The organism is Acetobacter cibinongensis (genome assembly GCF_000963925.1).
GTDB lineage: Bacteria > Pseudomonadota > Alphaproteobacteria > Acetobacterales > Acetobacteraceae > Acetobacter > Acetobacter cibinongensis.
Genome location: NZ_BAMV01000007.1, coordinates 227,122 through 279,941 on the forward strand (window position 1 = coordinate 227,122; position 52,820 = coordinate 279,941).

At 53.5% G+C, this 52,820-nt stretch carries 45 protein-coding genes and 1 tRNA gene (1 of these 46 running past the window's edge); 25 read left to right on the forward strand and 21 right to left on the reverse strand.

Annotated elements, in window-relative coordinates; translation table 11 throughout:
* The 3 genes in view from eutC to Abci_RS04230 are tightly spaced (at most 43 nt apart) and all read left to right on the forward strand, a layout consistent with a single transcriptional unit that may run on beyond the window.
* A protein-coding gene (eutC, locus tag Abci_RS04220; protein WP_048837868.1) for an ethanolamine ammonia-lyase subunit EutC crosses the window boundary here: on the forward strand, positions 1-680 show its 3' portion. 118 nt of this gene lie to the left of the window's left edge; the window shows 680 of its 798 coding nt (coding positions 119-798); its start codon lies off the left edge, out of view; its stop codon occupies positions 678-680.
* Positions 677-2,056, forward strand: coding sequence for an ethanolamine permease (gene eat / locus Abci_RS04225; protein ID WP_048837869.1), 1,380 nt, complete (start codon positions 677-679; stop codon positions 2,054-2,056). Before eutC ends, eat begins: the two co-directional genes overlap by 4 nt.
* Positions 2,057-2,099: 43 nt before the next feature.
* Positions 2,100-3,548, forward strand: coding sequence for an outer membrane beta-barrel protein (locus Abci_RS04230; RefSeq protein WP_048837870.1), 1,449 nt, complete (start codon positions 2,100-2,102; stop codon positions 3,546-3,548).
* Here the strand turns inward: Abci_RS04230 and Abci_RS04235 are convergent.
* Positions 3,545-4,708 (reverse strand): MFS transporter, encoded by a 1,164-nt coding sequence (locus tag Abci_RS04235; protein WP_244877576.1) that lies wholly within the window; start codon positions 4,706-4,708, stop codon positions 3,545-3,547. The genes Abci_RS04230 and Abci_RS04235 overlap by 4 nt on opposite strands.
* Before the next feature lie 227 nt (positions 4,709-4,935).
* Here Abci_RS04235 and Abci_RS04240 point away from each other — a divergent pair, with 227 nt between their 5' ends.
* Entirely contained in the window at positions 4,936-6,660 is a 1,725-nt protein-coding gene (locus tag Abci_RS04240) for a DUF885 domain-containing protein (RefSeq protein WP_084597512.1), read from the forward strand.
* A gap of 345 nt (positions 6,661-7,005) precedes the next feature.
* Here the strand turns inward: Abci_RS04240 and Abci_RS04245 are convergent, their stop codons facing one another.
* The 3 genes from Abci_RS04245 to Abci_RS04255 form a co-directional block, all read right to left on the reverse strand.
* Positions 7,006-8,103, reverse strand: coding sequence for a restriction endonuclease (locus tag Abci_RS04245; protein WP_048837871.1), 1,098 nt, complete (start codon positions 8,101-8,103; stop codon positions 7,006-7,008).
* 406 nt (positions 8,104-8,509) lie between these two features.
* Positions 8,510-10,372 (reverse strand): molecular chaperone HtpG, encoded by a 1,863-nt coding sequence (gene htpG, locus Abci_RS04250; protein WP_048837951.1) that lies wholly within the window; start codon positions 10,370-10,372, stop codon positions 8,510-8,512.
* Positions 10,373-10,506: 134 nt separating this feature from the next.
* Positions 10,507-10,857, reverse strand: a complete 351-nt coding sequence (locus Abci_RS04255; protein WP_244877577.1) for a putative hemolysin — start codon at positions 10,855-10,857, stop codon at positions 10,507-10,509.
* Positions 10,858-11,051: 194 nt separating this feature from the next.
* On the opposite strand from Abci_RS04255, the gene Abci_RS04260 reads away from it, so the two are divergent.
* Positions 11,052-11,933 (forward strand): glycosyltransferase family 2 protein, encoded by an 882-nt coding sequence (locus Abci_RS04260; RefSeq protein WP_048837872.1) that lies wholly within the window; start codon positions 11,052-11,054, stop codon positions 11,931-11,933.
* 43 nt (positions 11,934-11,976) lie between these two features.
* On the opposite strand, the gene Abci_RS04265 is transcribed toward Abci_RS04260, so the two are convergent.
* The 4 genes from Abci_RS04265 to Abci_RS04280 form a co-directional block, all read right to left on the reverse strand.
* Positions 11,977-13,206, reverse strand: coding sequence for an MFS transporter (locus tag Abci_RS04265; protein ID WP_048837873.1), 1,230 nt, complete (start codon positions 13,204-13,206; stop codon positions 11,977-11,979).
* 28 nt (positions 13,207-13,234) lie between these two features.
* Complete coding sequence (locus Abci_RS04270) at positions 13,235-13,633, reverse strand: GlcG/HbpS family heme-binding protein (RefSeq protein WP_048837874.1); 399 nt, start codon at positions 13,631-13,633, stop codon at positions 13,235-13,237.
* Between the two features lie 95 nt (positions 13,634-13,728).
* Entirely contained in the window at positions 13,729-14,460 is a 732-nt protein-coding gene (locus Abci_RS04275) for an IclR family transcriptional regulator (RefSeq protein WP_048837875.1), read from the reverse strand.
* Between the two features lie 247 nt (positions 14,461-14,707).
* A tRNA-Val gene (locus Abci_RS04280) sits at positions 14,708-14,782 on the reverse strand.
* Between the two features lie 139 nt (positions 14,783-14,921).
* On the opposite strand from Abci_RS04280, the gene Abci_RS04285 reads away from it, so the two are divergent.
* Positions 14,922-15,770 (forward strand): N-formylglutamate amidohydrolase, encoded by an 849-nt coding sequence (locus Abci_RS04285; RefSeq protein WP_244877578.1) that lies wholly within the window; start codon positions 14,922-14,924, stop codon positions 15,768-15,770.
* 28 nt (positions 15,771-15,798) lie between these two features.
* On the opposite strand, the gene argC is transcribed toward Abci_RS04285, so the two are convergent.
* Positions 15,799-16,716 carry an N-acetyl-gamma-glutamyl-phosphate reductase gene (gene argC, locus Abci_RS04290; protein WP_048837877.1) on the reverse strand — a complete coding sequence of 306 codons (918 nt, stop codon included), beginning with the start codon at positions 16,714-16,716 and terminating at the stop codon, positions 15,799-15,801.
* Positions 16,717-16,905: 189 nt separating this feature from the next.
* On the opposite strand from argC, the gene mazG reads away from it, so the two are divergent.
* Positions 16,906-17,775 carry a nucleoside triphosphate pyrophosphohydrolase gene (mazG, locus tag Abci_RS04295; RefSeq protein ID WP_084597514.1) on the forward strand — a complete coding sequence of 290 codons (870 nt, stop codon included), beginning with the start codon at positions 16,906-16,908 and terminating at the stop codon, positions 17,773-17,775.
* Positions 17,776-17,829: 54 nt separating this feature from the next.
* On the opposite strand, the gene Abci_RS04300 is transcribed toward mazG, so the two are convergent.
* Positions 17,830-18,588 carry a meso-2,3-butanediol dehydrogenase gene (locus tag Abci_RS04300; RefSeq protein WP_048837879.1) on the reverse strand — a complete coding sequence of 253 codons (759 nt, stop codon included), beginning with the start codon at positions 18,586-18,588 and terminating at the stop codon, positions 17,830-17,832.
* Positions 18,589-18,844: 256 nt separating this feature from the next.
* Between Abci_RS04300 and Abci_RS04305 the strand changes: the two genes are divergently transcribed.
* Positions 18,845-19,630 carry an SDR family NAD(P)-dependent oxidoreductase gene (locus Abci_RS04305; protein WP_048837881.1) on the forward strand — a complete coding sequence of 262 codons (786 nt, stop codon included), beginning with the start codon at positions 18,845-18,847 and terminating at the stop codon, positions 19,628-19,630.
* A 150-nt stretch (positions 19,631-19,780) separates the two neighbouring features.
* On the opposite strand, the gene Abci_RS04310 is transcribed toward Abci_RS04305, so the two are convergent.
* Positions 19,781-20,449, reverse strand: coding sequence for a YfdX family protein (locus Abci_RS04310; RefSeq protein WP_052944764.1), 669 nt, complete (start codon positions 20,447-20,449; stop codon positions 19,781-19,783).
* A gap of 117 nt (positions 20,450-20,566) precedes the next feature.
* Positions 20,567-21,697 carry a type III PLP-dependent enzyme gene (locus tag Abci_RS04315; protein ID WP_048837883.1) on the reverse strand — a complete coding sequence of 377 codons (1,131 nt, stop codon included), beginning with the start codon at positions 21,695-21,697 and terminating at the stop codon, positions 20,567-20,569.
* Positions 21,698-22,119: 422 nt separating this feature from the next.
* On the opposite strand from Abci_RS04315, the gene Abci_RS04320 reads away from it, so the two are divergent.
* Positions 22,120-23,112 (forward strand): YihY/virulence factor BrkB family protein, encoded by a 993-nt coding sequence (locus tag Abci_RS04320; protein WP_052944765.1) that lies wholly within the window; start codon positions 22,120-22,122, stop codon positions 23,110-23,112.
* A gap of 119 nt (positions 23,113-23,231) precedes the next feature.
* Here Abci_RS04320 and Abci_RS04325 read toward each other — a convergent pair whose 3' ends face one another.
* Positions 23,232-23,798, reverse strand: coding sequence for a septal ring lytic transglycosylase RlpA family protein (locus tag Abci_RS04325; RefSeq protein ID WP_240554513.1), 567 nt, complete (start codon positions 23,796-23,798; stop codon positions 23,232-23,234).
* 300 nt (positions 23,799-24,098) lie between these two features.
* Here Abci_RS04325 and aroQ point away from each other — a divergent pair, with 300 nt between their 5' ends.
* From aroQ to Abci_RS04345, 4 genes are all read left to right on the forward strand, one after another.
* Positions 24,099-24,557: a type II 3-dehydroquinate dehydratase gene (aroQ, locus tag Abci_RS04330; RefSeq protein WP_048837954.1), complete on the forward strand. Its 459-nt coding sequence runs from the start codon at positions 24,099-24,101 to the stop codon at positions 24,555-24,557.
* Positions 24,554-25,012 carry an acetyl-CoA carboxylase biotin carboxyl carrier protein gene (gene accB, locus Abci_RS04335; protein WP_048837885.1) on the forward strand — a complete coding sequence of 153 codons (459 nt, stop codon included), beginning with the start codon at positions 24,554-24,556 and terminating at the stop codon, positions 25,010-25,012. Before aroQ ends, accB begins: the two co-directional genes overlap by 4 nt.
* Positions 25,012-26,355, forward strand: a complete 1,344-nt coding sequence (gene accC / locus Abci_RS04340) for an acetyl-CoA carboxylase biotin carboxylase subunit (protein WP_048837886.1) — start codon at positions 25,012-25,014, stop codon at positions 26,353-26,355. The genes accB and accC overlap by 1 nt, the downstream gene beginning before the upstream one ends.
* A 156-nt stretch (positions 26,356-26,511) precedes the next feature.
* On the forward strand, positions 26,512-27,291 hold the full coding sequence (locus tag Abci_RS04345) for an acetoin reductase (RefSeq protein WP_048837887.1): 780 nt from the start codon (positions 26,512-26,514) through the stop codon (positions 27,289-27,291).
* A gap of 69 nt (positions 27,292-27,360) precedes the next feature.
* Here Abci_RS04345 and Abci_RS04350 read toward each other — a convergent pair whose 3' ends face one another.
* Positions 27,361-28,851 carry a sugar porter family MFS transporter gene (locus tag Abci_RS04350; RefSeq protein WP_048837888.1) on the reverse strand — a complete coding sequence of 497 codons (1,491 nt, stop codon included), beginning with the start codon at positions 28,849-28,851 and terminating at the stop codon, positions 27,361-27,363.
* Between the two features lie 419 nt (positions 28,852-29,270).
* Here Abci_RS04350 and thiC point away from each other — a divergent pair, with 419 nt between their 5' ends.
* Positions 29,271-31,145, forward strand: coding sequence for a phosphomethylpyrimidine synthase ThiC (thiC, locus tag Abci_RS04355; protein ID WP_048837889.1), 1,875 nt, complete (start codon positions 29,271-29,273; stop codon positions 31,143-31,145).
* Positions 31,146-31,197: 52 nt separating this feature from the next.
* Here the strand turns inward: thiC and Abci_RS04360 are convergent, their stop codons facing one another.
* Complete coding sequence (locus Abci_RS04360) at positions 31,198-32,739, reverse strand: dienelactone hydrolase family protein (RefSeq protein WP_146806908.1); 1,542 nt, start codon at positions 32,737-32,739, stop codon at positions 31,198-31,200.
* Positions 32,740-32,852: 113 nt separating this feature from the next.
* Between Abci_RS04360 and Abci_RS04365 the strand changes: the two genes are divergently transcribed.
* The gene (locus Abci_RS04365; RefSeq protein ID WP_048837891.1) at positions 32,853-34,499 is read left to right on the forward strand and encodes a dihydroxyacetone kinase subunit DhaK; all 1,647 of its coding nucleotides are present in this window, start codon (positions 32,853-32,855) and stop codon (positions 34,497-34,499) included.
* A 448-nt stretch (positions 34,500-34,947) separates the two neighbouring features.
* On the forward strand, positions 34,948-36,957 hold the full coding sequence (locus tag Abci_RS04370; protein WP_048837893.1) for an FUSC family protein: 2,010 nt from the start codon (positions 34,948-34,950) through the stop codon (positions 36,955-36,957).
* A gap of 103 nt (positions 36,958-37,060) precedes the next feature.
* Here the strand turns inward: Abci_RS04370 and Abci_RS04375 are convergent, their stop codons facing one another.
* Positions 37,061-37,267 (reverse strand): hypothetical protein, encoded by a 207-nt coding sequence (locus Abci_RS04375; protein ID WP_048837894.1) that lies wholly within the window; start codon positions 37,265-37,267, stop codon positions 37,061-37,063.
* A gap of 499 nt (positions 37,268-37,766) precedes the next feature.
* Between Abci_RS04375 and Abci_RS04380 the strand changes: the two genes are divergently transcribed.
* The 3 genes from Abci_RS04380 (at position 37,767) to bfr (ending at position 40,052) form a co-directional block, all read left to right on the forward strand.
* Positions 37,767-38,468 carry an RBBP9/YdeN family alpha/beta hydrolase gene (locus Abci_RS04380; protein WP_048837895.1) on the forward strand — a complete coding sequence of 234 codons (702 nt, stop codon included), beginning with the start codon at positions 37,767-37,769 and terminating at the stop codon, positions 38,466-38,468.
* 71 nt (positions 38,469-38,539) lie between these two features.
* Positions 38,540-39,325 (forward strand): tetratricopeptide repeat protein, encoded by a 786-nt coding sequence (locus Abci_RS04385; protein WP_048837896.1) that lies wholly within the window; start codon positions 38,540-38,542, stop codon positions 39,323-39,325.
* Between the two features lie 241 nt (positions 39,326-39,566).
* Positions 39,567-40,052 carry a bacterioferritin gene (gene bfr, locus Abci_RS04390; protein WP_048837897.1) on the forward strand — a complete coding sequence of 162 codons (486 nt, stop codon included), beginning with the start codon at positions 39,567-39,569 and terminating at the stop codon, positions 40,050-40,052.
* A gap of 35 nt (positions 40,053-40,087) precedes the next feature.
* Here bfr and Abci_RS04395 read toward each other — a convergent pair whose 3' ends face one another.
* Positions 40,088-40,447 carry an ArsC family reductase gene (locus tag Abci_RS04395; protein ID WP_181015811.1) on the reverse strand — a complete coding sequence of 120 codons (360 nt, stop codon included), beginning with the start codon at positions 40,445-40,447 and terminating at the stop codon, positions 40,088-40,090.
* Positions 40,448-40,545: 98 nt separating this feature from the next.
* Between Abci_RS04395 and Abci_RS04400 the strand changes: the two genes are divergently transcribed.
* From Abci_RS04400 to Abci_RS04415, 4 genes are read left to right on the forward strand one after another with little or no spacing between them, the layout of a single operon-like run.
* Complete coding sequence (locus Abci_RS04400; protein ID WP_244877579.1) at positions 40,546-40,854, forward strand: YtcA family lipoprotein; 309 nt, start codon at positions 40,546-40,548, stop codon at positions 40,852-40,854.
* 3 nt (positions 40,855-40,857) lie between these two features.
* On the forward strand, positions 40,858-41,907 hold the full coding sequence (mdtN, locus tag Abci_RS04405; protein ID WP_048837898.1) for a multidrug transporter subunit MdtN: 1,050 nt from the start codon (positions 40,858-40,860) through the stop codon (positions 41,905-41,907).
* Positions 41,888-43,684, forward strand: coding sequence for an FUSC family protein (locus Abci_RS04410; RefSeq protein WP_048837899.1), 1,797 nt, complete (start codon positions 41,888-41,890; stop codon positions 43,682-43,684). Before mdtN ends, Abci_RS04410 begins: the two co-directional genes overlap by 20 nt.
* Positions 43,681-45,282 (forward strand): TolC family protein, encoded by a 1,602-nt coding sequence (locus Abci_RS04415; protein WP_244877580.1) that lies wholly within the window; start codon positions 43,681-43,683, stop codon positions 45,280-45,282. Before Abci_RS04410 ends, Abci_RS04415 begins: the two co-directional genes overlap by 4 nt.
* Here the strand turns inward: Abci_RS04415 and Abci_RS04420 are convergent.
* Together Abci_RS04420 and Abci_RS04425 are read right to left on the reverse strand one after the other, a co-directional pair.
* Positions 45,271-45,858, reverse strand: coding sequence for a DNA-3-methyladenine glycosylase I (locus Abci_RS04420; RefSeq protein ID WP_048837900.1), 588 nt, complete (start codon positions 45,856-45,858; stop codon positions 45,271-45,273). The two genes, Abci_RS04415 and Abci_RS04420, sit on opposite strands and share 12 nt — an antisense overlap.
* Positions 45,859-45,900: 42 nt before the next feature.
* Positions 45,901-46,089 (reverse strand): hypothetical protein, encoded by a 189-nt coding sequence (locus tag Abci_RS04425; RefSeq protein ID WP_048837901.1) that lies wholly within the window; start codon positions 46,087-46,089, stop codon positions 45,901-45,903.
* A 271-nt stretch (positions 46,090-46,360) separates the two neighbouring features.
* On the opposite strand from Abci_RS04425, the gene Abci_RS04430 reads away from it, so the two are divergent.
* Positions 46,361-48,664, forward strand: coding sequence for a TonB-dependent siderophore receptor (locus tag Abci_RS04430; RefSeq protein WP_244877581.1), 2,304 nt, complete (start codon positions 46,361-46,363; stop codon positions 48,662-48,664).
* 355 nt (positions 48,665-49,019) lie between these two features.
* On the opposite strand, the gene cydB is transcribed toward Abci_RS04430, so the two are convergent.
* A complete protein-coding gene (gene cydB, locus Abci_RS04435) occupies positions 49,020-50,039 on the reverse strand; it encodes a cytochrome d ubiquinol oxidase subunit II (RefSeq protein ID WP_048837902.1) in 1,020 nt (339 codons plus the stop codon).
* A 4-nt stretch (positions 50,040-50,043) separates the two neighbouring features.
* Positions 50,044-51,480, reverse strand: coding sequence for a cytochrome ubiquinol oxidase subunit I (locus Abci_RS04440; protein ID WP_048837903.1), 1,437 nt, complete (start codon positions 51,478-51,480; stop codon positions 50,044-50,046).
* A gap of 282 nt (positions 51,481-51,762) precedes the next feature.
* Here Abci_RS04440 and Abci_RS04445 point away from each other — a divergent pair, with 282 nt between their 5' ends.
* On the forward strand, positions 51,763-52,698 hold the full coding sequence (locus Abci_RS04445) for a Dyp-type peroxidase (protein ID WP_146806910.1): 936 nt from the start codon (positions 51,763-51,765) through the stop codon (positions 52,696-52,698).
* The last annotated feature ends 122 nt before the right edge of the window (positions 52,699-52,820 follow it).

Sequence of the window (52,820 nt, forward strand, 5' to 3'; positions counted from 1 at the left end):
CATCCGATGTACTGGATTTTCAGGCCGCCCATGCCAAAGCGCGGGATGCCGTCCATACCCCCCTGGACGTCAACGCCATGCAGGCCGCCCTAGGGCCGGTGCCTTCTCTGGTGGTTCATAGTCAGGCCGCTGATCGCGCCACCTACCTCAGACGGCCAGATCTGGGGCGAAGGTTGGCGCCAGAGTGTGCGCAAACGCTGCAACAAGGCCCTTGGGACGTTGTGTTTGTCGCGGCGGATGGTTTGTCATCTTTTGCGACACAGCAAAGCGCCATTCCTCTTTTCATGGCCACAAAACAGCTTTTACCCGACTGGCACATTGCGCCACTGGTTATTGCAACACAGGGCCGTGTTGCTTTGGGCGATGATATCGCAACGTGCCTGAAGGCCAACATGGTGGTCGTGATGATCGGCGAGCGCCCCGGCCTGAGCGTTGCAGACAGTCTGGGCGTTTACCTGACCTACGCTCCCTACGTTGGGTGCCCGGATTCAGCGCGCAACTGTATCTCCAACATTCATCCTCACGGGTTGGTGGTACTCGCCGCTGCCGCCAAGCTGGCATGGCTGATGCAGCAGGCGCGCACCTTGAAACTGACAGGCATTGGCCTGAAAGATGCGGCCCCGGATATGGCCCTCTCCCCCTCCACACAGATTTCTCTGCCAAAGGACCATGACGCATGAGTAACGCGCCGACGCATCTTCACAAATCCTTAAGCACGTTCCATTTGTGGGGCATTGCGGTGGGATTAGTGATCTCTGGCGAGTATTTTGGCTGGAGCTATGGCTGGGGCACTGCGGGCACACTGGGGTTTCTGGTCGCCACGGCTTTTGTTGCCATTGTGTATACCAGCTTCATTTTCAGTTTTACTGAACTGACGTGCGCCATTCCGCAGGCTGGCGGGCCTTTTGCCTATAGTCAGCGTGCTCTGGGCCGTTGGGGCGGATTGATTGCAGGACTTGCAACGCTGGTGGAGTTCATTTTTGCCCCACCCGCCATTGCACTGGCCATCGGGGCTTACCTGAATGTGCAGTTTCCGGCCATTCCGCCAAAAATGGCGGCGCTGGGTGCCTATATTATTTTCATGACGCTCAATATTGTCGGTGTACACATTGCTGCAACATTTGAACTTTTTATAACACTTGCAGCTATTATCGAACTCTTTGTGTTTATGGGTGTCGTAGCACCTGCGTTTTCATGGGACAATTTTCTGCATAATGCTTGGGGCAGTACACCGCATTTCGGATGGAATGCCATAGGGGGTATTTTTGCCGCCATCCCGTTCGCTATATGGTTTTTTCTGGCCATCGAAGGCGTTGCCATGGCCGCAGAAGAGGCCCGAAACCCACGCCGTGCTATTCCTGTAGCTTATATTGCAGGTGTCCTCACGCTGGTGTCTCTTGCTTTTGGTGTCATGCTCTTTGCAGGTGGGGCGGGTGACTGGCAAAGCCTTGCCAACCTGAACGACCCGCTACCACAAGCCATGAAGCGCGTTGTGGGCGACCATAGCGGTTGGTTACACATGCTGGTGTGGCTAGGCATGTTCGGGCTGATTGCGTCCCTGCACGGTATTATTATGGGCTATGCACGCCAGATTTTTGCGATGGCTCGGGCTGGGTTTCTTCCTGCCTTTCTGGGCAAGATCCACCCGCGTTTCCAAACGCCTTACACAGCTACCATTGCGGGCGGTGTTATTGGTATTGCCGCCATTTTTTCAGACGACATCATTTCCATCCAGGGCCAGTCCTTAACCGCAACTCTGGTGACCATGTCCGTCTTCGGGTCACTGACCATGTATATCCTCAGCATGGTGAGCCTATTCCGGCTTCGTCGCACGGAGCCAGACATGCATCGCAGTTACAAAGCGCCACTCTACCCTGTTCTGCCCGGCATGGCGCTGTGTGGTGCGGTCGTTCTTCTGGCAGCGGTCATATATTACAACGCACAGGTCTGCCTGATTTATGGTGCTGTAATGACGATATTGAGTGTGGTTTTAATGCGTTCCTACCGCAATGCAGACCGCCGGGAGATCACATCCGAACCACGCCCTGAACACTAAGCTCACCTCCCCGTCCTGAAACATCATGAGCCTGGATAAGAGAATGTTTTGTAAAAACAGTTTTGCCTTATTATGTCTTCTTGGCGGGGTTGCTCTTCCGGCTGTAGCACATGCACAGGCTGCGGCGTCCTCCAACCACGGCTTTACCCCAGTCGGGTCCCCCAACCCCAACCACCCGACACCCTCCCCCACCGTGCAGCTTAAGGAGGAGGCGCAACTGGACCCGGACCTGTCTGCAATGCAGCCGGGCAATCTGTTTACACCCAAAAAAGGGAAAGCCCTGACCTACTGGGACGGTCTTGTCGGCCACCTGACTGTTGAGACCGGCATAGCGGGAAACCCATGGACAAAAACTGGCCGTAACTTCGGACAATTTTACCTGGACCGCGCAAACACCGTCACACTTAACCAGATCATGGGGTCCATCTCCCACCCCATTTCACCCGTAGGGCATGGTTATGGCATCGGGTTTGTGTTTGAGGCCATGTATGGCTCGGATGCACGTTTTGACCCTACTATTGGTATGGGCTCAGGCAACCTGACAGGCCAGTACCAGTGGGCCCCCACACAGGCGCATATTGACGTGCACCTGCCATGGGTTTTCAAGCACGGAATTGATGTGCAGGCAGGCCAGATGTACGGGCTCATGGGCGCAGAAGGCACGCCCGCGCTGGCACGCCCCTTTTATTCCTTCAATTATGGCTCTGACTACATTGTGCCGTTTGAGACGGTAGGGGTTGTAGCAACCATGCATCTCAGCCATCATATGGACTGGCTTGTTGGTATTGATGCCGGAAATTCCACAACATTTGGCCGCAACGGCAATAATAGCCGCCCTAAAGGCTATTTTGGCTTTACATGGCATAACCTGATGAATGGCAAACTTAATATCAACGCCATTGGTCACTTCGGGCCGCAAAGCAATAATGGCCCCACCCGTGTGTCCTCAGAAGGGTGGAATAGCGCTGGCATTGGCCCAAAGGCCAATGGGCTGATGCAATATAATGCGGACCTGCTTGTTACATACCATATCACCAAAGATCTGTCCGTGCAGGCAGAAGGGCTATTCTTACATGATGATGCATCACGCGATGATGCGTATGGTGTTACGGGCTATCTCTCATGGGATGTCAGCAAGGCATTTACGCTCAACGCACGTGCTGAAATTTTCCGGGATAATACGGGGGCTATCATCAGCCAGTACACAGGCACAATGTCTTATGTAAACTCTTTGCGTAACAGACCATTTTCCTACTTCAATGCGCCACCCACCACATATGGCGAACTCACCGTGGGCGGCGCATATCGGCCAGACCTGATAAACCGGCATCTTGGCAAAGGCACGTTTACACTCCGGCCGGAAATCCGGATTGATAAGTCCCTGAATGGCACAAGACCCTTCAACCGGGCCGGAACTGTGGATAACCCTGTTGTCACCCACGGCACCGAAAATATGCTGACCTTCAACTGTGATGCCGTGCTGGGCTTTTAAGCCCCAGCCTGCTGTGTCTTTTTTTCAAAATATTTGGCAAGAAAAACCAGCGCACACCCCAAGCCTGCCATAGCAGCGGAAAGATAAGGCAGGCCGCCATAGCTTTCCGGCCCGGCAACCAGCAGACTACCGGCCCATGCCCCAACAGCATTCCCGAAGTTGAATGAACTCTGGTTCATGGCAGACGCGATATTAGGCGCAGACCCGGAACAGGTGACAACATAAGACTGTAGCGGCGCCATGGGCGCGTAGATAAAAACACCCCACAGAAAAAGAAGGATCAGACAGGTCCAGACATGCAGGCTGCCGGGTACGAGTAACAGTTGCACAACCGCAACCGCCAGCATAAGGCCAGCACAGGATGGCAACATCTTCCAGTCTGCCAACCGGCCGCCCAGCAGATTACCAAGGCACAACCCACCGCCGATAAGGAGCAATACAAGGTCAACCGCATGTTCAGAGAAGCCGGTTCTGACCTGAAGAAACGGCGTGATATAGGTAAAAAGCGAAAACATGCTGGCAGATGTACACATGGACACCAACATCATGGTGACCACCAAAGGCCGGGTCATGGCATGCAACTGTGCATAGAGTTTAACCGGCGGCCCAGACACTTTATCCTGCGGCACCCAAACCCGAATACTCAGCCACGCAACAACGCCGATGGCGGCAATCAGGCCGAACGCGACCCGCCATGAGCTGACCTGTGCAACAACCGTGCCAAGTGGCACCCCCAGAATCATGGCGAGTGTAAGGCCTATATAGACCAGGGAAAGCGCTTTGGCCCGCTGGTGCGGAGGCACAACCTGACAGGCCATAACCGAGGCAGCACCATAAAAGGTGCCATGCGAGAGCGAGGTAACAACACGCGCCACCATGAGCGACCAGTAACCCGGTGCAATAGCGCTAAGTGCGTTACCCACTGTGAAAATGGCCATTGTGAGCAGCAATGTGTAACGGCGCGAATAGGCATTGGTGAGAACGGCTACGACAGGAGACGCAATGGTAACACCCAATGCGTAGCCGGAAACCAGAAGGCCTGCCTGCGCAATGGAGACACCCAGCCCTGCTGAGAGTTGTGGCAACAGACCCATAACGATGGTTTCTGTTGTCCCTAGACCAAAAGCCCCTATTGCTAGGGCGATCAGGGCAATAGGCACGGAGGCATCCTTTCACTCACTAAAACGCACGTGCGTGTGCATCCCTGCTGCACTGTGTGGCGCAGAACCATGGTACAGGAAAGCCGAAAAACACCCAGCCCAGAACCCTGTAGCGCCCCATGCAGGGCTTTCTTTTTAACCCAACAGGTGATTTTATAACGATTACGAAAATAAACTAGCTCCACCAAAGCCTGTTTAGAGTATCACTTCTGTCTCAAGGTGTCTTGATGCGTCATACAACCGCACTGTGGGGGGCCGCAGCGGCTTTCTCATTCCTCTTAGCCAGTTCCACCACCCTGGCAGCCCCTCATGCCCCCACCCCATTGGGAACGCTGATAGAGTCCGACACCGCATGGCAGAAAGCCCAGCAGAAACAACAGACTGACTCGCTCCCGCATGTTGACCCGACCAGTTTTGCAAAAATTAGTGCGCACTATCAGGGTATTCTGTCTGCTTTGACGCATATTGACCGCAAAAACCTGACAGTAGGCGAGAGGGAGAATTATGATGTGTTGCAGTATCAGGCAACTGTCATGGCAAACCAGATTGCCTATAAAAGCTACGAAATGCCTGTCAATTCTGACACTACATTCTGGAGTGAGCTTTCCAGCAATGAAGGCGCGCAGTTTACGACAGAGACAGATTACCAGAACGCACTCAAGCGCCTAGGCGATATCCCTCGCTATTTTCAGGAACAAACTGCCAATATGCGTGCAGGCCTGCAACGCGGGTTCACGGCACCTCATGTCACACTTGTTGGAAGAGAAGGCGGCATACGCCAGGTTGCAGAGGCCAAGACACCAGAGGCGACACCTTTTTTCGCCCCGTTTCGGCACTATCCGGCCACCATACCGCGCGACGTGCAGGAAAAACTAACTCAGGCCGCACGCGATATTATTTCCCAAAAAGTTATTCCGACTTATCGTGATTTTCTGACGTTCTTTACAACAGACTACGTGCCGCATGCACGCCAGCCTCTGGCAGCGGAAAGCCTGCCTGACGGTAAACGCTACTACCAGAGCCAGATTTACGAATTTACCACAACCTCCATGACCGCTGAGGCTATTCATGCTTTCGGCCTTGCTGAGATGCAAAAGGTCCATCAGGAAATGATGGAAACCATGGCACAGACAGGGTTTAAGGGCAGCTTTTCAGATTTTCTGAAGTATCTGAGAACAGATGATCAGTTTTACGCCAAAACACCTATGGAATTGTTAAAAGATGCGGCCTGGATTGCAAAAGAGTTCGATGGCAAGGCATCCCGCTATTTTGGCCTTCTGCCACGCAACAGATTTGGCATTGAGCCTGTGCCTGAAGATGAAGCACCTTTTTACACATCAGCACGCGGCGGGGAAGATACGTATTACGTCAACACATATAACCTGAAAGCCCGCGCGCTTTACTCTCTGCCAGCGCTAACACTGCATGAATCAGCCCCCGGACATTCCATGCAACTCTCGCTGGTTGCTGAAAACACGGCTCTGCCTGAATTCCGCAAAAACTATATTTCCGCTTATGGTGAAGGGTGGGCGCTGTATTGCGAGAGGCTTGGCGATGAGATGGGATTTTACCATACAGCATATGAAAAATTTGGTATGCTCTCCTATCAGGCATGGCGCATAGCCCGCCTGGTTGTGGATACCGGTATTCATGCCAAAGGCTGGACGCGGGAACAGGCTCAGGCTTATTTACATGACAACACAGCCTTGGCTGACCATGAGATTGAAACAGAAATAGACCGCTATATTTCCTGGCCAGGACAGGCTCTTTCCTATTACTTGGGAGAAGCCAAAATATGGGACTTACGCCACAGAGCAGAACACACTCTTGGCAAGAAGTTTGATATCCGGCGATTCCATGATGCCATTCTGGAAACAGGATCAGTTCCACTTTCCACTCTTGATGCTCATATCTCAGACTTTATTACCAAAGAGAGCGCAACACCCAAATAGAAAGCTCAGATTTCCGGCCTCTATAAAACTTGAGAGCGGAGTACAACAGAGGTTTTTATAAAGAAGATGGGGAAGGACGACTGCCTTCCCCACCGCAGAGCTCTAGGCACTTCTATAGCAAGAGACAGTGCATGGTCCCGCCAGACAGATATGCCGGTTACGTGCGTTTACCGAACATACGTAATGAAGCGCTGTAAACTAAGCCTACACTTACCGTAGGCATCCTTACCCAATAGCACCTGCCATGACAGCGACAGAGTTTATGGTCTATTGCGCCTTGCTCAGCGAACTTGTTTTTCAGGTAAAAATTCCAAGAAACATGAGCTTATTGGCAAGCCATAGCTCTCAACGGAGCCGGAAAGTAGAAGACTTTTCAACACGCTTTACAAACCGTTGTAATTCATCGTGATGAAGAAGAAAAATTTTGTTGGTCTTTGCCAACTGCTGAGCGGGGATGGTGTAAGGTGCGTTAGACACAACCGCTCCATACCGTGCCCCGTAATGCTGACGCGCAGCGGCAACCTGCTGCACGGCATCGTTCCCCACGGCTTTTGTATAGAGCTTGCATTGCAGAATAATGCGTGTGTTACCACGGCTGGCCACAACATCCGCCCCCTGATCCCCACATTCCGAGGTGGCTATAGCTTCCCACCCCAACTGGCGCAGAAGGCGGGCGCAATAGCGTTCGTAATCAAAAGGGTTCATATCCGGGCTGTAAACATCCGGATTACTAACTTTTTGCTCAGGCTCAGCAGGTGTATCAAAAGCGACCTTATCAAGATAGGCCAGCAGTTCGGGTGTGGCGCGGTCAATGTAATTCTGGTACCCGTGCTCGTTCAGGCAGTTCAGCATTTCACGCTGCATAAAAGCTGCTTTCTCACGCTCCCATTTATCGTAAATTGTCGTGCCATAAGCGTTTTGGTACACAAGCTGTTTGCGGCGTATTTGCAAGCGGTCAGCCAGAGAATTAATCAGGCGTTTGCCGGTCTGCACAGCACCCTTAAAAGCACGCCTGCGCCTATAAGCAAGCCAAAGCCGGAAAAACACGTACAGTGCAACCAGCCCTTCAAGCCATGAAAGCACTTTATTCTGTTCTGAAAGGTGAAACGGGATCGGCGGCAGGCTTGCACTCAACGTGCGAACAACATCCATAGTCTGGTTCAAAATGCCTGACAGGATATTGAACACCACGGAATGCTGGCTGGAAGGGGGCATCTGCACAGCATCGGGTTCAATGGCTTTATAGGCAGCCTTATGAACTGCCACGCATGCTTCACCTGCCTGGCAAAATCCGTAACCAGCAGACAGACTCTGAGTGTCCTGTAAAACCGTAAAAGGTGCTGTGTAAGAGGTTGTCTCTGCCTGTGCTACACCTGCCATAAGCAACAAAGCACACACACCATAAGCGACCTTCACGTAAGCTGGCTCCTTCTTCACACTCATTCAAACCGTCTATGTTCTCTTTTTATTCTGGCTTATATCCCACCAAAACAAAACCCCCACAACAGACATAACGCGCTGAGTTCAAAAGAATTTTGCTGTCCGAATACCGTAATGTTCCTGAGCCGTTAAAAATCAGGCGCAGTGCGCATTATCACCAGCACCTTTGAAGTGGGTTTATTTTAACAAATGCAGCTTTGATTCTGTTTACACTGAAAGCTTTAAAACACGTTAGTGTAACTTACAGAATTGCTGCATTGCTCCATCCCCCGCGATATTCCTGGTTTTTATGCGGAAGGCGAAAATAGAGCGTGAACGCACGCCCTGTTGCCTCTTACAAAAATGCCTGGGCCATAGGGCCCAGGCATTTTTGTTTTATGAAGAGGGGCCTTTGACACCCTCTGAGATATTAGGCAGACGCAGCTTTGCCCACCAGAACATCCATGAGACGCCGTGAGAAGGCGTTAGCGTCTTTAGGCGCTTCACCATTCTGAATGCTGGCAACATCAAGCAGAATATGCGCCAGTTCATCAACAGGCTCTCCAGCTTTCACCTTTTCAGCCAAGTGATGCACAAGCGGATGCGCCGGGTTGAGTTCAAGCACTGGCGTCACATTCGGCATAGCCTGACCACTGCGCTGCATCAATTTTTGCAATTGCAGGTCTGGCCCACCTTCTGGCGCAGTAAGCACCATAGCGCTGCTCACAAGGCGATCTGTTGCCTTTACGTCTGACACAGCCTCACCCAATGCCGCTTTAAGCGCAGGCAGGAGGGTATCCATATCGGCTTTTTCAGCATCGGTTTCAGCCGGGGCACCAAATTTCTCCAGATCGGACTGGCCCTGAGCCACGTTGCGCAGGGTTTTGCCTTCATAGGAGGAGAGGCGATCCGGCCAGAAGGAGTCTACGGCGTCAGACAAAAGCAGCACTTCAATACCGCGTGCCTTGAAGCCTTCAATCTGTGGAGAGGCTGCCAGTGTTTCCGCGTTATCCCCGGTCAGGTAGTAAATGGCATCCTGCTCAGGCTTCATACGGCTGACGTAGTCGTCAAAGGATGTCAGGCCGTCCACTGCGGTGGAGCGGAACCGGCTCAGGCCAGCAACTTCTGTGCGGTGTGCTGCATCGTCCCACATGCCTTCTTTCAGCACAGGGCCAAAGTTTTCCCAGAACGTTGCGTAGCTTTCTGCGTTTTTCGCACGGGTTTTCAGTTCACCCATGACCTTGCTAGTAACCGCCTTGCGGATACGGGCCAACACAGGTGTAGCCTGCAACATCTCACGCGAGACATTGAGTGGCAGGTCTTCCGTGTCCACCACGCCCTGAACAAAGCGTAGCCATGACGGCAGGATGTCGGCCTCGTCTGTAATGAACATGCGACGGACATGCAGCCGGATACGGCTTTCACGCGTCTGTTCAGCAAATTCAAAAGGACGGCTGCCGGGAACAAACAGCAGCGCCGAAAATTCCATGGTTCCTTCTGCGCGCCAGTGTAGCGTGTCCCACGGCGTATCAAAGTTATGCGTCAGGTGCCGGTAGAACTCGTTAAGCTGTTCTTCGGTGACATCATTTTTGGATTTACGCCACAGGGCTGTGCCTTCGTTGGCAGCTTCTTCATTCCCGTCCCGCAGGATGGTGACAGGCCACGCAATGTGGTCAGACCATTTGCGGATAATGGCCTGCAAACGCCAGCTATCAAGGAACTCGTCAGCATCTTCCTTAATGTGCAGGATGATGTCTGTGCCCGCTTTCTCACGGGTGGCAGGCTCCAGCGTGTAAGAGCCTTTACCGTCAGATGTCCAGCGCCATGCTTCATCCGACCCGGCACGGCGGGAGATAACGTCTACCTTATCCGCCACCATAAAGGCCGCGTAGAAACCCACACCGAACTGGCCAATCAGGTTAGGCCGCTCTTCTGGTTTGGCGTCCTGAAGCTGTTTGCCAAAAGCACGGGTGCCGGAACGAGCAATGGTGCCCAGATTGGCCACCAGCTCATCACGCGTCATGCCGGACCCATCGTCACTGATGGTAAGCAGGCGGGCATCTTTCTCCGGGTTAATACGAATTTTTGCATCATCGGGAAGGGCGCGGGCACCGTCCGTCAGGGCTTCAAACCGGCGGCGGTCCGTGGCATCCGCTGCGTTGGCGACCAGCTCGCGCAGGAAGATCTCACGTTCGGAATAAAGGGAATGCACAACAAGGTCGAGCAACCGGCCGACTTCTGCGCTAAATTCCCGTGTTTCCGTTCCTGTGGCGCTTTTGGCTGCGTCTGTCATCTTGGTAAAGTCTCCGTCTTTCACTGCATCACAAGCACAACAGTTTCTGCCCTCAGGCCAGAAACCATCGCCTTTTGCACGTTTAACAGATGTGGCAGCAGGAGATATTTTTCAATATCCCCCGGCACTCTCTTTTAGTGGGCTTTCAAACTTTCCGCGGAACATTCGCCGGTGCGGAAGTAAGACCATTCCTCACAGGAACGACCATCTGGCAGGTGACAGATGCCATATTGGCCAGCTTTACCAGTCCGAATTTCCAAACGCCCTCCGGCATCCACACAATGAACCGAGGCGGGGTTAGCCATACCAATAACGCGTTTTGGTTGACCTAAAGGCTGCGTAGCCACCTGAGAGGATTTAGCCGCCAGAGGTGCTTTCTCACCGCTCCCTTCGGCCTGACCGGGAGACGCTACGGCAAGCAGACCTGTCATTACAGCGGCAGCACACCCGAACTGCCACTTACGGCTTACTGATAAACAGAACATGTCATGGTCCTTTTCAATAACAAAAGTTCAGGCACCTTGCCTGTTTTGGTATACACACACATCAGGACAGGCGCTCTCTTCCCGCCCAGCTTACACCGCATACACCCGACCCTACCAGAGTGACACAGATGGCAAGGCCGCCCCTGAGGCCCGTGAGAGCCATCAGAGACCCGCACGCAGCTTGGAGAACCCTTATGGCAGGACCAAAGCGACCCGTAGAAGCACGCACCCCATGGCTGCATCGCTGGTTCGGCAAACCTGCACATGCCTCCCGCAAGCCGCTTGCCGTTTTCACAATGGTTTATAACGAACACACCATGCTGCCTGTATGGGCGCGTTACTATGTGGGGCAGGCAGGAGCCGGAAATGTGTATGTTCTGGACCATGGCAGTGACTTTCTGCCAGACCTGCCGGGCTGTACTGTAATCCGCCTCCCCCGCCATGAACTGGATGAAATTGAGCGCGCCAGGCAGGTACAGCGCTTTCAGCAGAAACTATTGGAAACTTACCGCTTCGTGCTGTTTACAGACTGTGACGAGATGCTGATCGCCAGACCATCCCGCTATGGTTCTCTGGTCGACTATGTTCAGAAAGGCAGCCACGCGACCATACGGTGTGTCGGGGTGGATGTTCTCCAGCATGCTCCGGACCTTCCCCCTGTTGACTGGTCCAAACCCATACTCATGCAGCGCCCTTATGGTGCCATTCGGCCATGGTCCTGCAAAACACTTCTTTCTGCCGTCCCTCTGACATGGGAGCCGGGGTTTCACACTGCACAGCAAACTGCGTATCTGGACGAAGATGTGTGGATGCTGCATTTGAAATATGCGGATGAAACACGCCTTTTCACGCGCCTTGCCATGACCCGTACATTAGCCTGGAGTCAGCAGGCCCGCAGTTTGGGTCACGGCAGTTCACACCGTGTGGCTGACCAGACAATGCGGGACTTCATGACCTCTTTTCAGACCGCACGCACTGAAGAGGATCTGGACAGCCTGCCATTAAGAGAAGTCGTGCGGTCTGGTCAGGAGAGCAGGCTATTGCGTATTCCTCACACGTTTTTGCAGGCGCTATGAGAAAAAGGGCTACACGAAACTGCAGCCCTTTCCATAACAGATGTTATTCAGCGTTCTGGAACTGACCGCCCCGTTTCAGCAAAACCACAGCCAGCAGATACACCAGCAACCCGGCCACGGACAGCAATGCGCCGCCCATACCCAATGAACCATAGCCATACTGGTGCGCCAGCAGCAGGCTACCCAGTGACGCACCCAGAGCATTGGCAATATTAAAGGCTGAGTGATTGAGGGAGGCTGCCAGAGTCTGGGCATCTCCTGCAAAATCCATCAGTCGTGTTTGCAAGGCTGGCCCTAACGCATTCACAAAGGCTGGCACCAGAAAAACATCCAGCGCCAGACCGGGCACACTATGCAGCACAGCAGGGAACGCCACCATGGCGACGGCACTGCCCGCCAGAGCCAGCAGGGCTGCAAGGTCAATATTGCGGTCAACCAGCCACGCGCCAAGGTTGGCCCCGACCAACATACCTGCCCCCCATATGACCATGAAGATCATGACCTCCCATTCCGGCACCTGGGTCACATGAACCAGCACACTGGTGAGGTAGGTATAAATGGCAAACATACCGCCAAAACCTATGGCGGCTGTCAGAAGTGTCAGCAGCACCTGCGCATTACCCAGTGCTGTGACCTCCCGCAGCGGAGAGTTGGTGCGGTTCGGCTTATCTGCCGGAATATAGCGCAGCACACCCAGAAACGTGATGAACCCGAACACGGCAATAATCAGATACGCAATACGCCAGCCAAAATGATCCGCCGCGAAGGTGGAAAACGGAGCGCCAATCAAGGTGGAAATGGCAATACCAGAGAGCACACGCCCCACCGCCCAGCCACGCCGCTTGCGCTCCACCATGGAGGCCGCCACCAGCGCAGAAATACCAAACAGCGCCCCATGTGGCAGCCCCGTAATAAAGCGGGCAACCTCTACCAGACCGGGCGTGGGCATAGCGATGCTCAGCACGTTCCCAAAACAGAAAAGCAGCAGCAGGACCAGCAGCAACTCCCTCCGGGACAGGCGCGCACCCAGAATGGTAATAAGGGGCGCACCAACAACAACGCCCAGCGCATAAGCCGTAATGGCGTAGCCTGCATCCGCCGTTGACAGACCAAGGGATGTTGCAAACTCAGGCAACATACCCATGATGGCAAATTCCCCTGTACCGACAACAAACGTGCCAAAGGTCAGCAATGTAAGGGCCGCTGTTCTGCCGTGGGGGGCCTCAACCAGCGGAATGGCGCTGCCGGGTGTGGGTATTGGGTCGGTCGTCATACAAACACTCTCAAATAAAAGGCAGCATTCAGGCCGCTAGGGTTCGGGCCGCACTCTGGGCTATGCTGATATCGTCTTCCGTGCTGGCGCCGGATACCCCAATACCACCAACAATGGTACCCTTGGCGTCTTTCAAGACAATACCGCCCCCAAAGCTGGTCAAACCGCCATTTGTGGCTTCCAGCGTGTAAGCCCCTCCATTGGGGTGGGCAACCTGAGCAAACTCCGCGCTGTCCATATGAAACAGGGCTGCAGTGCGCGCCTTCTTGTTGCTTACATCAATCACTCCCAGAGGCGCGCCATCCATACGAGCAAACGCGACAGGCCATGCTGCGGCATCCACCACCGTAACACAGACAGCAACCCCCATACGCTCGGCTTGGGCCAGAGCCGTATTTAGAACAAGTGTGGCGTCAACATGCTTCATTATTGTCTCGCACTTTTTGGTTTTTCGTAAAGAGGCTGACCATGTGCAAGATGTTTAAAATCTGTGAAGTTACAAAAAAGAGAAAACGCGTTTATTCAACGTGGCTGAACTGCTACCCGCTCAACCTTTTGCATCATCATCCATGCCAGCCGGATCAGCCGGGCCTGAGGATATTCTTTTGCTGGGCCCGTCAGACAAATGCTGGCTTTAACTTCCCCATTGTCACGCCACGGAATGGCAACTCCATGAATACCGGGATGATAGGCCTGAAGGTCCAGTGCATACCCTTTGGCACGCACGGCCTCTATCTGTTTCAGATGCTCTGCATCCAGCGCATTGGCACGATGTGAGAGCACACGCCGGCCCAACCCGGGCACAAACGCCAGAAACACAAGCCCTACAGCCGACCCTTCCAGAGGCTCACGCCGAGAGAGGGCAGGTTCAACCCGGTCCGGCTCATGCATATTAATGACATCAAGATACGTTGCCTCATCCCCACTGGGCACACCCAGCCAGACTGTAGCCTGACTGGCACGAGCTATGTCTTCCAAAGCCGGACGCAAATAGGTGCGGATCGTCTGATCGTCCCCCACCATACGGGCCAGATTAAGGATGCGCCCGCCAAGGTGATACCGCATATCCCCCGTACGCCGCTGTACATACCCAAGATGCAGGAGGGTCTGGAGAATATTATGGACCGTGGTTTTCCCCAACCCGGACGCAGCAGCAATGGCCTGCAAACGCGCCCCACCCCCCGCTTGCGCAATAATTTCCAGAATCATGGCAGACCGCTCTACCGACTGGATAAGTTTGGGGGCCGTTTGCATGAAGCTGCCTCTACGTCTCTGACCACACAGCAATAAGCGGGCTCTCAGGCAGGTGTAAATGCTGCGGCACGCAGCCATGTGCCAATACAAAAGCACTATCACCATACAGGGGATGTGAAACAGGATGGCTTGTCAGAAACAAGCCAGCATTCCTGCAAGAGACATGACCTGACGCACACACAGAATGCACGACGCATTCATGTGAAAAACCAGCAAATTTTGAAGGAGATATTTCTAGAGATAAGGATGGTGGGCGCAACAGGGATTGAACCTGTGACCCCTACCATGTCAAGGTAGTGCTCTACCGCTGAGCTATGCGCCCACCATCCTTATCTGCGCCGCGTTTTATCCTTCTTGCGTTCAGAGCGCAAGCCCACAATTATAGCCGAATGAAAAATTTTGCTCATTCACTCATCCGTCGGGGCTTAAGCCGGATCATACCTACGGAGATAGACCGAATAGTGAATGAAAACCAACAGTTATGGGTTACACCGCCTTTCCATGTCTCTGGAACGGCTACCACGCCCGTGGTTCTTGCCTCACCGCATTCGGGCCGCATGTATCCGGATGTGTTTGTAAACACCAGCCGCCAACCTCTTGCCACACTGCGCGGCGGGGAGGACAGCTATATTGAAGAACTGGCAGCCCCTGCCCATGCGTTGGGACCGGCCCTTTTATACGCCCAGTTCCCCCGCGCTTACTGTGATGTTAACCGTGCCGCATGGGACATGGACCCCCGCATGTTTGACGGGCCGGTACCAGCCTTTGTCAAACCAACCCACAGAGCGTTGTCCGGCCTTGGCTCCGTACCGCGCATTGTTGCGGATAACCGGGCCATTTATCGTACCCGCCTCCCCTTTACGGAAGCTGCGCTTCGTATCCGGGACTGCTGGATGCCTTACCACAAAGCTTTGGCACAGCTTTTGCAGGACTGCCGTGCCCAGCACGGCCTAGCGCTGCTGCTGGACCTGCACTCCATGCCAGATGCGCTGGAGGCCGACTGTCCTGATTTTGTGCTCGGTGACCGGCATGGCACATCCTGCTCCGGCAACTTGATACGCTGTGCTGAAACAGCCTTACGGGCACAGGGGTTCAGTACAGCACGCAACGTGCCATATGCGGGCGGTTACATCACCCAGCATTATGGGCGGCCACAGGAAGGACTGCATGCGCTTCAAATTGAAATGCGCCGTAGTTTATATATGGACGAAGAAACACGCACCAAAACAGCGGGCTTTGCACGCTTAAGCCATGCTCTGGCGCAGATGACACAGGCTATTCTGACGGAGATCCAGCTCCTCCGTTCCTGAAACGGGGAGCCGGACCATCAAGGCTGTGTCAGGCAGACAGGCCCAGCATCAAGGCAATATTCTGCAAAGCGGCACCGGATGCTCCTTTGCCGAGGTTATCGAGCCGCGCCGTCAAGACAGCCTGCCTGTGACGGGGGCTACCATGCACACGCAACTCCATACGGTCACTTTTTGCCAGCCCTTCAGCAGACAGACCGGCATCCTTCGGCACAACATGCACCTTGTCCTGCCCTGCATAGCGGGCCGCCAAGACTGTGTTCAGGTCATCAACCGTAACACCGCCGGTCAGGTCATCCAGATGCAGAGGAATGGACACGATCATGCCACGCGGGAAATGCCCGACGGAGGGCACAAAAACGGGCCGCCGCCCCAGACCCGCATGAAGGTGAATTTCTGGCACATGCTTGTGCTCAAGCCCCAGACCATACAGTTCAAATGCGGGGCCACCGTCACGCTCATGCCCTTCAATCATGCTGCGGCCGCCGCCTGTATAGCCGCTAATGGCGTTGATACAGACCGGATACTGCGCATCCATAATACCGGCATCAATCAAGGGCCGCAACAGAGCAATAGCCCCCGTTGGGTAACACCCCGGATTGGAAACACGTGGCGCTGACGCAATGGCTGCGGCCTGTGCTTCGGACAGTTCAGGAAAACCATAGACCCAACCCGGAGCGGTGCGGAATGCCGTGCTGGCATCCAGCAGGCGGGGCGCAACCTCTCCAAGCTCTGCCGCCATATCCACCGCCTCGCGGGAGGCTGCGTCAGGCAGGCACAACACAACCAGATCCGCCGCCGCCATGGCGTCCTGACGTGCAGCAGGGTCTTTGCGATGCGTTGTTGCTATGGAATGCAGACGCACGGGCAGAGTGGCCAGACGCTCGCGAATTTCCAGTCCGGTGGTGCCGGCTTCACCATCAATAAAAATAACGGGGTGCTGTGTCATACCATCTCACCCTGCGTGTGCAGGCTCCCTATGCCGGTTCAAGGCAGGTTATCTCTTTTTCAGGCTGTTCGCCCTTCTGTCCTTTTCGCATATAGGAGGGAACGCCCTTCGGGTGGAAGGGGGAAGGACCAAAAACCACACCTAACCCTCTCTGCCTAACTGATAGTTGCACACGATAAGGCTTGTCCCATGGTTTCTCAGCAGCCCACACCGTACTCCCGCCCCGAGCACGCCGCGCAGGAAATAATACGACTGGCCGCCCTTATGGCGCAATTGCGGAACCCGGAGGGGGGGTGCCCGTGGGACCTTGAACAAACCCCGGAAACCATAGCCCCTTATGCCATTGAGGAAGCCTACGAAGTGCTGGACGCCATTCAGCGGCAGGACTGGCAGGCTTTTCCGGATGAGTTGGGAGACTTGCTGTTACAGGTCGTCTATCAGTCCCAGCTTGCGCGGGAGGCCGGGCAGTTTGACCTTGCGACCGTGGCACGAATGGTCACTGAAAAAATGATACGGCGGCACCCGCATGTTACGTTTGGCCCGGAGGTTTTAGGGAGAGAACCCACGCACGTAAACACAGCCACGCCAGCGCAGGCTCTGCCCGCACAGTGGGAAGCCTTGAAAGAGCAGGAACGCCGCAAACTGGTAGAAGACGGGCAGTCTGGTGGTGCTCTGGCGGGCGTGCCCCCCATGCTGCCCGCCCTGCTCCGTGCCGCCAAAATTGCAGGACGTGCTGCACGCGTGGGGTTTGACTGGCCGGATGTGTCTGGCGTTGTGGCAAAAGTGCATGAAGAAATAGACGAATTTACTGTGGAACTTGAAAAGGGCGACAAGGACCGCATGCAGGATGAATTGGGCGATGTCCTGTTTTCGCTAGCCAGTTTGGCACGCCGCCTTGATCTGGACCCGGAGGCTTGCCTGCGCCAGGCCTGTGATAAATTTACGCGACGATTTGAAGCGGTAGAAAGCAAGCTTGCCCGACAAGGTCTCTCTATGCAGGACCGTCCGGTGGAGGAGTTGGACAAGCTCTGGCAGGACGTAAAACATGAACAGGGATAAATAAAAACCCGCACAACCCCCGCTCAAAAGCATGAGCGGGGGAGTGGTGTGCGCTCAGGCCATAGGGGGTTGACCGTTGGACGCTGACGTTCCGCCGTCCACCGCTACCGTAGCGCCTGTGACATAACTTGCTGCGTCACTTGCCAGAAAAACAATAACCTGCGCTATTTCCTCCGGTTCACCCAGCCGCCCTAACGCTGTTCGTTCCATGAATTTACGGGATTTTTCCGAATCTTGCGCAAGACCTTGCCCCATGGGGGTTTTGGAAAGGCCGGGGTTAACGGAATTGACCCTGATGCCGTATTGTCCCAAATCAAGCGCCAGAGAACGGGTTAGATTCACAACACCACCCTTCGCCGCATTGTAGGCAGGGAAGTTCCAATCCCCACCCATGCCGGAAATTGACCCGACATTCACAATACTGCCTCTTGTTTTTTTCAAATAGGGAATAGCTGCCCGCGCGCAGTAAAATGTCCCGCTCAGGTCAATGGAGATCACCTTTTGCCATACATCATCGGTCGTGTCTTCAGGTTGGCCAGGGTGTGCAATACCAGCGTTATTAACCAGGACATCAATACCACCAAAGCGCTGCACTGCCTGCTGCATGGCACTGTTAACCGCTTGTGAATTTGAAATATCACATTCAAGAAAAAGAACGCGATCGGGTGCAAAACCGGTATTTTCCTGATTTTGTTTTGCACTATCCAAAAGCACCAGATTAGCGCCTTCCTTATAAAAACATTCCGCAGTAGCGGCCCCAAAACCCCGAGCCGCGCCTGTGATAACAACAGTTTTTTGCTGAAAACGTGTCATGAGGATCTCCCTGTTAAAGCATGTCCTCGCCTCAACGCAGGAAGAGAAGAAACTGTTGAGTTTTCAGAGTAAAAGAGATGCCGCAAAAGCCTTAAATTCTAAAAAGTTCAACAATCCTGAATTTTTACAGTTAAAGTTGTTCAACAGGGTCCGTCAAAAAGCCTTTCTGCTACTCTTTTTTCTTACAAAGCTAAAGCCGAGCATAGCGCTCGTTTAAAGCGCTGCATCTTTATACAGTGTAAGGAATTATACGTTTATGGACCTTCAACTTACAAGGAAAACCGCGCTTGTTACTGGCTCAACATCGGGGATTGGTCTTGCCATTGCAAAACGTTTTATTATGGAAGGGGCTTCCGTTATTCTGTGCGGGCGCAACCAACACAAACTTGATCAGGCCGCAAAAGAAATCGGGCACCCAGACCGTGTTCAGACCGTCAAGGCTGATGCTGGCACAGCAGACGGTGTAAAATTACTGACAGAAAAAATTCCGTCTGTTGATATCCTTATCAATAATTTGGGGATTTTTGAACCAAAACCATTTTCCGATATTACGGACCAGGAATGGCAAACGCTTTTTGATATTAATGTTATGAGTGGTGTTCGCTTATCACGCCATTATTTCCCCACCATGCTGGAGCGCAACTGGGGGCGAATTATTTTTGTGTCCAGTGAGTGTGGTGTCGTGACACCTGCGGAAACCGTACACTACGCCATGACCAAAACAGCGCAGTTGGCTATAGCCCGCGGCTTGGCAGAACAGACAAAAGGCACGGGCGTTACTGTTAATTCCATAGTGCCGGGGCCGACAAAATCTGACGGGAGTGACGCTTTTATTAAAACGGCTGTCGCCAATAAAGACGCCACACCACAGGAAAGAGAAGCTGAATTTTTCAGGACCATGCGTCCACTTTCTCTTCTGCAACGCATGATTGACCCGGCAGAAATTGCGGCTCAGGTTGCGCTTCTTTCCAGCCCGTTTGGAGCAATTACCAATGGTGCGGCCATACGGTGTGAAGGCGGCATTATCCCAACCATTTTGTGATATATTTCCGCCACCTGAAAAAGTGCGCCAGATGGATACGTTACTGCTGGACTAACAAGTTTTTTTATCTATCTGCGCCGACCCACCCCTGTGTTGGCAAGCCAAGTTTTGCAGGCAGGTTTATGCTTCCTGCCTGCGGCCCATGACGCCTTACGGTGCAGGCTGCTGTTGCGTAACACCCTGAATGTCCACCGATGCATATCTGACAGACTCTTCAACGCTCCGCAGGGTCTCGCTGGCTTTGTATGGGTTCTTTGGGAGAGCGTGAGCAGCCTTGTCCGCTGCAATACGTGTCTGCTCCAGTGGAACTGCGGCGATAATGTAATCCGCATCCACCCCGGCACTCCGTAACAGAGTAGCTGCCCGCGTGGTGTCTCCGCTCTTCAGGTGAGTGTTCGCCATAGCGAGTGCTGCGGTACGCTCCGTGGTGGGGGACAAGGTTTCATCCAGCACCAGTTCACCATCTATGGGTAACCATGCCACCTGTTTACCCACGTCTGGCAAAGGCCGGGGCGGCTGATTGCGCACTTTTGTTGGCATCAAATCAGCTTCGGCTTTTTCAAAAGCGGTATTGTCAGCTCGTGCGCGGGCAAGATCTTGCTGGGCGGCGGCAATTAATGTTTTGGCGCTTGCCAGGTCACCATCAAAAATGGCTTTGCGGGCAAGGCTCAGTTCTTCAAAAGCGGCATTGCCATCCGCGGACAAGCGGCCAAAATTCTGTACGGCAGATGCAGCAGGCACAGGCTCCTCAGCATGAGCTAAAGACAGCCCGGATGCCGATACTACCAACCCTGCCAGCAGCAATGCTGTTTTTTTCACGCGTGTGCCTCCCTGAAGCGTATTCAGGTAATCTTACTGCAAGCAACACGGCATGCAAAAGCGGCTATACGTAAAAATTTATGGGCGGCACAGATCATGCGCCGCCCGTTTAGGCTCTTAAATGTAGTGTTCGGCCAGCGGCTGGAAGCCGTTAAACCGCGTAGAACAATATGTTGAGACATAAGCCCCAGTTGAGCACAGATCTATCTGCTCTCCTGACTGAAGGGAGAGGGGCAGTTCGTATGCTGTTTTCTCATACATGATATCCGCGCCATCACAGGTTGGTCCGGCAATGGCAACTGGCCCAGTTGCGGTACCATCACGGTCTGTACGAATGGCGTAACGAATAGACTCGCCTTCTGTTTCTGCCAGTCCACCAAAGCGGCCAATGTCCAGATACACCCAGCGCGGGCCATCTTCCCGCCCGCGGCGGCTGACCAGCACAACTTCTGAACGCACCACCCCAGCGGCTCCCACAATAAAGCGGCCCGGCTCAACAAGCATTTCAGGCAGTGCATTCCCAAAATGCTCTGTCATGGCGTGGCTGATGGCCGTAGCGAAATGATCAATTTCGGGCACGTCATCCCGGTATTTGACCGGGAAACCACCACCAAGGTTGATCATGCGCAGGTCAAGCCCCGCTGCGGCAAGGTCTGTAAACAGAGCCGCCACACGACCAATTGCCACTTCATACGCATCAGCAGACAACTGCTGGCTGCCAACATGAAAAGACAGGCCGTATGGGTCCAGCCCGAATTCACGCGCTTTGAGCATAAGGTCACGCGCGGATTCGAGCGTTGTGCCAAACTTGCGGGAAAGCGGCCATTCAGCGCCGTCATTGTCCACCAGCAGGCGGCAATAAACGCGTGAACCCGGAGCATGGGCTGCAAGCTTTTCCAGCTCTTCCAGGCTGTCAAAAACATACATCCGTACACCGGCGCGATACGCAGCCTGAATGGCGGATACTTTTTTGACAGTGTTGCCAAAAGAAATATCTTCCGGCTCCGCGCCTGCCTGAAGGCACATGGACACTTCTTCCCAGGAGGCCGCATCAAAGCTGGACCCCAGCCCTACAAGGCGAGTGAGAATTGGCATAGCCGGATTGGCTTTGACCGCATAATAAATGCGCGCCTGCGGGAGTGCGGAATTGAGCGCCAGGTACCGGGCCTCCACTTGGTCGACATCAACGACCAGGCATGGTGTAGCGGGCTTTTGCTCAGCGAAAAAACGGGCAATTTTGGGCGTCATTCCACCCATTCCCCCAATATAAGGCTCTCCCGCTTTTTGTTTGTGCTGGGAGAGGAGTTGCGAAACGGTCTAACGGACCAGCGACCAAATAAAAGACCACCAAAAGAAAGGTGACCCAGATTGCCAGAACGCTTGACGTCGTTGCGTAACCTCAGAGGGCCAGTGGCACGTGCGTTGCTGCGTAGGGGCGTGCATATGAGGCCAAACCACCACAAGCGCAAGACAAAAATAACGTGAGGGAAGAAAAATATAGCACACCAGAGAGAGCATAGCTAAAAATGCGCCCTGTTACGGTGTCTTTCTGACACCTCTACGCCCTGTAAAGGGAACCGGCATTGGCCCAAACCTGTTTTCTTAAACAGGTTTATGCGGTTCAGCCTTAAAGCCGGAGCCACGCGACAAAGAAGGATTCTTCAAACACTATGCAGGCCCTCTGTGACCCGGCTAACCCGACTCCCGCCAGCACTGCGCTGCCACCACCGCATCATGATGAGACCATTCTCACCACAGCAGCAGCAAAGTTTGCCCGTCCCTCAGAACTGAGTGGGCAAGACTGGAAGACAATTTTCCTTCAAACAGGCAAAAGCCTGATTTCCGGCCCCACCACTTTGGTAGCCGCAGGATGCGCGTTCTATACCACCCTGTCCCTTTTTCCGGCTATCAGCTCCCTGATTTCCATTTACGGGCTGGCGTTTGACGTCCAGACCGTCACTCCGCAGCTTGAAGTGTTGCGCGGCCTGTTGCCGCCGGGTGCTTACGCCCTGATTTATGACCGGATTCAAACTCTTGTGGCGGAACCTCCGGGTTCTTTGACCATCAATCTTGTCATTTCTCTGGGTGTGGCCCTGTGGTCAGCCTCGGCGGCCACCCGCTCCATTCTCTCTGCCCTGAATATGGCCTACAATACCAAGGAAAGCCGTAGTTTTCTGGTGTTTCAGGTGACGGCGCTCGCCATGACCCTGTCCGCAGTGCTGGGGGCGGCACTTACGCTGGCCATTATGGTTGCTCTGCCCATTTTCCTGAATTTGCCAACATGGCTGCATATTCCCACGCCGCCCGGTTCCGTTGAGTTTGCGGCACGCTGGAGTGGTCCTGCCGTCATGTTCACATTTCAGATTCTGGCTACGTCCGCGCTCTATCGCTTTGGGCCAGACCGGCACTACCCAACCAACTGGCGCTGGGTTCTGCCGGGTGCACTGTTTGCAACTATTACCTGGATCATCACGGCGCTCGGGTTTTCGTATTATGTCGCGCACATTGCCAGCTACAATGCGACTTACGGACCTCTGGGCGCGGTTATTGCCATCATGATGTGGTTTTTCGTCAGCGCGTGGGTGGTGCTCATGGGCGCTGAACTGAGTGCCGAGATGGAAAGCTATGCACGAGGCGTACGCCGCAAACCGATTGTTATGTAAAACTATTGCAAGAGAAGCGGTCCCTCCGCTTCTCTCTCCGGCACTCAATACTGAAAAAGCGACCCAAAGCCGTCAGGCCTCAGGTCGCTTTTTTAGTATCCACTATAGGATTTTAGAGCTTAGCGATGCGCCCGCTTGCGTGCCCGTTGCAGAGGACGCAGCGCATGTGTCTTGGGGGTACCAACCTGCATGACGGAGGATGTGTCCAGAGAGTCAGAGCCATCCTGCGGGGCCATAGCCACTTCGATAGGGGCTTCCTCAATCTTGACGTGTGCCACGCCGCTGCTGAGCATTCCAAGGCGGGCGGCAGCAGCCTGTGACAGGTCAATCACACGGTTATGGCTGTATGGCCCACGGTCATTGACCGTTACCACCACTGAGCGCCCTGTATCTTCTGACGTCACCAGCAACTTGCTGCCGAGAGGGGCGGTTGGATGGGCTGCGGTCAGCCGGGTTTTGTCAAAAGCGCTGCCGGAAGACGTCCGATGGTGGTTGAAACGCCCCCCATACCAGCTTGCTACGCCCTTCTGTGAAGCGTGCCTGACATGCCCTTTACCAGAGACGACCGGAGCCTCATCCGTCTGCTCCCGCGCTGCCAGAGCGCGGTTTACGGAATCGGCCCATGCCGTACCTGACTGCTCGGTTTCTGCTGCATTGGCAGAGGAAACAGTGGTCATGGTAGCCATGAAAAATACACTTCCAAGAAGTACCCGGCGCAGGGCTGACATCCGCTTGCTGACTCCATCCGTTATTAAATACTGAGCAAATAAAGCCGGTCTCTTCACCAAAAGGCAACTCTTTTCTACTCGGCCCTCTGGTTTGTTATGCCTTTCGTAGCCGTGACATCGGGCAAAACAAAGGCAGAATAACGCCTACCGCACGGCAATTTCACCCTTTATGCTCTAATTGGATGCATGGCATTTTACGGCGGCCCTTCATCTCTGCTCTTGGATGCAACGTGCCATCGTGCTACGGCCCATGCCACTATGAAAAGACCTCTCATTGCTGTGCTAAACGGCCCCAACCTGAACATGCTAGGCCAGCGCCAGCCCGAAATTTACGGGCGGGCCACCTTGGATGATGTGGAGCAAATCTGCATTCAGGCTGCTGACAAGCTGGATCTGGCCATCGACTTCCGCCAGACCAACATAGAAGGCGAACTTATTTCGTGGGTGCAGGAATGCCGCAAACGTGCGCGCGGCATCATCATCAATCCTGCGGGCTATAGCCATACATCTGTTGCGCTGCTTGACGCGTTACTTGCAACAGACCTGCCAGTGATAGAGGTTCATATCTCCAACATTCATCGCCGCGAGCCATTCCGCCACATGTCCTACGTCTCACGCGCCGCAGTTGGTGTTATATGTGGGCTAGGCGTGGCAGGGTATTCTCTGGCATTGCAGGCAATGACCGATCTTATTCTTAATGAGGATGACCACCAATGAGCGGATTGCTCGTGGATGCGGATGCCATTCGGGCATTGGCTGAAATTTTGACTGACACCGGCCTGACCGAAATCGAAATTGCGGAGAAAGACAGCCGCATTCGTGTTGCCCGTACGCTGAGCGTGCAGGCTGCGGCAGCCCCTGCGGTGGCAGCGGCTCCGGTTGCGGCCCCTGTTGCTGCGGCCCCTGTGCCCGCCGCACCGGCTGACCTGTCCCGTCATCCGGGCGCAGTCAACAGCCCCATGGTGGGCGTGGCTTATCTGGCGCCGGACCCATCCTCCGCTCCGTTTGTGAGCGAAGGGCAGATTGTGAGCGCAGGCCAGACCCTGCTGCTGATTGAAGCCATGAAAACCTTCAACCAGATCAAGGCTCCCAAGGCTGGCACGATCAAGACGATGCTGGTTGCCTCCGGCGATCCGGTGGAATTTGGTCAACCGCTTGTCATTATCGAGTGATGTTCTCCAAAATCCTCATCGCCAACCGCGGCGAGATTGCCCTTCGTATCCTGCGCGCCTGCCGGGAACTGGGTATCAAGACCGTAGCGGTTCATTCCACCGCAGATGAAGACGCAATGCATGTGCGTCTGGCAGATGAAGCCGTGTGCATTGGCCCGGCTTCATCCCGCGATTCGTACCTGAATGTGGCGGCAATTCTGTCTGCGGCTACCATTACGGGCGCTGAAGCCATTCACCCCGGTTACGGCTTCCTGTCTGAAAACGCGGATTTTGCCGAGACGGTGGAAGCCCACGGCCTGACCTTTATTGGCCCTACGGCGGAGCATATCCGCATGATGGGGGATAAGATCACTGCCAAAACCACCATGATGGCCCTTGGCGTGCCACTGGTGCCGGGGTCTGACGGTGAGCTTGCCAGTATTGAAGAAGCCCGCATTGTGGCCGAAAAAGTTGGCTACCCGGTTCTGATCAAGGCTGCTGCCGGTGGCGGTGGTCGTGGCATGAAGGTGGCGCCAACCGCCGCAGACCTGGAAGAAGCCTGGAGTGTGGCCCGTACAGAAGCACGGGCAGCCTTTGGGAATGACGCGGTTTATCTTGAAAAATACATGGATAAGCCCCGCCATATCGAACTCCAGATTCTGGGCGATAACTACGGCAACGTGGTGCATTTTGGTGAACGTGACTGCTCCTTGCAGCGCCGCCACCAGAAATTGCTGGAAGAAGCTGGCTCCCCCGCCATTGATGACGAACAGCGCGATGAAATTGGGCGTACCGTCACCGAAGCCCTGTCACGCATGGGCTACCGGAACGCCGGGACGCTTGAGTTCCTGTATCAGGACGGCCAGTTCTGTTTTATCGAGATGAATACCCGCCTTCAGGTGGAACATCCGGTCACGGAGATGGTCTGCAATGTTGATCTGGTCCGTGAGCAGATCCGCATCGCGGCAGGGGAAAAGCTGGGCTACACGCAGCAAGACGTGACGTTTGATGGCCACGCCATTGAATGCCGCATCAATGCGGAAGACCCTGAAACCTTCGCGCCCTGCCCCGGCACGGTTGCCGTTTATCACCCTCCGGGTGGTCTGGGTGTGCGCGTTGATAGCGCCCTGTACACCGGCTACCGGGTGCCGCCATACTATGACAGCATGATTGCCAAGGTCATTGTCCATGCCCCCACACGGGCACAGGCCATTGCCCGTATGCAGCGTGCCCTTGATGAGTTTGTTGTTGAAGGCATCAAGACCGTCATACCGTTGCACCGGCGTATTCTGGCTGACGCGCAGTTCCAGAAAGGTGACTACACCATTCACTGGCTGGAAAACTTTACAGGCCTCTCGCACTAAAGCGAGAGCATCATCACTTCAGAAGACCCGGCCTCCTGATAGAGGGCCGGGTTTTTTGTTGGGCACATTTCAGTGTGCAGCACACCAGACAGGGACACATTTTACCCCTAACGGGTGTATTCTGGCAGAGTCTTCAATAAATGCAGGACTCACACCATGTCGCTTTCAGGCAAAACCGCAATTGTCACAGGTGCAGCACAAGGCATAGGCCGGAGCATTGCCCTACGTTTGGCTCAGGATGGGGCCAATATTGTTCTGACAGACGTAAAAACCGACAAACTGGCTGTTGTTGTAAAAGAGGTGGAAGCACTGGGGCGTAAAGCCCTAGCCGTTACAGCGGACGTGGGAGACCGTGAGCAGGTCTATGCAATGGTCCAGCAGGCCGCGGACACCATGGGTCAGGTCGATATCATGGTCAACAATGCTGGCATTGTGCAGGTCAGCTCCATTCTGGATGCCACACCAGAAGAGGTTGAGACCATTTACCGCATCAACGTACAGGGCACGTTATGGGGTATTCAGGCAGCTGCCAAAGCCTTCAAGGCACAAGGGACACCGGGCAAAATTATCAATGCCTGCTCCATGGCCGGACATGAGAGCTTCCCTCTGCTGGGCGTTTACTGCTCTACCAAATTTGCCATCCGTGCTCTGACACAAACAGCCGCCAAAGAACTGGGCAGCCTTGGCATTACAGTTAATGCTTACTGTCCGGGCATTGTGGGCACAGATATGTGGGACTTTATTGACCGCCGCATGGTGGAAGAAACTGGTGCCAAACCGCGCGAGACCTATAACAAGTTTGTAGGTGGCATTGCGCTAGGCCGTGCAGAAACACCAGAAGATGTTGCTGCGCTGGTAGCATTTCTGGCAAGGCCGGATTCCAATTACATAACTGGCCAGTCCATTATTACAGATGGCGGTATTGTTTACCGCTAGGACCAGACAGAAAAAAGGCTCTCACGCAGGAGAGCCTTTTTTACCAGATACCTAAGGTCTTTAGAAACCTCAGGCGGTTGTCGTGGTGAACCCGACTTCCTCAGCATCCTCTGCATCGTAAGAGCGAATGCGTGGGTCCTGCCCTACCTTTGGTTTGAATTCACCCCGGCGCAATGCGATCTCGATATCTTCCAAAGACGCACCGGCTGTTTCTGGCACGAAGAAATAGACAAAGATGACCGATAGCAGGTTCACCCCTGCATAGACCCACATTGTGCCACCCAATGTAACCAGTTGCACAAGGGTCAGGGCTGTAGCTGTCACCAGCAGGTCGGCCCCCCATAGCATGGCGGCGTGCACACTTGTTGCCGCAGCACGCATGGGCAGCGGGAACAATTCAGCGCCCAGCAACCAGCCGACAACCTGAATACCGCCTGCATTGAACATCATGAACAGCAGCAGAAAGGCGATAATCATCCAGCTCCCGACACTCCCTTTATCAGGGTGGATCGCGAACATGATGCCAAGCCCGATCAGGCTGAGAACAGACCCCGGCCCCATAATGAGCACCAGACGACGGCGGCCAATTTTATCAACAAACAGGCAGCCCAGCAGGGTCATGACCAGATAAACGATCGCAATACCAAGGCTGGCCAGCAGCGCGGCGGAATTGCCAAACCCGGCGTCAGACAGAAAGGTTGGCGCGTAATAAATCATCATTTCAAGACCGCCAGCCTGCGTGAAGAACGCAATACCGAGGGCCGCAACAAGAGCTGGGCGGGCAAAGGGTAACATCAGCCCTTTCCAGCCACGCTCACTCTCGTCAATGTCGGACGCGTTTTCATGAATTTCACGAATTTCACGCCGGATGACCTTACGTGATGTCCGCACACGGCTGAGCTGCTCAACAGCAGAGGCCAAACCTTCGTTTTCTGCCGTCCAGCGCGGGCTTTTGGGCAGGAAAAACATGCAGATGAACACAAATGCAGCAGGAATGGCCGCAACGGAAATCATGGGCCGCCAGCCCCACGCATCCCGCATAGTAAAGCCTACAAGGTTGGCCAGAAAAATACCCACGCCAATGGCCACATTGAACAATGTTACCAGATTACCGCGCTTGCTGGCCGGTGCCAGCTCGGAAATATAGGTTGGTACAACCTGCGTGGCACCCCCCACAGCAAGACCGAGGAATACGCGTGCAATAATCAGGCTTGTGACATCCGGTGCCCGGGAGCATGCAACAGCCCCTGCAACAAACACCGCTGTCACAACCATGACGGACACACGACGGCCAAACCGCTCGGACAGATAAGAGATGCCCATAGCCCCCATGACCGCCCCGACCAGAATGGCGGAGGTCACCATTTCTTCCTGTCCGGAAGTCAAGTGAAAGTCTTTGGTAATGAGGAGCAATGCACCTGAAATAATACCGGTGTCATATCCGTATAGACCGCCGCATATTGCCGCAACAATAGCTGCCGCCCACAAGACACGGTTTGCGTTTGGCGAGATTTCGACATTCGCAATTGCTTCTTGAGCCTGTTTTCTTTCTTCTGTCATGCCCGCATAATGCCACAATTCCCATGTGGTTGCATAGGAATTACATTTTTTTATTCAAATTTCCATAATACCGCCTTCGTAACCATTCTTGTGACGATGGTTTTGAGCCTCTGCGCCCCCTTCTGTTCAACTCTTGTCATGACGCCTGCATCTGCTTGACATCACGGACCGAAAGGTTATCTGATCACGGCTACCAAGGGGGGTTCCGGCAAGGAACTGAGAGGCCACTGGGCTCTGGCAGCAGAGCGCGTGGCGACCCTGCCGCCAGAGAGCATAATGCTGCTGGCGGGGAACCTGATCCGGTTCATACCGGCGGAGGGACTGGTGCAAGAGAAAGAGTGTTGGCTCCCGCTGACTCTTGGTCCGTTATAACACGATACCTCTCTTCCGCTCCTGTCCTCCTCTGCAGTGAGGAGAGTATGATGACGACCCCTACCCCATCATCCAGCACCAGCCAAACCACAGGCAACCCACGCCCAGCCAATACGGCAGCGCCTGCTCCCGGCCATGTCACAACTGGCCCTATCCGTGGTTCGCACAAGGCCTATTCCAGCCCGGAAGGCCACCCGGACATCAAGGTGCCGTTCCGGGATATTACGCTGGACCCTTCCGCCAAAGAACCACCGCTGCGGGTGTATGATACCTCCGGCCCCTACACTGATTCCTCAGTAGAAATTGACGTCCGCAAAGGTCTGAGCAAGCCCCGCTCCCCCTGGCTGGAACGCCGCGGCTTCAAACAGACAACACCGCGGGATGTACGCCCGGAAGATAATGGTAACGCAAGCGGCGACCATCTGGTCGCCCCCTGTCCGGCCCCGCATAGTGTGCTGAAAGGCGCAGAGGGCCAGATGGTCACGCAATATGAATTTGCGCGTGCCGGCATTATTACCGAAGAAATGATCTATGTGGCCCACCGTGAAAATCTGGGCCGCCTGAAGGCTGCCGACGGTGCCGCCGAACGCCTGAAGGATGGGGACTCCTTTGGAGCCGCCATTCCGGAATTTGTCACACCGGAATTTGTTCGGGATGAAATTGCACGTGGCCGTGCCATTATTCCGGCCAACATCAACCACCCCGAACTTGAGCCCGTTATCATTGGCCGCAACTTTCTGGTGAAGGTGAACGCCAATATTGGCAATTCTGCCGTAACGTCCTCCGCTGCGGAAGAAGTGGAAAAGCTGGTCTGGTCCATCCGCTGGGGTGCGGACACGGTTATGGATCTGTCCACAGGCCGCAACATCCACAATATTCGTGACTGGATTTTGCGCAACTCTCCTACCCCCATCGGCACAGTGCCACTGTATCAGGCGCTGGAAAAAGTGGGCGGGGATGTCAGCAAACTGAGCTGGGACGTGTTCCGTGACACCCTGATTGAACAGGCCGAGCAGGGCGTGGACTATTTCACCATTCATGCTGGCGTGCGCTTGCAGCATGTGCCGCTCACAGCCAACCGCGTGACGGGTATTGTGTCCCGTGGCGGCTCAATCATGGCAAGCTGGTGCCTGAACGGGCACCGTGAAAGCTTCCTGTATGAGCATTTTGACGAAATTTGCGACATTATGCGCGCATATGACGTTTCCTTCTCCCTTGGGGATGGTCTGCGCCCCGGCAGCATTGCGGATGCGAACGATGCCGCCCAGTTTGCTGAGCTGGAAACCTTGGGTGAACTGACCAAGATTGCCTGGGCCAAGGGCTGTCAGGTCATGATTGAAGGGCCAGGCCATGTGCCCATGCACAAGATCAAGGAAAACATGGACAAGCAGTTGAAAGACTGTGGTGAGGCCCCGTTCTACACGCTTGGCCCATTAACAACCGACATTGCACCCGGTTATGACCATATTACCTCCGCTATTGGCGCTGCCATGATCGGGTGGTTTGGTACAGCTATGCTCTGCTATGTCACCCCCAAGGAACATCTTGGCCTGCCTGACCGGGATGATGTGAAAACCGGCGTTATCACCTACCGGCTTGCAGCCCATGCGGCAGATTTGGCCAAAGGTCACCCGGCTGCCAAGCTGCGTGATGATGCCCTGAGCCGCGCCCGCTTTACGTTCCGGTGGGAAGACCAGTTCAACCTGTCACTGGACCCTGACACAGCCTGCGCTTACCACGACCAGACCATGCCGCGTGAGGCGCATAAAACAGCCCATTTCTGCTCAATGTGCGGGCCGAAATTCTGTTCCATGCGCATCAGCCACGACCTGAAAGCAGATGCCGAGCGTCTGGCTGGCATGGAAGAAAAAAGCGAAGAATTCCGTAAAGCTGGCGGGAAAGTTTACGTTCCGGCGGAATAACCTGTAGTGGCCCCACCTTATTTTTCTAGGTGGGGCCTTTTTTAATGTCTTCTTATTTTATAGTTATATTGAAAATAACCGTTTCAGGGTGCTGGGCATCGGCATTGATTTGCCGTTCTATCATCACGCTGTCAGTCCCAGTAAAACCCGGGGTTGCCTGATAGAAAAAAGCTGTTCCCTTCACTGGGGTTTCACAGGCTTTTCCAGATTTTTTCTCTACAGACGATGCAGGTTGCGTTTGCTCAGACACCTTGACGATGCCATGCAATGCGTCCCTCACCACCTTTATTTTTGGAACAAAGTTGATGGAGCAATCAGGTTTTATGTCTGCAGAAAACATTTGAAAGGTATGCCCCTGCCCAATGTTCACGGAAAGAACCTTGGTCTCTCCCCGCAAGGCGCCCCGCCAGACAACGGTTGTGTTATAGGCATAAAGTTTGCAATTTCTTTTGCCTTCCTCGCACTTTTTCTGACCCGTCCGCACAATATCTTCCTGGCCGCTCGCGCTAAACGTTCCATTATCTGAAAGAAAAAATGCACGTGGCTTTGGTTTTTTCAAAAAACCTTCATACGCCGCGCGCGCTCCATTTCGTTGATCCGGCAAAGCGTTTACATCGTCCAACGGTGCAAATGGCGTAGCATGTGGATTATCAAGGGCTGGCGGGAGATAAGCCTTTTTTACGGTAACGGGCAGAGCTGATTTTTTCAAAAAACCATCTGCTTTTTCTGACCAATAAGAAAAGCCATCTGCATAAGACAAGAATGGATAAAGCCCCTGTGGAGTTCTGCTCATATCCACAAAAAACACATTTTTATTGTGGACAGCATAAGCCGTAACCATACTGTGCCACTCTTTCTCGTCCATCAGATTACCAGCCAGCCCTTCCGCGTAAAATGCTGGAATAGCAACCTGCTTGCCTAATTCTACCGCTGCGGCGATAAAGTTTTTGGGTAAGTCTTCCTTGCATATGCTTTTTTGAGAGGTGGGCGAAAATGCCATGACAGCTTTAACGCCCGGCACAGGCACGCTAGAGGCAGCCAGCGCCGTTAAGCCTGCTTGCCCCGCACCAGCAACAACCAAAGCATTAACGTTCAGTTTGGGATTAGCGGTGAGAGTATGCTGAACGAACTCAACTTCTGCTTGAATGTCAGTGCGGGCGCGCGCCGCGAGTGCACAGGGCGATAGGTTTTTTTCTTTCCCGAACAACCCTTTTACATGCACAACAGCGTATCCGCGGGAAAGAAAATAGGCACTGAGCAAGGAGTAGGGTTGCCACATCATATGCGCCAGGCCCGAGGCACTGGCCCCGTGTTCTTCCACGAACGCTACAGGAAAAGGCCCCTCTCCCTCCGGCATAACACCAAGTACGCTGCCTTCAGGCTTTTCTATATCAAAACGCTGCACCACAGCGCTTTGCGCGACAGAAGCGGGGGCCGCCCATACAGTTGCTGACATAAGGCCGGAACACACCAAACCCAGACAGTAAGAAATTTTAAATCTCTTCAGCTTAATTTTCATTATTATAATCCAGAAAGAAAATTGTTTTTTATTTACACTGAAATTTATTTTTTTAATCAAGACGTTTTTTATCACTACACTGACTACGGATCGTCTTAACTCTGAACTGATATGCCTCTCCCTTTCCAATAGTGCGTCCAGCGCCTAAACTTTCGGCCTTCTTCAGTTTTGCAGGCAAGGCCTTTTTCATGAAACGCTTCTTCAACAGCCGGGACACTCTTGTTGCGGAATCGCTGGATGGCCTGCTCCGCTCCTCCGCTGGCAGCCACCTATGTCGTCTGGATGGCTTCCCTGATATTCGGGTTATTGTGCGCAAAGAGCGCAATGCGGAGCATGTCGCCATTATCTCAGGCGGTGGCTCCGGGCATGAGCCCGCCCACGCAGGCTTTGTTGGCGCGGGTATGCTTGATGCTGCCGTTTGTGGCTCTCTCTTCGCGTCACCCAGTGTTGACGCCATTCTTGCTGCCATTCTGGCTGTAACCGGCCCGGCAGGCTGCCTGCTGGTTATTAAGAGCTATACCGGAGACCGCCTGAATTTCGCTCTGGCCGCGGAACAGGCACGGAGCATGGGGCATCAGGTTGAAACGGTTATTGTGGGGGATGACATTGCCCTCCCCCATGCCCGCTTTCCACGCGGTTTGGCTGGCACCGTTCTGGTACAAAAAGTGGCCGGTTATGCCGCAGCACAGGGCGACACACTTGCAACTGTAGCCGCCAAGGCACGCGCCGCAGCAGAGTCGGTCAGCTCAATCGGCCTATCCCTGACAGACTGCAACGCTTACGATACCGCACACACCACACGCCTTTCACCCGGCCAAGCAGAATTGGGGCTTGGCATCCATGGTGAACCGGGTGCGCAGCAAATTAGTGTCGCCCACGCTGACACGCTGATGCAGCAGGCGGCACACTGCCTTGGCGCAGCGTTGGCACAGAAAACAGGCCAGAAAACCACACCACGTTACGCACTTTTACTGAACATGCTTGGCACGGTTCCCCCGATTGAGAGCACCCTCTTGCTGGAGGCCTTCGCCAAGACAGAGCTTGCAGCGCAGATAGACCTGATTATTGGCCCGGCTCCCGTTATGACCGCGCTGGATATGAATGGCTTTTCCCTCACCACCATTGCGTTGACAGACGATATTCATAAAGCCCTGGCAGCACCGGTAGAGCCAACCGCATGGCCGGGCGCTGTGCTTTTTGGCTCTCCAGCAGTGCGACCCATGCCTGCTCTGCCCGAGACATTTCGCTTTGCGCCCTCCTCTGATGCACGACTGGAAACCTTGATGCGCCGTGCTGGCGCCGCCCTGCTGGAAAACGCAGATGCGCTCAATGCTCTGGATGCCCAGATTGGGGACGGAGACGCCGGTTCGACCTTTGCAGAAGGTGCTACCGAAATTCTCAAAACACTCGACCGGCTGCCACTTGCAAACCCGCATCAGCTTTACACGACTCTAGGTGCCGTGCTGGCGCGCCATGCGGGCGGGTCCAGCGGTGTGCTGCTCTCCATCATGTTTTCGGCCGCGGGCCAGAGCACTGGCAACTGGGCGGAAGCCTTGCGGGATGGGTTAGCCAGTATGCAGCAACATGGCGGGGCCAAACCGGGCGACCGCACCATGATAGATGCCCTTCACCCCGCTTTTGAAGCTCTGGTGAAAAACGGCTCTCTCACGGAGGCGGCTCAAGCTGCCCGAGCAGGAGCGGACTCCACAAAAACCATGACCCACGCCAACGCTGGCCGTGCCTCTTATGTGCCAGACGCCACGCTTGCCAATGTGCCAGACCCCGGTGCTGAAGCTATTGCCCGGCTGTTTGAAGTTCTGGCGCACCAAGCCTGAAGCATTATTAGTACAACAGAACGCTCTGAGCAGGATGAATACCCGTTCAGAGCGTTCTGTATGTTTACTTTGGGAAGTTGTGTCAGAGGTGTGCGGCGCCGGGTTGTGTGACTGTACGCCCCCCATACCCCACTGTAACCCAGCGCCTGCATTCTTATTATCGCAAATGATAATCATACGCAATTATAAAATACCATTCCGGACCATTTTTATCGCTTTTTCCTGCTCTGTCGTGCCAGAGACAAGGGAAAGCCTCATGTTTGCGCCAGAATCCGCGCGTGCGGCCTCTTGTTACAACAAGAATTTGTTGCTTTACGCCAACAGCCATGACAGAAACCGAACCGTATTTTCCGCCCTTCCCCATCAGGCCGTGCCGCGCACTGAATGCTGCCCCGCTATATGCTTTGCACGCCTGCACACCGACCCTTCCTGAGTTGATTTGCCGCGCATGAACAAGCTTTCTCTCCCCCCACGCCCGCGCAAGCATCGGGTCCTGCGCATGATCTCCGGTAGCCTCCTGCCCTCTGCTCTGGCGCATTGGCTGGGCGTGCGGGCTATTGCCATTGCCCCGGAACAGATTGCCATGCGGGAAGGTATGCGGGCTGGCGTGGCGGTAGGGGCCGTGATGATTGTCGCACTTAAGCTTGCCATGCCGCTTATGGCTTGGTCTGCTTTTGCGGCATTCTGGACCTGCCTAGTTGATCCGGGCGGTCTGCTGCGTACACGCCTGATGACTATGCTCAAATTTGCATCCGCTGGCACCTGTGTCACGGGCATTATGGCTGCTGCATCCGGCCTGGGGACGGTACCAGCCTTTATTGGGCTTGGCGTTTTTGCGTTTGTTTGTGGGCTTGCACGGATGCGGGGCGCCATTGCGACGCAAATTAGCGTACTGGTTGCCATTGTTGCTGTGGTTGCCGTTTGTTACCCGCAATCCCCCGTGGGAGCGCTACAACTTTCTGGCTTGTTTGCGGCGGGTGCGGTCTGGGCCACTCTGGTGTGTGTTCTGGCATGGCCGGTTGACCCTTACGCGCCACAGCGGCAGGCCTGTTCTGCCATTTTCCGGGAACAGGGATACATGACCCGCCGCCTGCTGGACTTCATGCCCCCAGGCAGCGCCCCACAGGCCGTGCATCACCAGACCATCAGTGCGTTCCGCCGCGATATTCGCAGCCGTATTGAACTGGCACGCAGTAAAATTGAAGTTTTATCCGCAGGTGCTTTTACCAGCCGCACCCGGGCTGTGCTGCTCCCCGCCATTGAGGCCGCAGACCGTATTTTTATTGCGGTTATGGCGTTTGAACATGCCGTTCTTTCTGGTGCAAACCCTCCGACTGCACGGCGCACGGTGCGGCTGGTTGCGGCCACACTTCATCGCGTGGCACGCGAGAGTTTGCGCCCTGAACCACGGCCAGAGGCACTGGACGCCCAAATCCGCTTCCTGCGCATATTAGGACAGCGGGAGACTGATGTATTTACAAAGGGCGCGCATCAATGTGCTCAGGCTCTTACGGATTTACAGACCGCATGGCGCAATACCGGAACACAAAACAGCGCAACCAGCCCCCTACAGTCTTCCACCAAAATGGCGGCGGCACCGGCTGACCGCACCATTTTTGTGCGCCATGCCGCACGCCTGTCTGTTGCCGTACTGGTTGCTTATGCCATTTCGCTCAAACTCAACCTGTCTTACGCGTACTGGGCCATGATGGCTGTTGTGGTTGTAACCCAGCCCAGTGTCAGCACCACCCTACCGCGTACCATTGAGCGTGTGGCGGGCAGTATTGCGGGCGGACTTCTGGCTGCTGTTATGGGTGTTCTGTTCCCCCTATGGGCTATTTTGCTCATGGTGTTCCCGCTGGCTGCGGCGACCATTGCACTCCGAAGCGTGAATTATACGCTGTGCGTCATGTTCATGACGCAACTGTTTGTGCTGGTCACGGATCTGGTCAGCCCAGCCTTGGGCTGGGATGTTGCCCTCTCCCGCTCCATCAACAATATTATTGGAAGCTTGGTAGGATTGGCGGCCTGTTTGCTGCTGTGGCCCGAAAAACGGCAAGCCCCCTTGTCCGAACAAGTAGCGGCGGCGTTCAAAGCCAATATTCGTTATGCAGCGTTGGCAAGCAGCACGGAACCTGTAGCCTGGGAACAGATTGATAAAGCCCGCCGGGAAGCAGGCACCACCAGCACCCGTGCGGAGATTCTGTGCCAGCAAGCTAAAGTGGAAGGGTTGAGGCGCACGGACTATCTGGACACAAACGCCGCCATTCTTTTCCAGCTCCGCAAACTGGCGGGGGCGGCAAGCGTCTGGTGGATGGAAAATTCCTCCGCCACATCTACCCACGCCCGGAATCGGGCCAGCTTTTATGCAAACCTTGCGACCAAGCAGGATCAGGAACCGCTGACACTGCAAACCATGCAGACACTACTGGCTGATATGGATTCAGACGCGTTTTAAAAGATTGCCCGAGCATAGAACAAAAAAACGCTACACTCCGCTTGCCGGACTGTAGCGTTTACCGTCTGATAATGCCCAATAGCTTTATAAGGTCGCCCAGACCTTATACGTGGCGCTGTGCATGCGTGCCGTTACGGCGATAGTGCTGTGCCACCTGCCGGGACAGCCCGGCCAGATCAGGTTCTACCGCGTTATGCAGGCTCCGCACGCTCTCATGTGCTGCGTAAAAGCGCAGGCCTGCCGTGCTTCCGGTCAGAATTGCCGTGCCCAGAAAAACGCCATCAATCTCGATAATTTTTGAATCTAACATACTGACATACCCTTGAAGGTCTGGCCCCGTAAGGAGCCTTTCTCGCCGGCAGTCTGTTCTACCGGCAGTTTAAAGCGCGTGTTCCGTCGTAAACCGGCAACATCGCATTGCTGTGGTGTTTTGGTGCATCATGCGATCCATCCCTCCATGCCTGTGGTGCTGCATTTATCAGACCAGTCCCTCCTAGAGCGGGCAGGTAGGCCCTGTCAACACCATAAAACGATTTTGAAAAGTGTTTCTTTTTTATGACAATCCCGTTCGATACATTCCAAGATCATAAAATTTTTAATTGTTTTTCAATAGATTATTAAGACAATCCGGAACAACAAGTCAGCGCTTTGTAGCTTGGCCTACTCGCTATTTTTAACAAACATGTGTTGGGCACCCAAAATTAACACGATTTATTTTTGTGTTTTTATATTGAATTTTCTTATTTTGTAGTGGAATATAATTCCTGACAGTCATTTTGGTATGACTACAGGGAAGGGAGACAGGTCCAATGCCCACGATTCTGCGCCACTCTACCGCCTCACCGTATGCGCTCTCACCCCTACCGCACCTTACAACCAAACTGTCCGCCGCCCTTGTGCGTGCGTTGCTGCCTTTTGATCTGGTTATTGTGCCCGGTCTGTTCGGGTCAGGGGAAGATCACTGGCAATCCATCTGGGCTTCTCTCTTTCAGGCCCATGGCGTGTCCGTTCGCCGGGTGGAGCAGGATGACTGGGAAAACCCAACGCCAGCAGCATGGCATGAGCGTTTACACCAAACGCTAGCGGCAAGCCGCAAACCGGTTCTTCTGATAGCCCATAGCCTGGGCGCGATTCTCAGCGCACGCCATGCCAGCAATGCGACAAGCAGCAATATGTACGGCACGTTCCCTGTTGTCGGGGCTTTATTAGTAGCCCCGGCAGATGCGGCCAACCATACAGGGCCTGATGCCGCCCGTATTGAAGGCTTCATGCCGCCCCCTAGCCAGAAACTTCCGTTCCCCGCCACTCTTGTCTTCAGTCAGAACGACCCGTGGCTGGAAGCAAACCGAGCCCATCAGCTCGCCAAAAACTGGGGAGCCTCCCTGCTTGATGCAGGGTATGCAGGCCATATCGGTCAGGACGCCAACGTAGAACACTGGCCACTTGGGTTGAATGCGCTCCATGCTCTTGCCCTGACATGCCACGCAACACAGGCTTTCTCCCGCACCTGATTGCCTTCCCTCCGCGCTTTCGATAATGACACTCTTTCTCATATAGGATGGTGAGAAGGAGCGCGGACCCTATGGCAGCATATTTGTGGAAGCACCTCTTTCAACCCCGCAGGGGAGCCGTCCCTCCCTCCCCCAGCCTTCCCGATGACGTTGAGGCCATTCGGCAGAAAGCCATGAAGGGCCACCATCTGGAGCAGGTTCTCTGGGGGAAAGTGCTCCTTAACAGCACCCATGTGCCACCAGACGCCACCAAAGCCCGCATCTGGTTTACCATGGCGGCACAGGCAGGATACGGGCCAGCCCATAACATGCTTGGCCGCTGCGCCCATTTTGGGTGGGGGACACCCAAAGACCTGCTGCAAGCTGCCGATCATTATGAAAAAGCAGCACAATTGGGCGATGAATGGGGCCGCTATAACCTTGGCATTCTTTATATGCGCGGGATAGGCGTGCAGCAGGACCTTAAAAAAGCACTGGGGCTGTTTCAAACTGCTGCCGGAAACGGGCACGCGAAGTCCATGAATATTCTTGCCCGCTTCCTTGAAGAAGGCTGGGAAATTGAGCAGGATCGGGCGGCGGCCTTACACTGGTATCAACGATCTGCTGAGGGCGGAGATTATCGTGGCCAGCACAACCATGCCACAGCCCTGGCCGATTCTGGGCAGCTAGAGGAGGCTATAACATGGTGGCGCAAGGCCCTTCCCAATGCCACGTCGGACATTCTTTTGGCCATGAACCATACCTTGGGCAGGTTGGAAAACCACGGTGACCCGGCCCTGTATGCCGCGTTGCAGGAAAGACTGAAAACCTTGCCCCTCTCAAGTGCAGAACCCGCGACCCCCACAGCAAGGTCTTGAGGCGTCACAAAAAATACCATGCCTGAGAGTTGTTCTTATTTTTAAGACCACACACTCTTCGCAAATATAGATGCATCTTATTCTTAAGTAGAGACATCCATAACACTATTACTTTGTTGATAGTGAGACTTAATTCAGTTACAATATTGATATTTCACGCATTTTTGGATTGCATCCCGCAAAAAGCTGCACTAAATACACGTCTGTATTCCCATAAACCCACAGATAAGCGAGTTTACACATGGCAAAAGACCCAAAGGTTATTGAGCACCTGAACATTCAGCTTACGAACGAGCTGACCGCCATTAACCAGTATTTCCTGCACGCTCGTACGCTGCGCCACTGGGGCGTGACCCTGCTGGGCAAGAAAGAGTACGAAGAATCCATCGAAGAAATGCGTCATGCTGACTGGCTGATCGAACGCATCCTGTATCTGGGTGGCCTGCCCAACGTACAGCGCCTGAACACCATCCTGATCGGGCAGGACGTAAAAGAAATTCTCGAATGCGACCTGAAGCTTGAAGAAAAAGCCATGGCCGACCTGCGTGAAGGCATTGCCTATTGCGAAAGCGTGCGTGACTTCGTCTCCCGTGACCTGCTGCTGAAAATCCTTGAAAACGAAGAAGAACACGAAGACTTCCTCGACCGTCAGTTTGACCTCATCAAACAGATCGGTATTGAGCGTTACATTCAGCTCAACTCTGCTGCTGCTCCTCACCAGGACTAAGCCGTTACTATGCAGCCCCATAACGGGGCTGCATGTTATTTACGGTTAAAAAACACCGCATATGCATCAGGCTTAAAGCCTACTTCCAGACGCTCTCCGGCTTCCATAACCGGGCGTTTTATCATGGCAGGCTGCGCCAACATCAGTTCTATGGCTCGCGCCTCCGTCAGGTTGACTTTTTCAGCATCCGGCAGTTTCCGGAATGTGGTACCTGCTTTATTCAGCAGCTTTTCCCAGCCAACCTGTTTTACCCATTTCTGCAGACGCGCAGCGTCAATGCCCTGGGTTTTGTAATCATGAAATGTATAGGCAACAGACTGGCTATCCAGCCAAGCCCGCGCCTTACGCATGGTATCACAGGCTTTGATTCCATAGAGAGTTACCGGCACGTCCATAGAGTTCCCCTTTGGTTATGACTCATTTACCAACTGTTCTTGCAAGATAGCGCCGTTATTGCAGAAAAACACCATTCCCCTCCCATCATGGCAGCCGGTTGACAAGCTCTGACAAGTCAGACCACTTTGCTGTCATGCTACGCTCTTCCGCTCGCATGTTTGCCTTATACCCCCTTCTGTTTCTGGGAGGGTGTGCAACTCATCATGCTCCATCCTTCTCGCTTTTTGGCGCGTATTTTCCCGGCTGGATGCTGTGCGGCATTATTGGCGTCTTTGTTGCTGTTACATTGCGGCTGCTTTTTGTTGTCAGTGGCATAGATGCTTTCTTGAGTTTACGGCTTTTTACCTATGTTTCTCTTGGCGTTATTGCAGCCCTTCTGGTCTGGCTCGTCTGGTTTGGCCCGTAACGAATGAAAAAAGTTTCCCTCTCCACCACCAAACCTGTTGGCATTGTTATAGCGCTTCTCTGCCTTACAGGCGCCACGCTGCTTGGTGTGCATGTTGCGCATAAAAACAGCGCTTACCCTTCCTCAGATAGCGGTGAATTAGACGCCGAGGTCGTACACATGGCCTCCACTGTAGGGGGCCGGTTGGTGGAACTGCGTGTCCATGTGAATCAGGCCGTCAAGAAAGGCGACCTGCTTTACCGTATAGACCCGGAACCCTATCAGCTTGCCGTGCATCAGGCCGAGGCCAATCTGGCTCTTGCCGCAGCAGAGGTAGAAAATCAGGAACGTCTGGTAGCTGTCAAAACAGCCAACGCTGAAATTGCGCAAAACCAGACTCAACGCGCCCAGACCAACCGGGATCTGGCAGCCCGTACCGTAGACCGCCTGAAACCCCTTGCAGGCAAAGCCTATATCCCGTGGCAGGAATATGATCAGGCGCGTGTAGTGCTCAACAACGCCTCCGTTTCCCTCACGGAAAGCCAGAAGCAGGCCAGTGCGGCACAACTGGCAATTGGAGATTTAAAAAGTTCACTTGCGGCACAGCAGGCAGCACAGGCCGCTCTTGAACAAGCCCGCTATGCCCTTAAACAGACAACAATTACCGCGCCTACGGATGGGTATGTTACCAGCCTGCGTGTCAAGGAAGGCGAAATTCTTGCCCCGTCACAAGTGCTTTTTACGCTGATTGCCAACGATAGCTGGTTTGTCAGTGCAAACATGCGCGAAACAGAACTGGCTGCCGTAAAACCCTCTGCCTGTGTCACCGTTTATTCCTTGATTGATAAGCACAAAGCGCTGCGTGGCCATGTGGAAAGCATTGGCTGGGGCGTTCTGTCTGCCGACTCAGCGGGGCTGGGCCGCACCCTTCCCCTCGTGCCGCGTCAGATGGACTGGGTGCATGTGGCCCAGCGTTTTCCTGTTCGTATCAAGTTGGATCCGGCCGCACCGGATTTGCTCCGTATGGGCGCAACCGCCACTGTTGAGATCAATCATGGCGCAGCCTGTCCCTGACAGCATCCACCTGACAGCGGCCCGCTTCTGGCGGCTGCTGTGGGACCCTGCACCCGGCCGTAGCGGCTATGCTTTGCGTATGGCGGGAGCCTGCGCGGTTGTTATTCTTGTTTGTGAAATATGGCAGGTGCCAGAAAGCGCTGTGCCCGCTCTAGTCACGGTGGCTGTATGGCAAAAAGACCGTGTTACAAATGTTCTTGCTGGGGTTGCCCTTAATATTCTGATCGCTCTGGTCATCCTGCTGCTTTTTGGCCTGGTGCATCTTACACTGGACCACCCCATGGCCATTGTAGTGGCCACAGCCCTCCTTTCCTTTCTCTTCTTCTTTCTTGGGTCGGCCAGTAAACTGAAGCCGGTTGCGTATCTTCTGGCTCTTGTCATCGTCTATGCCATGATTGCAATAGATCAGGCGCCTATTGGTGAAGTGGCAACACGAGCCCTGCTTTACGCTGACCTGTTTATTCTTGTGCCGGGTGCGACAATGGTTGTGCTGGGGCTCTTAATTTGCCCCTCTCCCAAAACGCTGCTGACACAAGAAATTGCGGCACGCCTGCGCTTGAGCCTTGCACTTCTACAGCACCCGACACCTGCTTTGCAGGAACAGGCAACCGATATGCTGCGGACAGGCGCTGACAGCATGCTGAAATATCTGAGACTGGCAGGGCTGGAAAAAATATGGCGCAAGGACGATCTGGCCTGCTTACATCAAGCCATTTACAGCAGTGTTGCGACCTTAACGCTCACGCAGGCTCTTACACGCGGCAACCGGAATATAGCCCCACCCCAAGAGTTTCTTCTTACACTTTCTGAAATGGCAGACTGTTTTTCCAAAGGCAGTTATCCCATAGATATTACTTTACCCGAAACACCAGCAGAGTTTGCAGAGCTACGAACAATCCTGACCCAATTTTGCTGTTTTGATACGGGGCAGGACATTGAACGCATAGAAAAAAGTTTCAAAAAGAAATCGGGTTTTTTATTTCCGGATGCGTTTACAAACCCGGAGCATGTGCGCTTTGCCGTGAAAGGCACGGCGGCCGTCATGTGCAGTTATTTCCTGTTTAAAGTGTTGAACTGGCCGGGCATTCACACCTGCGTTATTACCTGTTTTATTGTTGCCCTCCCCACCATGGGAGAAATGGTGTCAAAACTCACCCTGCGCATAAGCGGTGCGCTGGTTGGGGGCGCTATGGGCATTGGGTCTATTATTGTCTTTATGCCGCATTTACACACCATAGCGGCCTTTCTATGCATGATGAGCGCAGGCGCACTTTTGGCAAGCTGGGTCAAAACAGGTGATGAGCGCATATCTTATGCAGGCTTACAAATTGCTCTGGCTTTCTTTTTGTCCGACCTTAAAAGCTACGGCCCCACAACAGACATGACCACGGCGCGCGACCGGATTATTGGTATTCTCATAGGTAACTTCATTACCTATGCGGTGTTTACCACTTTCTGGTCCAGTAGTGCCTACACCAAACTGGCCAAGCCTTTTGCCGATATTTTTGCAGGGCTTAAACAGATGTGCACCACCCACAACCTGACTGAACGTCTGGTGCTTCTTGCCAGAACACAAACAGCCCTTGCCAAAGCAGAACGAACAATGGAATTTGCCAGCCTTGAACCTGCGCATATGCGTGCAGGCATGACGCATTTTAACGCTTATCGCGCAGCCGCCAGGCAGGTTGAACAATCCCTTGAGACACTGCTTGTCACCCCGGAAGACCCCGCGCACCTTATCCGGGTAACATCCCTTGAACAGTCTGTTTTATCATGATGCAAAAACGGCAACTTGCAGCACTTGGTTTCATGGCCTGTATGCTTATTACAGGCTGTGCCACACAGGCTTTACAAACAGCACCACGCTCCGCCGATAGCCCGTGGCAACCAGCGGTTTCTGACAAGGGGGAATTGTTACCCGGCAAACCCACAACTCAGCACGGACTTGTTCTGCCGCAGGGGTTCACTCTCCCGGCCAACCAGACAGTGATGACCAGACCTGCGGACCCGCGCATACAGGCGGAGCATGTCTATTCTCTGCCAGAACTGATTGACATTGCGCAATCAAGCAACCCAACAACCCGCGTGGCATGGAATAGCGCACGGGATGCCGCTTTGGCTGTCGGTATGCTGCAAACTGCGTATTTGCCGCACCTCAGCGCGTCGGTTGTGGGTGGGTATACTCACCAGAGCAACAATGGTGCCAACCCCCGCATAGGCAATGGGGGAGAGATTGGCTCAGATATCAACGATATTCTGTCTCAAACCGGTGGCCAGCGTAACCGTAATTCCGGGTCCGGAGAAGTGCAGACACTGGGCATGGAGTGGCTGCTTTTTGACTTTGGCAAACGGGAAGCAACAATTAGAGCCGCCCAGCAAACCCAAATTGCCAGCAATGTGTTGTTTACGGCAGCTCACCAAAAGGTAATTTATAGTGTTGCCCTAGCATTTTATACACATGCTGCGGCGTCTGCTCGGGTTTCCCTTATTGAGCAGTCTGTCAAAAACGCTAAACTGGTTCAGGATGCTGCCGAAATGCGCCTGAGGCAGGGCCAAGGCACCATTGTAGATGTGACACAAACCCGACAACTGACCGCGCAGGCCGAATTGCGCCTTGTGCAAGCCCAGAACGCCGCAGAAAACAGTTATCTGGACCTTGTAACAGCCATGGGTATTTCACCCAACACCCGGCTGGAAACGCAAAATGTCGGCCACCGCCAGCTGACCTTAACCGATGCCCGCCTGACAGACGATATGGTACAGAAAGCCATTGCACAAAGGCCAGATGTTCTGGCAGCTTATGCCACGGCCAAAGCATCCCAAAGCCGAATAGCTGCTGCAAAAGCCGAGTTTTTGCCGAAAGTTTTTCTGTCTGGAAATATTGCCTATTCAACAGGGCATCTGGCGCTTTCTTCCGTGCCCGGTGTTGGGTCAGATTCCTCACCCACTCTTAACCTTTCTTCCAATAACTTTAGCAGCCTGATTTTGGGGGGTGTCAGTATTCCCGTTTTTGATGGCGGACTACGCGCAGCCGTGCTGAAGCAAACTCAAAATCAGGCTGACAGTGCACAAGCTTTATTAAGGCGTACGCTGGATGACGCCGTAAAACAGATTGTGATTGCAGAAAACGGCGTGCATGCAAGTTTAAGTGCCTACAGTGCTGCCACCAAACTGCAAGAAGCGTCGCAAACAGCTTTTGACGCTGCCTTTTCCGCTTATAAACAGGGTGTTGGTTCCCTTACCCAAGCAACGCTTGCGCAAACAGGGCTGCTTGATGCTCAACTGGGACAGTCCGACACCTATTATGCTGCCCTTATTGCAGCCGTCAGCCTTGCTTTTGCAACGGGTTCTGTTGGTACGCCTTCAGCTTTTTAATCTGCGTGTATGGTAGCAAAAGCATTGTGGGTCATGGTCATCCACCATACCCACAGCTTGCATCCAGGCATAAACAATGACCGGACCTACAAACTTGAAACCACGCTTTTTCAAAGCCTTTGAGAGAGCTTGAGACTCTGGAGACTGGGCCAGCACTTGCCCCGTGACATTACATAGTGGCGCGTCCGGCACCAGGCCCCACGCAAATGTTGCAAAATCTTCACCGTTAGCCTGCATGGCCAAATAGGCGCGCGCATTGCCGATGGTGGCCTCTATCTTGGCACGCGCCCGGATAATACCGGGATCAGCCATTAACCGCTCAACATCCTGCTGATCAAACTGCGCGACTGCTGCGGGGTCAAAACCCGCAAACGCCCGCAGGAACCCATCCCGGCGTTTCAGCACTGTTAGCCATGATAGTCCCGCCTGAAAGCCTTCCAGCATGAGCATGGCCCATAGTTGCTGGCTCTCTTTTACGGGAACACCCCATTCTTCATCATGATAGGCGCGCAATAGCGGGTTGGTTTGCGCCCATGTGCAGCGGGGGAGGTCTGGAGAAAACGGCTCGTGGTTCATGTGGCTTTTTACTCTTCTCATGCCAGATAAACCAGAGGCTGCTTACCCTTCTTTTAACTCCGGCATAACACTCAGGCTTACACCGTCCAACATCCTGAGCGCCGCCTGTTTGCCCTTCTTTAAACCCAAGGAGGGAGGGTCATGGTCCGGACCACGCGTTGCAGGATCCGAGCTTCCCTCAAGATAGTTTTTCCAAGCATGATGCTGGAAAAAGAGCAGTAAGCCTGCCATTTCTTTCTCCTTACCTGCGTGTTGCTTCGTTTTTCTATGCAGTCTGGGCACGGCACCATAGCGGCCCTTGCCTTACTAATGCCCCAAACTGGAAAAGGTTTCCCCAACAAACACACAAAGTCCTGTTTATGGCTTTCCGTCAGTGATGCACCAAAACCACAGTGAGAACTGCGCACCGTTTCGGATTACCGGTTTAAGTTGACAATAATTCTTATTATCATTAGCTGATCCGCATTATTCCGTTAACGCTTACCTGCCAGTAAAGCTGAACATGACACGTATGCCTCGCCTTCCCCTGATTTCTCTGTATCCGTTGCCGCCACGGCGGTTTCTTTCTCTGGCTGTGGTCTGTACGGCTCTGGGTGGCGGCACTGCTCTTGCGGCCCCTGTTGCCCCACCTACCACGGCAGATACTCAGAAAAACGAGGACAAGAACGCTCAGCGGGCCCGTAATAAGGAAGTTATAACTGTTACTGCTACTGGGAGATCTAAAGCGTCTTCTGCTACAAAAACCAACACACCCATTATTCAGTCTCCCCAAACCATCTCTATTATCAGTCGTGAAGAAATAGATTTACGCGCCTCTCCTACTGTTGCGGATGCACTGTCCTATACTGCTGGCGTGCAGGCTGAGCCCTCAGGTATTGATAGCCGGGTTGATGAAGTCTCAGTCCGTGGTTTTGGGGCCGGCGGTTTTTCATCCAACAACAACTTTGTGGATGGATTGCGCCTTCCGTCTGGTGGGCAATGGACGCGTACGTCTTTTGACCCGTTTGCCTTACAGCAAATAGAAGTTTTAAAAGGCCCATCAGGCGCACTCTACGGGCAAACGGCACCGGGAGGTGTGGTTAATCTGGTCACAAAACGGCCTACAACCCACCCAAAAGGGGAGTTGCTGCTGCAAGGGGCGGGCTTTACCACCATGGATAATTGGCAGGGGCAAGCCTCTGGCGATGTATCCGGGTCAATTTCCAAAAGTGGCAAGGTTGATGCGCGTCTTGTCGCTCTGGCCCGCTATGGCGATACGCAGGTGGATCATGTGCGGACGGGACGTTATTATGTTTCTCCCAGCCTGACATGGCACGTCACTGAGCATACAGACTGGACTTTTCTGGGCCAGTATCAGCGTGATGAAGGCGGGTCCACATTCCAGTTTCTTCCTGCTACAGGAACGCTTTATGCATCCAACGGCCGCCATATCTCCAACCATAGTTTTATTGGCGAACCCAAATGGAATGTTTTTGACCGTGACCAATACATGGCAGGCTCTTTCTTTGAGCATCATTTTAACAAACATCTGACACTCAGGAACAATACACGTTACACCAATCTGGACACGCTTTACCGGGCCACTGTTCTGTCTGGTGACACGCTGCAAAAATGTCCTTCAACTTTAAAAGGCTGCGTTGCGGGCCAGACGGTCAACCGTCGTGCTGTTGAAGGGCGTGGTACGTCGCAAGGGGTGGCAACCGATACGCAATTTGAAGCGCGTTATGAAACAGGCCCGATTAAACACATTATTTTAATTGGTACAGATTATTTTTATACAGACTGGAGCCATGAGCGTGACCTTGTAGCAAGCGCTATGGTGCTACCCACTTTAAATATTTTCGACCCCGCCTCCCGTGGGTCAACCGGCTTTGCAGGGAACCTCTCCCCTCAGGTTTATACAGATACAGTGAGTGCGCAAAACGGTATTTATTTTCAGGATCAAATGACTTTTAAAGACCTGCATGTCACTGTCGGCGGACGGCAGGACTGGGCACGCGATAACACATATAATCCGCTGACCCGCAAGCGCTATATTACCAACTCCAATGCATTTACCTGGCGTGCTGGTGCCGTATATCAATTTAAAAACGGGCTGGCTCCCTATGCAAGTTATGCAACATCGTTTCAGCCTTTAGTGTCTGATCCTTCATCGTCTGTTGACGGCACACCCTTCAAACCCACTACAGGCGACCAGTATGAAGCGGGGCTGCGTTATCAGCGCGGCAAAAGCATTTACATTACTTTTGGGGCTTACCAGATTACCCAGAAGAACATGACATCTCCTGACCCAAATGGGACATTTTGCGGCACAAGCACGTGCCTTGTGCAAACAGGGAAAGGCCGTGTTAGGGGCTTAGAGCTTGAAGGACGTGCAACCCTACCCTGGGATATGGCTGTTATTTTCACCGGCACCCGCAGCGATGCGAGAATAACCCGCTCCAATACATCCACTGAAATTGGGAATTATCTGGCACAGGCCCCAAAATGGATGGCCTCTCTTTTCCTTGACCAACGGATCAGACGTGGCGCTCTGGCTGGGCTAGGGGTCGGTGGCGGTGTGCGCTACACAGGCGAAAGCTACGGGAACACATCCAACAGCCTTGCCATAAAGGGCTACACTCTGTTTGACGTCTTTTTAAGATATGATTTTGAGACCGCACACCCTCGCCTAAGAGGACTTTCTCTCTCCGTTAACGCCCGTAACATTGCAGATAAACGCTTTGTAGCAACCTGCACCGGTGTAGCGGCCTGTTATTATGGGCAAGGCCGGAGTGTTACAGCCCGCCTGCAATATAAGTGGTAACGGAATATGATGTTCCGTTACCTGTTCTGTATACTTTAAAAAGCTCGGCATCTTGCTGCTTTGCCGCGCAGCATTGAAGAGTTTGGGGGTAAGACAGGCTCCCTGTTTCACCTTCATTGCCAAACTGCGACTTATACTCTCACTGTATGTGATTGCAGCACTCTGAGCCAAAAAGGGAGTATAAGAAACGTATTATACTCCCTCTTAAAAACTAGCGTTTTACTTAGGCACCAGAAAATGCAGGCAGGATGCGAAGAGAAAGAATGCTGCTGTGCTAAGCGCCCAGATAAGCACAAACCACATTAAACGAACGGTCATGCGTTTAGGGGCGTGGTCTCCATTCCCACCTATCATATTAGTGGTAACCATCTGCTTCGGTGACTTTCCCGCGAAACACCCGATACGAATAAATTGTGTAGGTTAAGATAATAGGGAGCAGAATAGCTGTCCCAACAAGTTGGAACATCTGACTGGAAGGCGGAGAAGACACGTCCCACAATGTGAGTGCAGGCGGCACAGCATAAGGCCAGATGGAAATACCAAAGCCTGAAAGACAGAGGAAGAACCATCCCAGTGCGCACAAAAATGGTCCTTTGGAATGACCCTTCCGCAAACCGGCCACTAAAAACCCACCCAAAACAGCAACAAGAACAGGCACAGGTGCTACAAAAAGCAGGTTAGGCCATTCTGTCCAGCGGCGCAGATAGGGTGCATGGAGCAAGGGAGTCCAGATGCTTACAGCAACAATACAAACAATAAGCCCAAATGCCAGACGCCTTGCCCAATGGCGGCAAGAGTCTTCCAACTGGCCTGTTGTGCGCCAGACAAGCCATGTTGCGCCTAGCAAGGCATAGCCACACATAACCGCGAACCCACACAGAATGCTGAACGGTGTAAGCCAGTCCAGCGGGCCACCTGCAAAAGCACCCTCTGTCACTTTCACGCCCTGAATAACGCCGCCTAGAATGGCACCCTGACAGAATGCACCAATCCCGGAGCCGACCATGAAGCCCATGGTCCATAGCCGCTCCTGCTTTGCGCCTTTTGTCATGACCCGAAATTCAAAGGCCACTCCGCGAAAAATAAGAGCCAGCAGCATCAAGACTATTGGCAGATAAAACGCAGGCAACAGGGTGGCATAGGCACCGGGGAACACCCCGTACATCACAGCGCCACCCAGAACCATCCATGTCTCGTTTCCGTCCCAGACAGGGGCGATGGTGTTCATCATGACATCTCGACGGCCAGAGTCATGTTCCACGGCAAATAACATGCCAATGCCGAGATCAAACCCATCGAGAACAACGTAAATACTGATGGCCGCAATGAGTATGACAGCCCAGACAACAGGAAGCCAATAGGCAAGGTCTATCATGGAATTAGTGTCCTTTGTTGTCTGAAGACGCATCAATAAGGCCCGGATGCATACGGGTTGCCATAATATCAGACGCATGATCGGGGCTTGCATCATGTTCGTTCTGGTCTGGAGCATGCCCCAGCAAGCGGACCAGAATGCCTATTCCAGACCCGAAAACCAGCACATACACCACCACAAAAGCTGTCATGGTAACGGCTATGCTGGAGAGCGCGACAGGAGACACACTTTCTGACGTTCTTAACAGGCCATACACAGTCCAGGGTTGGCGGCCCACTTCCGTTGTGACCCAACCACACAGTAGCGCCAGAAATCCAGCCGGAGCCATACACAGCGCCACCCAATGAAACGCTGTATTGCTGAACAGTGTTTTTTTATGCCGGAGCCACAGAGACCAGAACCCGACAAGCGCCATCAACATACCCAGACCAACCATAATCCGGAACGAGAAGAAAATAACGGGAGAGGGAGGACGCTGATCTTTGGGAAAATCCTTCAGGCCAGGGACTTTACCATCCAGACTATGTGTAAGAATTAAAGACCCTAACAAAGGCACCTTGAGCGCGTAATCCGTGCGCTCGGTTTGCATATTGGGAATACCAAACAGCATTTCTGGCGCATGGGATTCCGTTTCCCAGTCCCCTTCCATCGCAGCAATCTTGGCAGGTTGGTATTTCAGCGTGTTCAGACCATGTGCGTCCCCTGCCATAATCTGCACAGGCGCTACGATAGCTGCCATCCACATAGCCATGGAAAACATGACACGGACGGCCTCACTTGTGTTCCTGCCCTCACGCCTTGCTTTGAGCATGTGCCATGCTGCTGTTGCCCCCACGATGAACGCAACTGACAGGAATGCTGCCAGACCCATATGGATAAGCCTGAACGGGAAGGAGGGGTTGAAAATAATGGCCAACCAGTCTTCCGGCATAAACCGCCCCGTTGCTGGGTCTATGGAATAACCTTGTGGGGTTTGCATCCAGGAATTTGAGGAGAGAATCCATGTCATGGAAATTAAAGTACCGACCGAAACACAGCATGTTGCAGCAAAATGTAGACCCCGGCCAACCTTGTTCATGCCAAACAGCATGACCCCCAGGAATCCTGCTTCCAGAAAAAACGCTGTCATGACTTCATAGGAAAGAAGCACGCCTGTGATCGGCCCTGCTTTTTGAGAAAAAATGGACCAGTTGGTGCCAAATTCGTAAGACATGACCAGCCCGGACACGACCCCCATGCCAAAAACGATAGAGAATATCTTGATCCAATACCGATAGAGGTCGAGGAAAACAGAACGTTCCGTTTTCAGCCATAGGCCTTCCAGCACAGCAAGATATGCTGCCAAACCAATGGAAAAAGCCGGAAAAATAATATGGACACCAACAGTAAAGGCAAACTGAAAGCGCGCCAAAAGGAGCGCCAAGTCATGGGGGGGATGCATCGGTTTATTCCAAACGTGTCAAAGCAGCTTTTTCATGTGAGACCAAAAAAGCTTCTGTCATGCCAGCTTAGGGAGGCTACATGCCAATGGGTCTATTTGATCTACACTAGATCAAGAGACTAACGCGGTCTAAGCGGAATGTTTTATCTTGTGATAAAAGATAATTATAAACTTTTAGAGACCGCTTATTATTTGAAATAAGCCTCTATGTTGGCTAGAGCCAACAGTCATTTCCGTTGTAATATTCTAACATATTTACACGCATATTGGAGCTATGAGACCTTGGCCACACCACAGCCTATCGACACCAAACTCACTCAGGCAGCCTTATTTCTGGTCCTGAGATTCAAAGAGACCACTCTCTCTGCTCCGCAGGTTACACAGATCAAGGAACTGTTGGGCGACTTATCATCTCTTGTACGGGGTGTTGGTTTTCGGGTGCCAGATGGCAAGCTCAGTTGCATTACCGGAATTGGCTCCACCGCATGGGATCAGCTTTTTGATAAATCCCGGCCAAAGCATCTGCATGTTTTTGAGGAAATAAACGGCGTACATCGTGCTCCTTCTACGCCGGGTGACCTCTTATTTCACATTCGTGCCGCCCGCATGGATTTGTGCTTTGAACTTGGTGCAGCGATTGTGGACCGGTTGGGGGACGTTGCCTCCGTGACTGATGAAGTGCACGGATTTAAATATTTTGATGAACGTGATCTGCTTGGTTTTGTGGACGGCACTGAAAACCCTACAGGGCAAGCTGCTATGGATGCAAGCTTGATTAGCCAGGAAGACCCACAGTTTTCTGGTGGAAGTTACGTGATTATCCAGAAATATCTGCATGACCTGAAAAAATGGAATGCTATTCCAACCGAAACTCAGGAACATATTATCGGACGTAAAAAACTGTCTGACATTGAACTGTCTGATTCTGTTAAGCCCAGTTATGCCCACAATGTGCTTACCAATATTGAGGAGAATGGGCAGCAGCTTCAAATTGTACGTGACAACATGCCTTTTGGCGAAATTGGCAAAGGGGAATTTGGCACGTACTTTATTGGGTACGCCTGCAACCCTGCACGTATAGAGCAGATGCTCAACAATATGTTTGTTGGTAAACCCGCAGGCAATTACGACCGTATTCTTGATGTGAGCACACCTGTAACTGGCTGCCTTTTCTTTATTCCGACCGCCGATTTTCTAGACAATGCGGCGGCTTTGTAAGGTCAGACAATTTCTTGTTGGATATTATCCTCCATACCTCATTGGGTGCTATGGAGGATAACTTGTCGTATCTAGCCGTTTCAAAAGCAAAACCCCGCCAAGTCGGGTGGACTTAGCGGGGT

Bases quoted from the DNA above. Each gene is read 5' to 3' on its own strand.
- eat (WP_048837869.1), top strand. From the start codon at position 677: ATGAGTAACGCGCCGACGCATCTTCACAAATCCTTAAGCACGTTCCAT.
- Abci_RS04230 (WP_048837870.1), top strand. From the start codon at position 2,100: ATGTTTTGTAAAAACAGTTTTGCCTTATTATGTCTTCTTGGCGGGGTT.
- Abci_RS04240 (WP_084597512.1), top strand. From the start codon at position 4,936: ATGCGTCATACAACCGCACTGTGGGGGGCCGCAGCGGCTTTCTCATTC.
- Abci_RS04245 (WP_048837871.1), bottom strand. From the start codon at position 8,103: ATGAGTGTGAAGAAGGAGCCAGCTTACGTGAAGGTCGCTTATGGTGTG.
- htpG (WP_048837951.1), bottom strand. From the start codon at position 10,372: ATGACAGACGCAGCCAAAAGCGCCACAGGAACGGAAACACGGGAATTT.
- Abci_RS04255 (WP_244877577.1), bottom strand. From the start codon at position 10,857: ATGTTCTGTTTATCAGTAAGCCGTAAGTGGCAGTTCGGGTGTGCTGCC.
- Abci_RS04260 (WP_048837872.1), top strand. From the start codon at position 11,052: ATGGCAGGACCAAAGCGACCCGTAGAAGCACGCACCCCATGGCTGCAT.
- Abci_RS04265 (WP_048837873.1), bottom strand. From the start codon at position 13,206: ATGACGACCGACCCAATACCCACACCCGGCAGCGCCATTCCGCTGGTT.
- Abci_RS04270 (WP_048837874.1), bottom strand. From the start codon at position 13,633: ATGAAGCATGTTGACGCCACACTTGTTCTAAATACGGCTCTGGCCCAA.
- Abci_RS04275 (WP_048837875.1), bottom strand. From the start codon at position 14,460: ATGCAAACGGCCCCCAAACTTATCCAGTCGGTAGAGCGGTCTGCCATG.
- argC (WP_048837877.1), bottom strand. From the start codon at position 16,716: ATGACACAGCACCCCGTTATTTTTATTGATGGTGAAGCCGGCACCACC.
- mazG (WP_084597514.1), top strand. From the start codon at position 16,906: ATGGTTTCTCAGCAGCCCACACCGTACTCCCGCCCCGAGCACGCCGCG.
- Abci_RS04300 (WP_048837879.1), bottom strand. From the start codon at position 18,588: ATGACACGTTTTCAGCAAAAAACTGTTGTTATCACAGGCGCGGCTCGG.
- Abci_RS04305 (WP_048837881.1), top strand. From the start codon at position 18,845: ATGGACCTTCAACTTACAAGGAAAACCGCGCTTGTTACTGGCTCAACA.
- Abci_RS04315 (WP_048837883.1), bottom strand. From the start codon at position 21,697: ATGACGCCCAAAATTGCCCGTTTTTTCGCTGAGCAAAAGCCCGCTACA.
- Abci_RS04320 (WP_052944765.1), top strand. From the start codon at position 22,120: ATGCAGGCCCTCTGTGACCCGGCTAACCCGACTCCCGCCAGCACTGCG.
- Abci_RS04325 (WP_240554513.1), bottom strand. From the start codon at position 23,798: ATGGCTACCATGACCACTGTTTCCTCTGCCAATGCAGCAGAAACCGAG.
- aroQ (WP_048837954.1), top strand. From the start codon at position 24,099: ATGAAAAGACCTCTCATTGCTGTGCTAAACGGCCCCAACCTGAACATG.
- accB (WP_048837885.1), top strand. From the start codon at position 24,554: ATGAGCGGATTGCTCGTGGATGCGGATGCCATTCGGGCATTGGCTGAA.
- accC (WP_048837886.1), top strand. From the start codon at position 25,012: ATGTTCTCCAAAATCCTCATCGCCAACCGCGGCGAGATTGCCCTTCGT.
- Abci_RS04345 (WP_048837887.1), top strand. From the start codon at position 26,512: ATGTCGCTTTCAGGCAAAACCGCAATTGTCACAGGTGCAGCACAAGGC.
- Abci_RS04350 (WP_048837888.1), bottom strand. From the start codon at position 28,851: ATGACAGAAGAAAGAAAACAGGCTCAAGAAGCAATTGCGAATGTCGAA.
- thiC (WP_048837889.1), top strand. From the start codon at position 29,271: ATGATGACGACCCCTACCCCATCATCCAGCACCAGCCAAACCACAGGC.
- Abci_RS04365 (WP_048837891.1), top strand. From the start codon at position 32,853: ATGAAACGCTTCTTCAACAGCCGGGACACTCTTGTTGCGGAATCGCTG.
- Abci_RS04370 (WP_048837893.1), top strand. From the start codon at position 34,948: ATGAACAAGCTTTCTCTCCCCCCACGCCCGCGCAAGCATCGGGTCCTG.
- Abci_RS04375 (WP_048837894.1), bottom strand. From the start codon at position 37,267: ATGTTAGATTCAAAAATTATCGAGATTGATGGCGTTTTTCTGGGCACG.
- Abci_RS04380 (WP_048837895.1), top strand. From the start codon at position 37,767: ATGCCCACGATTCTGCGCCACTCTACCGCCTCACCGTATGCGCTCTCA.
- Abci_RS04385 (WP_048837896.1), top strand. From the start codon at position 38,540: ATGGCAGCATATTTGTGGAAGCACCTCTTTCAACCCCGCAGGGGAGCC.
- bfr (WP_048837897.1), top strand. From the start codon at position 39,567: ATGGCAAAAGACCCAAAGGTTATTGAGCACCTGAACATTCAGCTTACG.
- Abci_RS04395 (WP_181015811.1), bottom strand. From the start codon at position 40,447: ATGGACGTGCCGGTAACTCTCTATGGAATCAAAGCCTGTGATACCATG.
- mdtN (WP_048837898.1), top strand. From the start codon at position 40,858: ATGAAAAAAGTTTCCCTCTCCACCACCAAACCTGTTGGCATTGTTATA.
- Abci_RS04410 (WP_048837899.1), top strand. From the start codon at position 41,888: ATGGCGCAGCCTGTCCCTGACAGCATCCACCTGACAGCGGCCCGCTTC.
- Abci_RS04415 (WP_244877580.1), top strand. From the start codon at position 43,681: ATGATGCAAAAACGGCAACTTGCAGCACTTGGTTTCATGGCCTGTATG.
- Abci_RS04420 (WP_048837900.1), bottom strand. From the start codon at position 45,858: ATGAACCACGAGCCGTTTTCTCCAGACCTCCCCCGCTGCACATGGGCG.
- Abci_RS04425 (WP_048837901.1), bottom strand. From the start codon at position 46,089: ATGGCAGGCTTACTGCTCTTTTTCCAGCATCATGCTTGGAAAAACTAT.
- Abci_RS04430 (WP_244877581.1), top strand. From the start codon at position 46,361: ATGACACGTATGCCTCGCCTTCCCCTGATTTCTCTGTATCCGTTGCCG.
- cydB (WP_048837902.1), bottom strand. From the start codon at position 50,039: ATGATAGACCTTGCCTATTGGCTTCCTGTTGTCTGGGCTGTCATACTC.
- Abci_RS04440 (WP_048837903.1), bottom strand. From the start codon at position 51,480: ATGCATCCCCCCCATGACTTGGCGCTCCTTTTGGCGCGCTTTCAGTTT.